The following is a 57,671-nucleotide window of genomic DNA, read 5'->3' as shown; positions in this document are numbered from 1 at the left end:
CGAGGGACACGCGGGCCCGCATTCCGAGGACGCCGCCGACTGGCGGGAGTTCTACGACGCCTGTCTGGCCGCCGGGTTCCCCTCCGGCGCCCCCATCCCCGGTCTGGACGCCTGACCGGTCACGTCAGCTGCCGCCGCACCAGCTCGTGCAGACGCCCGCCGGTGTCGGCGAGCAGCTGGGCCGGCGGGCCCTGCTGGGCGACCTTGCCGTCCTCCATCACGACGACCCGGTCGGCGTCCATGACCGTCGACAGCCGGTGGGCGATGACGATCCGGGTGGCGTTCAGCTTGCGGGTGCTCTCGATGACCGTGCGCTGGGTGTCGTTGTCCAGGGCGCTGGTGGCCTCGTCGAAGAACAGGATGCGGGGCCGCCGGATCAGCGCCTGGGCGATCATCAGCCGCTGCCGCTGGCCGCCCGAGATCGCACCGCTCCCGGCGACGATCGTGTGCAGCCCCATCGGCATCCGCTTGATGTCCTCGGCGAGGCCCGCCATCTCGGCCGCCGCCATCGCCTCCTCGGGCGTGTACGGCTCGGTGCCGCAGATGACGTCCAGGATCGAGCCGGTGAACGGCTGCGCGTGCTGGAGCACCACCCCGCACTGCCGGCGCACCGCGGACTGGTCGAGCGCGCCCAGGTCCTGGCCGTCGTACAGCACGCTCCCCGAGACCGGTTTGTCGAAGCCGATCAGCAGTCGCAGCAGCGTCGACTTGCCGCAGCCGCTGGGGCCGACGATCGCCACGAACTCGCCCGGCCGCACCTCGAAGGAGACGTCGTCCAGGACGAGCGGACCGTCGTCGGAGTACCGGAAGGACAGACGGCGGGCCTCGATGCCGCCGGACAGCGGGCCGGGACGGGTGCTGGCGGTGCGCACCTCCGGGGCGGCCTCCAGGACCGGCTGGATCTCCTCGAACAGCGGCAGCGCGGCCACCGCCGACACGAAGGAGCCGGTCAGCTGGGTGACCGAGGTGAGCAGCATCGTCACCGACGTGTTGAAGGTGAGGAAGGCCGCCGCGTCCATGGCGCCCCTCGCCGGACCCGCCAGCAGCATGAACATCAGCAGGGTGCAGACCGGGAGATAGACCGAGCCCAGCACGCTGGTGAGGTTCTTGATCCGGCCCACCTTCTGCTGGAGTTCACGGCTGCGCGCGAACTCGCCCGCCCAGGCCGCGTACGCGTAGTTCTCGGCCGCCGCCACCCGCAGCTTGGGCAGACCCCGCAGGGTCTGGAAGGCCTGGTTGTTCAGCTTGTTGCCGAGCACCACGAGGCGGCGCTGCCAGCGCACCTGCCACAGCCCGAGCCCCAGGAAGAGGGCGCCGATGACGACGAGCATGGCAACGGCCGCCAGCGCCATCGGGACGCTGTACCAGAACAGCAGGCCCAGGTTCATCGCGCCGACGGTCACCGACTGGGCGACCACCGGGCCGACGCCCGCCAGCAGCCGGCGGATCGCGCTGATGCCCATGGCCGCGCTGGCCAGCTCACCGGTCGAGCGCTGGGTGAAGAACTTCGTGGGCAGCCGCAGCAGCCGGTCCCAGACGGCCGGCTGGAGGGTCGCCTCGATCCGGCCCTCCAGGCGGAGGATGGTGAGGTTCTCCAGGAGCGTGAACGCGGCCGACACCACCGCGCTGATCATCACCGCCAGGCAGACCTGCACGATCAGGTTCGTCTGGGCCTTCGGCACGTACTCGCCGAGCACCTTGCCGGTCGCGATCGGCACCAGAGAGCCGATCGCCACGGTCACCAGCCCGGCGAGGAGCAGACTGCCGAGGTCGCCACGGGTGCCGCGCAGGCTGAACCTGAGCAGGCCGAACGGGGTGAGCGCCTTGTCGGGCAGCGGGCGGTAGAACATCACCGCGCGCGGCTCGAACTCCTCGGCGTTCGCCTTCTCGATCGGGGTCTCCCGGCCGGTCGCCGGATGGACGGCGACATAGCCGCCGCGCCGCCACAGCAGCGCGACCGGAGCGCCGGACAGGGCCCGGTGTCCGACGAGCGGTCCCACGTTGTCCCGCCACCATCGGCCGTCCAGTCGTACCGCCCGGATCCGCACCCGGGACGCCAGGGCCACCCGTTCGACCGGGTCGATGCGGTCGCTCTCGGTGCCGCTCTGCGCGGGCTCGGCGAGGGTGATGCCGGCCGCCTGGGCGACCAGTCGGCAGGCCGCGTAGGAGGCGTCGGCGTCGGCGGCCGTGGTGCGCTTGGCCGCCTTGCCGATGGAGGCGAGCAGGGTGCGGTCGGCCTGGGCGCGGACCGCCTCACCGGCCTTGATACCGGCCGCGGTGCGGGTCTCGTGGGTGTGCTCCAGCTGCTCGATCCACCGGTCAAGGGTGGTGAGCAGCCGGTACTGCTGATCGACCACGCTCTGCCACAGGGCCGGGTCCATCAGCAGGTCGGCGGCCGCCTCCGCGCCGTACAGCGAGCCGTACTGCACGCTGCCCGGCGGCACCTGCATCCAGAAGACGTCGTCGTCGGTGGGGGCCGCGGCCCGCTCACTGGCGGCCATCGGGGCCTGGAAGAGGATCGACAGGCCGCGGCCGACGCCGAGTGCGAGCGCGTACTCCAGGGGGCTGGTGGTCGGCGGCACGTACTGGGGGTTGCCGTACTCGTCGTAGGACCAGGTCTGGGTGGAGGCGGGCTGGTAGAGCTCGCGCAGGCCGATGCGGTGGACCACGCAGTCCCGCAACGGGCGGGCCACCAGGGTGTGCTGGGGTCCGGCGACCGGGCCGAGCAGCAGAGCACCGGCCTCCAGCCGGCCCAGATGGTGCCAGTGACCCTGCTGTTCGGCGTCCACCGCGAACAGGTCCAGGGCGCCGGACACCACCAGCCACAGCACCTGCGGCCCTTCGAGGTCCAGGCGGTTGAAACCGGTGCAGTCGATCCGGGCGCCCAGTGAGCCGAGGGCGCCGAGAACGAGGTCGCCGTCGTCTGCGGTCGTCATCTCATCGCTCCCTGACCAGCGCGGCGTACGCCCCGCCGTGTGCCACCAACGCGTCGTGCCGCCCGCGCTCCACGATCGTGCCGTGCTGGAGCACGACGATCTCGTCGCTGTCGCGGACCGTGCTCAGCCGGTGCGCGATCACCACGCAGGCGCAGCCGCGCCGGCGCAGGTTGTCCATGACGGTCAGCTCGGTCTCCGCGTCCAGCGCGCTGGTCACCTCGTCGAGCACGAGGATGCTCGGCCTGCGCACCAGCGCCCGCGCGATCTCGAGGCGTTGGCGCTGGCCGCCGGAGAAGTTGCGGCCGTCCTGCTCGACCTTGCTGTGGATGCCGCCGGGCCGGCGCGCCACCACGTCGTACAGGGCCGCGTCCCGCAGCGCCTCCACCACCGCCTCGTCCGGGATCGACGGGTCCCACAGCGCCACGTTGTCGCGCACCGACCCCTCGAAGAGGAAGACGTCCTGGTCGACGAAGGAGACGGAGGCGGCCAGCGCGCCGCGCGGGATGTCCTCCAGACGCTGTCCGTCGATGCGGATCACGCCTTCCCAGGGGGCGTACAGGCCCGAGATCAGCCGGGAGACGGTGGACTTGCCGCTGCCCGAGCCGCCCACCAGGGCGACCTGGCGGCCCGGGCCGACGGTCAGGTCGAAGCCGGTGAGCAGGGGCTTGTCGAGCGGGCTGTAGCCGAAGGTGATGTTCTCCAGTTCGACATGGCCGTGCAGCCGCCGGGTGGAGTCGCCGGAGCCGGGGCGGGCGTAGATCGGGTCGGCCTGGAAGTTCTCCACGTCCTTCAGACGGGCCACGTCGGCCGCGAAGTCCTGGATCCGGCCCGCGACGCCGTTCAGCCGGGTCAGCGGGGCGGTGAAGCGGGTGACCAGGGACTGGAAGGCGACCAGGAGGCCGACCGAGATACCGCCCTCGACCGCCCGCATTCCGCCGATCCACAGGATCAGCGCGCTGTTGAGGGTGGCGAGCGTGGGTGCCACCACCCCGAGCCAGGCGCTGGGCACCCCGAGCCGCTGCTGTTCCTCCAGCGTGCTCGCGTGCTGCCCGGCCCACTTGCGGAAGTAGCCGTCCTCGCCGCCGGTCGCCTTCATCGTCTCGATCAGCTGGAGGCCGGTGTAGGAGGTGTTGGTGAGCCGGGCGGTGTCCGCGCGCAGCTTGGCGGTCCGGGTCGCGCGCAGCCGTATGACGAACCGCATCGCCACGATGTTCAGCAGCGCCACGCCGATGCCGAGGAAGGTGAGCTGCGTGTCGTAGGTGTAGAGGAGTACCGCGTAGAGGACCACGACCACCGCGTCCACGCCGGCCGCCGCGAGGTCGCGGGCCAGGGTCTCGGCGACCTGGTCGTTGGACTGCAGGCGCTGGACCAGGTCGGCCGGGGAGCGCTGGGAGAAGAAGGTCACCGGCAGTCGCAGCAGATGGCGCAGGAAGCGGGCGCTGGACAGGGTGGAGGAGACGATCCGGCCGTGCAGCAGGTTCGCCTGTTGCAGCCAGGTCAGGGCGAGGGTGAGGAGCACGCAGGTGCCCATCGCGGCGAACAGCACGGTGAGCAGCGAGGTCTGGCCGCCGATGAGGAACATGTCGATGTACTGGCGGCTGAGCGCGGGCACCGCCGCGCCCACGGCCACCAGCAGCAGGCTGGCCAGCACCGCCGCCGGCATGGTGCCCGCGGTGCCGCGCAGCCGGGCCGGCATCGCGCCGAGGACACCGGGCTTGCGGCCGCCCCTCTCGAAGCCGTCGCCCGGCTCCAGGACCAGCACGACGCCGGTGAAGCTGCTGTCGAACTCCTCCATGGGCACGAACCGGCGGCCCTTGGCGGGGTCGTTGACGAAGACGCCGCGGCGGCCGAAGCGGCGGCCCATGCCGTCGAAGACGACGTAGTGGTTGAACTCCCAGAACAGGATCGCCGGGGCCTGCACGTCGGCGAGGGCGGCCAGGTCCATCTGCATGCCCTTGGCCGTGAGGCCGTAACTGCGGGCCGCCTTCAGCAGGTTGCTGGCGCGCGAGCCGTCGCGGGAGACACCGCAGGCGATGCGCAGCTCCTCCAGCGGGACATGGCGGCCGTAGTGGCCGAGGACCATGGCGAGGGAGGCGGCGCCGCACTCGACGGCCTCCATCTGGAGCACGCTGGGGGTGCGGACCGTGCCGCCGCGGCCCTTGGGTACCGGTCGCTTGGGCGGGGCGGCGCGCCGGCGGCCCCGGTGCTCCTGGGTCTCCTGGGCGGTGGTCACGGGAGCAGCCAATCGACGGGGTGCTGGTCGGCCAGCCGGATCGTGCCCGAGGCCAGGGTCATGGAGTCGAGCTTGAACGGCGGTCCGTCCGCCGAGGACCACTTGTAGCCGCTCTTCGTCTTCCTCGACGGGTCCAGCCGGACGAGGACCGCCACCGGGCGGCCCTTCCTGGTGAACTGCTCGCCGAGCTGGCTGTCCCCGAGGAACGCGGAGATCGACTGGGCCGACTGGGCGGCGCGGTCCACCGACTTCACATGGCCGCGCAGCACTCCGTACTCCTGTGTCGACACCGACGACACGGTCAGGTCGACCGGGGCGTCGGCGGGGATGGCGGAGGCGTTCTCGGCGGGGACGTAGACGGTGGCGTAGAGCGGGTCCGAGGCGTGGGCGATCTTCTCCACGGCGGCGACGTTCGCACCGGTCTGGATGATCTGCCCGATGGTGGCGGCGAGCGCGCTGATCCGGCCCGCGGCGACTGTGCGCACCACCGAGTCGCCCTGGCTGGTGTGCACCTTCAGGACGGGGGCGTTGGCCGGCAGCCGTTCGCCCTGCTCGGCCAGGACGGCCGTGACCTGCCCGGCGACCGGGCTCTGCAGGATGTAGCTGCCCTGCCCGTGGGTGAGGATGGCCTGCGCGCTCACGGTGGAGGCGACCGAACCGGTCACGGCCCACACTGAGGCCGCCGCCATCACGACGACCGAGACGGACAGCGCGAGCCAGCCCTGCGGACGGGCGAAACGCACCGGAAGATCGAGCTCCTCCGGCGACTGGAGCTTGGCGAGGGCCTGTTGGCGGAACTGCACGGAACTTCCCTCACCTGTGGGAGAGACGCTGGTGAAAGGGGTGTTTCAGAGGGGTGCCCCAAAACACCCGAGAGTCCCGGGGCCGGGGTACGGCTCCGGGACTCAGCGGCAACGAGGTGCGGTCAGAGACCGGCGACCAGGTTGGTGACCGGCTGGGTGTTCAGGCCGGTGACACCCTCGACGGTGCCGACAACCGTGTTGACCAGGCCGGAAACCGGGGCGACGCTGTCCACCAGGCCGGTGACGGTGCCGAGAGCGTTCAGGGCGAGGCCGCCGGAGACGTTGTCGAGCTCGGCGTCGGAGATCTCGACGGTCTCAACCTGGGGGGTGGAGTTCATGATGGAACTTCCCTTCATATGGATATTCACAAGGGGGAGAGCGGCCCCCCAACGGCCCTATGGGGACAGTACGGATGGCCGCGACCGCAGGCGCCGGGCGCCCGTCTCCGGAAGCCGTTGGCGACCCCGCGGTGCGATGGATCAAAGCACGCCCGCGGTCCGCGCATCCAATCAACCATGCGTCTCACCTGGGAACTTGAGCCTCAGAAGGGCTCATCCGTGCAGGCGTGGGCACGTCTTGTCGGCGACTCCTTCACACACCGCACGACTTCGCCCCAGCCGCACGGCTTGCCCCTCCGGCGGCGAATCCGGCACTCCGCGCCAAAGCCACGGCTCGGGCGCGCGGTTGTGCAGATCCGCCGCTCCCCGTGTCTTGCTTGGGTATTGGATGTGCAGATTCCCTGAAGCAAGGATTCCGGTACGTGATCGCAACGGACCGTCAGTGAGCGATTGCTGACCGTGTCCGACCGGGGGTGCGGATCTTCATCCCAGGAGTGCGTAGACCGTGCTCGCCCGGGCCGCGAGCGCCCCCGACCGCTCGTCGCTCATCGTGATGTCGGCGAACGCCGTACGGCGGCCGAGTCTGCTCAGCACCGCTTCGATCAGGACATCCGAACCGCTCACCGCGCGCATGAACGACGTCGACTGCTGCACCGTCGTCATCGGCACGAAGCCGCCCCGGGCCGCCGAGACCGCGATCACGGTCGCCGTGTCGGCCGCCGCCATCAGTGCCTGCCCCGACAGCCCGCCGCCCTCCCGGGACAACCGGTTTGACCAGGGCAGACGCAACAGCGCCCGGTCCTCGCCCACCACCTCGACGGACAGTCCGAGATCGAGCACCCAGGGGGCGAAGTTGGCGGAGAGGATCTTGTCGGCTTCGGCGGCGGTCATCGTCATATGGGGGATTGTTCCCGGGCCCGCGGCACGGCACGCACCACCGTCCCGAGACCCGCGCGGCGTGGCCGATTCGCCTTCGGTCAAAGGAAGTTAAGAACCGGAACTGAACGCACCACGTGACCCGCCCGTACCTATGGCCATCCAGGCGCCGCTCACGAACGACTGCCCGAACACGGCAGACACTCCGTCCCTTGGAGGTCGAGAAGTTTGAGTCACAAGCGAATTCCGAAGCGCAAGGCCGCTATCGCGGTGGGCGGTGTCGCCGCGCTCGGAGCTGCGGCGTTTCTGCTGCCGATGGCCAACGCGTCTCAGGACAACGCCTCCGGCGCCACTGCCACCGCTCCCAAGACGCTCAAGTCGGCGACCGACGCCTCGGATCTGGCCGCGCAGCTCCAGGACCTGCTCGGCCAGGCCTTCGCCGGTTCCTACTACGACAGCGGCAAGCAGCAGCTCGTCGTCAACGTCATCAACGGCGACAACAACATAGTCGTCCAGGCGGAGCAGGCCGGCGCGGTCGTCCGCCAGGTGCAGAACAGCAACTCCGAGCTGGCGGCGGTCGCCAGCACCCTGAAGACCAAGGCGACCATCCCGGGCACCGCCTGGGCCGTCGACCCGAAGACCAACAAGGTCGTGGTCACCGCCGACAGCACCGTCACCGGCACCAAGTGGGACACGCTGGAGTCGACGGTGCAGGGCCTCGGCTCGGACATGGCGACCCTCAAGAAGTCGTCGGGCACCTTCAAGCCCCTCGTCTCCGGCGGCGACGCGATCTTCTCCCAGGTCGCCGACGGCACCGTCCGCTGCTCCCTCGGCTTCAACGTCACCGCCTCGGACGGCACCCCCGCCTTCCTGACCGCCGGGCACTGCGGGGTCGCCGCCAAGGACTGGTCCGACTCCGAGACCGGCGAGCCGATCGCCACCGTCGACCAGGCCACCTTCCCCGGCGAGGGCGACTTCTCGCTCGTCAAGTACAACGACCCCGCCACCCAGGCGCCGAGCGAGGTCAACGTCGGCAACGGCCAGACCGTCGCCATCAACCAGGCCGTCGACGCCACCGTCGGCGAGACGGTGTTCCGGATGGGCTCCACCACCGGGCTGCACGACGGCCAGGTCACCGGCCTCGACGCCACCGTCAACTTCCAGAGCGAGACCGACCCCAACGGTGTCGACACCGTCACCGGCCTCATCCAGACCAACGTCTGCGCCGAGGCCGGCGACAGCGGCGGCTCGCTGTTCACCCAGGACGGCGGCGCGGTCGGTATGACCTCCGGCGGCAGCGGCGACTGCACCTCCGGCGGCGAGACCTTCTTCCAGCCGGTGACCACCGCCCTCCAGGCGACCGGCGCGACCCTCGGCGACGCGGGTGCGGGCGCAGGCGCCGGTGACGCCGGGGCCACGGCCGACCCGTCCGCCACGGCCGGCGACGAGAACGGTGCCGGTGACCAGGCCGGCGGCGACCAGATCGGTGGCGCCGCCGACCCGTCCGCGACGGCCGGCGACGAGACCGGCGTCGGCGACGAGACCGGCACGGGCGACGCGACGGGCACCGGCGACGAGACCGGCACCGGTGACCAGTCCGGGACCGGTGTGAACGACGGCTCGGCGGTCGACGACGGTTCGTCGTCCCACTGACCCACCGCCCGCCCCGCCAACGGTTCCGGCCGGTGGTGGTGGACGGTGGTGGACGGTGACGGTCCGGCCCTCCGGCGGGAGGGTCGGACCGCATCGCACCCCGCGGCCGTCAGCCGGCGGAACATGCTCTGAGCAAGAGCACCGCAACGTCGTCGACACGCTCCTGCGCCGCCGCACTGTGCCGCACGAGCGTGTCGGCGAGCTTGTCCAGCGGCTGGTCGCCGTTCTCCGCGAGCAGTTCGCCCAGATCGACCAGCGCGTCCTCGATGTCCACCCCGGGTGACTCGACCAGCCCGTCGGTGTAGAGGGCGAGCACCGAGCCCGGCGCCAGCGACACCTCGGTGGTCGGGTACGTCGCCTCCGCGTCGATGCCGAGCAGCGGGCCGCCGGCCAGGTCGAGCACCCGCACCCGCCCGTCCGGGCGCCTCAGCAACGGCGGCGGATGCCCGGCCCGGGCCATCACCGCCCGCCCCCGCTCCGGATCCAGCCGCAGATACAGACAGCTCGCGAACAGTTCCGCCCCGAAGTCGATGAGGAGCCGGTTGGTGCTCCGCATCACCTCCTCCGGCGCCTGCCCGACGGTGGTGAAGGCTCGTACCCCGGTGCGGATCTGGCCCATCAGCCCGGCCGCCGTCACGTTGTGCCCCTGGACGTCCCCGATCACCGCCGCCGCCAGTGGCCGGGTCGGCACCAGGTCGTAGAAGTCGCCGCCGATCTCCATGCCGTGCATGGCCGGCAGATAGCGCGCGGCCGCCTCGATGCCGGGCGGCGGGGTCAGCGAGTGCGGCAGCAGGGCCGCCTGGAGACCGTGCGCCAGCTGGTTCTTCGCGTCGTAGAGCAGGGCCCGCTCCAGCGCCTGCGCGACGAGCCCCCCGAGACTGGTCAGCACGGCGCGCTCGTCCGCGGGGAAGGCATGCGGCTCGGCGTAGGCGAGGACACAGGTGCCCACCGCCCGGCCCGACGCGATCAGCGGCAGATACGCCCAGGCGGCGAACCCGTCCGGGGCCTCGTTCCGGCCCGGATACAACCGCTCCAGCTGCTGCTTCGACTCGAAGAACGCGGGCACGCCGGTGTTCAGGACATGGGTGCCGGGCGTCCGTTCGGCCAGGGGCAGGCCGTCGAAGCGCTCCACGGTCCGTGGATCGTCGTACCCGCGCTGCCCGAGGACGTGCAGCCGTCCGCCCCGGGACCCGAGGATCACCAGCGCCTGGCTGCCGACGGCCGGGGCCACCTCGTCGGCGACCAGCTGCACCACGTCCTGCACGCCGACGGCCTCCGTCAGCGCACCGGCCAGGCTCAGCACCTGCGAGATGGTGACCAGCCGGGAACCGGGCGCCGCGTCGGCGCGCGGCAGCGCGCCCACCATCTCGGCGACCGCCCGCGCCCGGCTGATCCGGGTGGTCAGCCCGCTCGTGCTCGGATACATCCGGAACGACAGCCAGTCGCCCGGCGGCTTCAGCGCCACGAACGACGTCACATGCTGGCTGATCAGCGCCGCCCGGTAGCGGTCCTCGTACATCGGGTCGTTCAGCCAGGGCACCGACACCCACGGCTGGGTGCCGAGCAGGTCTGCGACCTGGACGTCGAGCAGCTCGGCCGCCGCCGCGTTGGCGAAGGCGACCCGCCCGTGCAGATCGAGCGAGACCAGCCCGTACGGCAGCCTCGCCACCATCCGCGCCGCCTCCACCGTGCCCAGCGTGCCCGCCACCCCGGACGCCGGCGCCGCCAGCAGATCCGGCTCGGCCCGCAGCGCACGGTACTCCCGGCGGTCCCGCTCCAGCCGCTTCGCCAGCCGGTCGGCCGCCGAGGTCAGCTCGGCCCGTTCCCGGTCGGACAGCACCGTCGGATGCGAACCGGGCCAGGTCACGTACAGCGCCCCGTACACGGTGTCCGCGCTCGCCACGGGCACCGCGGCGAGCGCGAACGGATAGGGGAGCACCACCGAGATCCGCGGATACCGGCGCGCCATGTCCTCCTCGCCGCCCACCCACACCAGGCGCCGCTCGCGCACCGCCTCCGCCACCGGGATCGGCGTGCTCAGCCCGACCCGCTCCCAGGGCGCCACGAAGGCCCGGGGGAGCCCCGCCGTCACCGCCATCTCCAGGACCGGCTCGTCGGCGGCGAGCAGATAGATCGCGCCGGAGTGCGCCTGGACCTCCTCCATCAACGAGGCCAGCGCGAACGAGAGCAGCGGCGGCCGGCCGGACCGGGTCGCGTCGGCCGCTGTCTCCTCCAGGCCCGGCGCCGCCGGCACGGGAGGGGCCCCCATCCTGTCGGACACGCCCGACCACCTCCTCGTCCGGCCGCGCGTCGCGTCCTCGGGGTCAAGACTCCCTCGTGGCGGCGACGGGCGCACGGCGAGAGCGGTACCGGCCCCCGCACCGGGCCGCCTCCGCGTACCCCGTTCGCCCCGGCACATTCCCCCGCAGCCGAAGTACGCCGCGGCGTACTGGCGCGGGGCGTGCGCTCCCGCGCGCCCTGATGGCCGGATCTCCGCGCCCGGGAACGGTCCCGGACGCCAAGAACGGGACACGCGCTCAACACCATGAACCTGCCGCCCGCCCCGCGTGTCGGTCCCGGCGCACCTCCCGCCGCCGTCGGAGAAGCGCAGCGCCTTCTCGACGTCCGTCACGAGGTCACCGTGCGGAACGCTCGGGTCAAGACATGTTCGGTTCCTTTCGAGCGCAACGGACCCCCGGCCTCCACGTAACGGTCACAGGGGCTGCGCAGACGCCTCATAAGCGCTGTAATGGCGGCGTGGTCAGTGAGGGCGCTGCGGTACGCGGAATCAGAACGGAGCGCGCCGAAATAGCCCTCGAAACGCTCACGGGCGATCCCGGCGCTCCCGACCGGCTCCGGCGTGTCCTCGAACAGGCGCTGGTGTTCGCCGGTGCCGCGTTCGCCGGGGTGTACACACCCGGCGACGACGGAACCGTGCTGCGGCTGGCCGAGTCGGCCGGACTGCCCCGCACCTTCTTCGGACTGCGTGACGCCTACCCGGCCGTGGGGCGGTCCCCGGCCGCCGAGGCCTACGGCACCGGGCGGTCCGTGTGGCTGGGACCCCAGGAGCTGGCCGACTGCCCGGACGCGCGGCGGACCCCGTCCCAGGAGTTCTCGCTGGCGGTCCTGCCGGTGCCCGGCCACGCCGGACTCCTGGTCGTGGTCGGCGAACGGGACGGCGGGTTCGGCCCCGAGGACCGCGCCTGCCTGGAGCTGATCGCCGACGCGATCGTCCTGCCCGCCCCGCTTCCCACCGTCTCCGACACCGGCGAACTGCCCGCCGACGCGTTCAGCCTCGCCATGGACACCGGCCGGATCGAGGTCGGCGACGGCATCCTCGGCCTCTTCGACATGAGCCGGGACGACTTCGACGGCAAGGTCGAGACCCTGCTGGGCCGCACCCTGCCCGAGGACGTGCCCGCCCTGATGTCCGTGGTCGAGGCCGACCACATGTCCATCGGCGACCGCGAGCTGGAGTTCCGGATCCTGGAGCCCTCCGGCTCGCCCAAGTGGCTGCGGCTGCGCGGCCGCATGGTGCCGGGCACCGAGGGGCGCCCCGCCCGGCTGGCCGGTACCGTCGCCGACGCCTCCACCCTCCGCTCCGAGGTCACCGACGTGGCCCGGGTACAGCGGCTCGCCGCCGCGCTGGCCACCGCCGGCACGGTCAAGGACGTCAGCCAGGCCGTCGTCACCGCCCTGCGCGGACCGCTCAAGGCCGACCGCATAGCCCTGGCCGAACTGGAGAACGAGCGCCTGGTCGTCACCGTCCTGGACCCGCCCGACGCCGACGCCTGGCCCGAGCTGTGGCGCACCGAATGGCGCACCGAATGGCCGGACGCGCCGGTACGCGCCATGCCCACCCTGGCCGCCGCCCTGCGCGTGGGCCGCCCCCGGATCTGGCCCGTCACGACCGCCCTGGAACCCGCCCTGGCCGAGGTCGGCCCCGGCGGCCTCGCCGTGCTGCCGCTGCCCGCCGGCGGCCGGATGGCCGGGGCCTGTCTGATCGGCTGGGACAACCCGCACGACTTCGGCCCCGACGAACGCGCCCTGCTCACCGCCGCCGCCGGACTCGCCGGGCAGGCCCTGATGCGCGCCCACGCCTTCGACGCCGAGCACGAACTGGTCGGCATGCTCCAGCGCGCCCTGCTGCCCCGCCGCCTGCCCCGGCTGCCCGGCGCGCTCGCCGTCGCCCGCTATCTGCCCCCCACCGAGGGGCTGGAGGTGGGCGGCGACTGGTACGACGTGATCCCGCTGACCGACAACCACGTCGCCCTCGTCATCGGTGACGTCCAGGGCCACAGCGCCGCGGCCGCCACCCTGATGGGCCAGATGCGCACCGCGCTGCGCGCCTACGCGGCCGAGGGGCACACCCCCGACGTGGTCGTCTCGCACACCAACCGGCTCCTCATGGACATGGAGAGCGACCTCTTCGCCACCTGCTGCTACGTCGACGTCGACATGGAGGCCGGCATCGCCTGGTGCGTGCGCGCCGGGCATCTGCAGCCGGTCCTGCGTCACCCGGACGGCACCACCGAGGTCGCCCGGACCGAGGGCGGCCCGCCGCTCGGCGTGGTGGCCCAGGCCGACTTCCCCATGACCCAGCTCAGCCTGCGCCCCGGCACGCTGCTCGCGCTCACCACCGACGGCCTGGTCGAGTCCCGCGACGCCGACATCGACGTCGGCATGGAGCGCTTCGCCCGCGACCTCGGCGCCTCCGACCCCAGCCACCTCGGGCTGGTCGCCGACGCCCTGCTCGGCAACGCCCACCGCACCGACGACGTCGCCCTGCTGCTGATGCGCTACGACGGCATGGCCGTGCTCCCGCTGCGGGAGAGCTGGACGGTGTGGCGGGTCCCGGAGGCGGCCCGGCACGCCCGCCGCTTCAGCCGCCGCACCCTGCGCTCCTGGGGCGTCACCGACGACGCCATGGACGCGGGCCTGCTGGTGGTCTCCGAGCTCGTCACCAACGCGCTGATCCACACCGACGGCCCGGTCCGGCTGGATCTGACCCTGGTCGACCACCGGCTGCGCATCGCCGTCGCCGACGGCTCGCCGCGCAGCCCGGTGAAGCCCGCGAACATCGGCTGGGAGGCCACCGGCGGGCGCGGGATCCTGCTCGTCGAGGCCATGTCGACCGCCTGGGGGACCGTGCCGGTCAGCGGTGGCAAACAGGTGTGGGCGGATCTCGTCCTGGAGGGCTGAGGGCGGGGCGGACACCCGGCCGTCTCGGGAGGCGAGGCGAACGGACCGTCCTTAATGTCCTTGATGTGGCACACACCTTCGAAGAACTCGTGGCGAAGCACCGCGCGGCCGACGCGGCCCACGACCAGGTCCTGGAACTGCGGGACACCTACGGACCGCCGGCCCTGCAACAGCCGGGCGGCGCCCAGTCCGAGACCTATGAGACCGCCCTGCGCGCCTGGCGCGACCTCGCCCGCGACGAACTGACCGCGGTGAGCGAGTACGCCCGCGACGAGGGCCGGGTGCGGTCCGAGGTCGAGGCGGAGGTGGAACGCGCGGCCGCCTGGCCGGAGGACTCCTGAGCTGCGCCGGAGCGTGCGCCGAAATCATCGTACAAAACGGACGAGATGCCACTTCGGGGCACCTCGTGGTCACATGACATCCGCACCAAGGCCATACTGTCGTAACCCATCAGGAAAACAGAAGAACGTCTCAACCGGATGTTCACCTATAAGGTGTAGTGAATGAAGGCTTTGGTGCTCTCCGGCGGTGCCGGCACACGGCTGCGGCCGATCACCCACACATCGGCGAAACAGCTCGTGCCGGTGGCGAACAAACCCGTGTTGTTCTACGGGCTCGAATCCCTTGCCGCCGCCGGCGTCACCCAGGTCGGGATGATCGTCGGCGACACCGCCGCCGAGATCGAGGAAGCGGTCGGCGACGGGTCGAAGTTCGGCCTCGACGTCACCTACATCCCCCAGGAGCGCCCGCTGGGCCTGGCCCACGCCGTGCTGATCGCGCGGGACTTCCTCGGCGACGACGACTTCGTCATGTACCTCGGCGACAACTTCATCGTCGGCGGCATCAGCGGACTGGTCGGCGAGTTCCGCGAGACCCGCCCCGACGCCCAGATCCTCCTCACCCACGTGCCCAACCCGCGGGCCTTCGGCGTCGCCGAGCTGGACGCCGACGGCCAGGTGATCGGCCTGGAGGAGAAGCCGCAGGAGCCCAAGAGCGACCTCGCCCTGGTCGGCGTCTACCTGTTCACGCCGGCCATCCACGACGCCGTGCGCGCCATCAAGCCGTCCTGGCGCGGCGAGCTGGAGATCACCCACGCCATCCAGCACCTCATCGACCAGCGTGCCGACGTCCGCTCCACGGTGATCAAGGGCTACTGGAAGGACACCGGCAACGTCGTCGACATGCTGGAGGTCAACCGGACCGTCCTGGAGGCCATGGACCCGCGGATCGACGGCGAGGTCGACGACGCCAGCCAGATCGTCGGACGGGTGGTCGTCGAGGCGGGCGCCCGCGTCACCAACTCGCGGATCGTCGGCCCGGCCGTGATCGGCGCCGGTACCGTCGTCGGCGACTCCTACGTGGGCCCCTTCACCTCGATCGCCGAGAACTGCCGGATCACGGAGAGCGAGCTGGAGTTCTCCATAGTGCTGCGGGACTCCTCCATCGACGGGGTGGGCCGGATCGAGTCCTCGCTGATCGGCCGGCATGTCGAGGTGACCCCCGCAGCCGGCACCCCCAGTGCCCACCGCCTCGTCCTCGGAGACCACAGCAAGGTGCAGATCCGTTCATGAACCTCCTCGTCACCGGCGCCGCCGGCTTCATCGGCTCCACGTACGTCCGCGGCCTGCTCGCCGACGGCGCTCCCGACGCGCCGCACATCACCGTGCTGGACAAGCTCACCTACGCGGGCACCCTCACCAACCTGCCCGCGTCGCATCCCCGGCTGACCTTCGTGCAGGGCGACATCTGCGACGCCGAGCTGGTCGACAGGCTCATGGCCGAGGCCGACCAGGTGGTGCACTTCGCGGCCGAGTCGCACGTGGACCGCTCCATCGACGGGGCCGGCGCGTTCGTCCGCACCAACGTGGTCGGCACCCAGACCCTCCTCGACGCGGCCCTGCGGCACGGCGTCGGCCCGTTCGTGCACGTCTCCACCGACGAGGTCTACGGCTCCATCGAGACCGGTTCCTGGCCGGAGACCCACCCGCTCCAGCCGAACTCGCCGTACTCCGCCTCCAAGGCCTCCTCGGACCTGCTCGCGCTGGCCTTCCACCGCACCCACGGCCTGGACGTACGCGTCACCCGCTGCTCCAACAACTACGGGCCGCACCAGTTCCCCGAGAAGGTCATCCCGCTGTTCGTCAGCAACCTCCTCGACGGCAGGAACGTGCCCCTGTACGGCGACGGCAGCAACGTCCGCGACTGGCTGCACGTCGAGGACCACTGCCAGGGCATCGACCTGGTCCGCACCGGCGGCCGGGCCGGCGAGGTCTACAACATCGGCGGCGGCACCGAGCTCAGCAACAAGGAACTCACCGGCCTGCTCCTGGAAGCCTGCGGCGCCGGCTGGGACCGCGTCGACCGCGTCGCCGACCGCAAGGGCCACGACCAGCGCTACTCCGTCGACTGGAGCAAGATCCACGACGAGCTGGGCTACACCCCCAAGCACGACTTCACCTCCGGCCTGGCCGCCACCGTCGCCTGGTACCGCGACAACCGGGACTGGTGGGAGCCGCTCAAGGAACGCGCCGCCCTCGAATCCCGCAAGGAGCAGGAGAAGCACTGATGAAGTGGCTCGTCGCCGGCGCGGCCGGGATGCTCGGCCACGACATGGTCGAGGAACTCACCCGCCGGGGTGCGGAGGTGGTGGCCCTGGGCCGCGCCGACCTCGACGTCACCAGCGCCGACTCGGTGGCGGCGGCGCTCGCCGGACACCGGCCCGACCTGGTGGTGAACTGCGCCGCGTACACGGCCGTCGACGACGCCGAGACCGACGAGGAGCGGGCCCTGCTGATCAACGGCGAGGGCCCGCGCCTGCTGGCCCGCGCCGCCGCCCGGCACGGCGCCCGCCTCGTCCATGTCTCCACGGACTACGTCTTCGACGGCGACGCCCGCACCAGCCCGTACCCGGAGGGCCACCCCACCGCCCCGCGCACCGCCTACGGACGCACCAAGCTCGCGGGCGAGCGAGCCGTCCTGACGGAGCTCCCGGGCGCGAGCGCGGTGGTCCGTACGGCCTGGCTGTACGGCACGCACGGACAGAACTTCGTGCGCACGATGATCGAACTGGAGTCCCGCCGGGACACCCTCGACGTCGTCGACGACCAGCGCGGCCAGCCCACCTGGAGCGCCGACCTGGCCGCCCGGATCGCCGACCTCGGCCCCCGCCTCGGGCGGGACGGCCGCGCGCACGGCGTCTTCCACGGCACCAACTCCGGCACGGCCACCTGGTGCGAGCTGGCCCGTGAGGTGTTCCGCCTCCTCGACGCCGACCCGGAACGGGTGCGCCCCACCACCAGTGCGGCGTTCGTCCGCCCGGCACCCCGCCCCGCGTACAGCGCCCTCGGGCACGACCGGTGGGCCGAGGTCGGTCTGGAACCGCCGCGGGACTGGCGTCAGGCCCTGGCGGAGGGGCTGCCGCACATCCGCAAGGAGATGTCCGCATAAGGCACTTCGCGCCTACCTGCCGCAGGGCGGCCGACGGCCCACCGAGCTCGTCGGCCGCCCTGCGGTGCAGGGAAATTCCGGAGCCCGCCGAGCCTTTTTCACAGGCCGTCGCGTTACCCCCTTGTGGATGGCCCCCGTTCACTACGATGATGCTTTGAATGTCTTGTGGGTCGGGTAGGGAAAGGATTTGTCCCGCGATGTCGATGCGAGCGACCGTAAAGTCCGTACTGGGTGAGAAGAATGTGCGGGTCCTGCGACGACTGAAGCGGCGCCTGTCCGCCCAGCCGGCCAAACCGGCCAAGCCGACCGGGCTGGACGCGATCTCCGGGGATCTCAACAAACTCGCCCAGCACTTCAAGACGGACAAGTGGGGAATACACCGCTACACCCAGCACTACCAGCGCCATCTCGGGCACCTGAAGAACGACTCGTTCAACCTGTTGGAAATCGGCATCGGCGGCTACAACAGGCCAGGTCAGGGTGGTGCCTCGCTGCGTATGTGGAAGCAGTTCTTCCCCAAGGCGCAGATTTTCGGAATGGACATCCAGGACAAGTCATTTGTCGACGAGGACCGCATCACGACGTTCATCGGAGACCAGTCCGATCCGTCGTCCCTGAACGCAGTCGTCGACAAGATCGGTGAACTGGACGTCATCATCGACGACGGCAGTCACCGTAGTCCGCATGTGCTCACGACGTTCGCCACGCTCTTCCCCCGGCTCAAGGACGGTGGCATCTACATCGTCGAGGACACGCAGTCGTCGTACTGGCCCGAATGGCAGGGCAGCGAGGATCTCGACGCGGCGCACACCAGTATGGGGATGCTGAAGCGGCTGGTGGACGGGCTGAATTACGAGGAATTCGTCGTCGAGAACTATCAGCCGACGTACACGGACCTCAATATCGTCGGTGTGCACTTCTACCACAACCTGGTGATCATCGAAAAAGGCCGCAATGCCGAGGGCAGCAACAAGCGCAGCGCGCTGAAGCAGCGCTACGCCAAGTCCTGACACCGCTCACCCGAGGGGGCCGAGCCACGGCTCGGCCCCCTCGGCGTGTTCAGGCCCGCAACTGCTCGTAGTACGCCAGGCAGTCCGCGTACGACGGCAGCAGCCCGGACGCCGCCGCCTCAGCCAGCGAGGGCGCCTCGGCGTCCTTCTCCGACAGCACCGGCTCCAGGCCCTCGGGCCACTCGATGCCCAGCTCGGGGTCGAGCGGGTTGATGCCGTGCTCACGGCCCGGCGCGTACCCGGCCGAGCACAGGTACACCACCGTGGCGTCGTCGGTCAGCGCCATGAACGCGTGCCCGAGGCCCTCCGAGAGGAACACGGCGTGCCGGTTCTCCTCGTCCAGCCGCACCGCCTCCCAGCGGCCGAACGTGGGGGAGCCGACCCGGATGTCCACGACGACGTCCAGCACGGCTCCGCGCACGCACTTGACGTACTTGGACTGGCTCGGCGGCACGTCGGCGAAGTGGATGCCGCGCAGCACGCCCCGCCGTGAGACCGAGCAGTTGGCCTGGGCGAGGTCGAGGTCGTAGCCGAGGGCCTCACGGAACTCCCCGGCCCTGAACCACTCGTGGAAGCTGCCCCGGTCGTCGGGGAAGACCTTCGGCTCCTGGACCCAGGCGCCTTCGATGTCCAGCGGTCGCACGGTTCCTACTTGCCTTCCTGTCGTGCGGGCTTGCCCCTGCCCAGGGCTCTGACCAGTGCGCGGCGCACCGGCAGCGGGAGCCTGCGGGCGAGGCGGCGGGCCGCGCTCGGCCTGGGCTTCGGCTTGGCGGCGGGCTTGGGCGCGGCCGCCGCGGGCTTCTTCGAGGCCGGCTTGGCCACCTTCAGGCCCTCGGGGGAGTTGCGCACGACGAGCGGCAGCGTGAAGAAGCGCGGCTCGGGCGCGTCCGCGACCAGGCACAGGGCCAGTCGCCAGCCGCCCTCCTGGAGCGACCGCACCGGCAGCGGGGCGTCCAGCACCGCTCCGCCGCCCTCGGCGGGCGACAGCGTGGCCGGCACCTCCAGCACCTCGGCGGCGGGCTTCGGGCCGGTCAGCCGGACCGAAGCCTTGACGTCACCGGCGACATGGAACGGCAGTACCGCGCGCAGCCGGTCGCCCGCGACGGTGAAGTCCGCGGGCTCGAACGCGCCGAAGCCCAGCCGCTTGCTCGCCATGTCGACGTCGAGCGCGAAGTTGTCCTTGACCGTCCAGTACGGCAGCACCCGGCGACCGCCGACCACGCCCGGGAACGGCATCGCGGGCAAGGGCTCCCTGGACACCGGGAACAGCCGGTGCTCCCGGGTCCAGCCGCCGATGGTCAGCCGGATGAACGCGTCCCACAGTCCGGCCGGCAGCGGGGTGCCGCTGGCGGCGGTGGCCGGGTCCACGGTGGCGGTGGCCCTGACCACGAGCCGGACGCGGCCGGGCTCGCCCTCGACGGGCAGCGTCTCGCGGGTGATCTCGACCGGCTGGAAGAACTGCGCGTGGGTCTCGCGCTCCCGCATCATCAGGTCGACGTTGGCCTTCCCGAAGCGGGCGGCGGTGCCACGCTCCAGCCGGGCGATGGCGTCGGCGACGGTCTCGGGCGGCCCGTCGAGCGGGACGACGGCGGTGTCGGCCGGGTACGTCTTGGGCGCGCCGTCCGCGGTGTACTCGGCAGTGAAGCCGATCTTCAGCGCGCCGCCGTCCCAGGTGACGCTCTCCATGGCCGTCGAGGGGCCGATGGAGGCCTCCCACTCGGCGACCGCGAGCACGTCCTCGTAGCGGCCGGCGCCGGCGAGCTCGGTGACCACGCGGTGGGCCGGCTCCAGCAGGGCGAACACGGAGGGGCCCATGCGCTCGGCGATCACCTTGTGGATCTCGTCGAAGAGCTCCCTGCGGTAGTCGTCCGGCAGCTTCAGGAACCGTTTGCCGCGCAGCCGCTCGCCCATCTCGCTGCGCAGCCAGCGGCGGAACATCCGGTCGCGCGTGGGGCCGGGCTCGGTGTAGCGCTCGACGACGTCGAGGGCCTCACGCAGATTGGCGAAGTAGCCGACCGGGTCGAAGCGCTGGAAGCCGGCGTTGGAGGCGTCCTCGCGCTTGAGGTGGTAGTAGCAGACGTAGTCGCTGAGCACGGAGATGTTCGACGCGCGCAGGTACGCCTCGGCCACGAAGACATGGTCCTCAAGGCGCCTCCTGCCTTCGGGGAAGCGCAGCCCGATGCGGTCCAGGAAGGACCGGCGCAGCATCTTGTGCGGGGTGAGGCTGTCCATCAGCGGGGCGTTGTCGACGGTGGCCCGCGGGTGGTTGTGGCGAAACAGCTCCACCGGCACCGGGCGGCCCTTGCCGGCCATCTTGCCGATGATCAGGTCGGCCTCGTTCGCGACGCCGTAGTCGTACATCCGCTTCAGGGCTTCGTCGCCGAGGAAGTCGTCGTTGTCGACGAACATCACGAACTCGCCCTTGGAGGCCGCGATGCCGACGTTGCGGGGCTTGCCGGACCAGCCGGAGGGCTCCTGGTGGATGACATGGACGTGCGGGTGCTCGGCGGCGAGCGCGTCGAGCCGGGCCGGGGTCCCGTCACTGGAGCCGTCGTTCACGAAGATCACTTCGTACTCGTCGCGCGGCAGCGACTGCCGCAGCACCGAGGCGATGCAGTCCTCGATATAGGGCCCCGGATTGTAGACAGGGACGACAACACTGACCTTGACCGGCATCCGGCTTCCTAGCCCCCTGGATAGGCCGTCCGTTCCTCTGGACGGCACGTACTTGTGGCCGAATGCTAACCCGGTCTTGGCCTCGGGGTTTCTCACCCCTGGGTCAAGACCGGGTCGTGAAGGGTCAGCCGTGCGTCAAGACGCCTGCTCAGCCGTGGGTCTTGGCGAGCAGCTCCAGGACCTCGGCCGTGCTGCCCGATTCGCCGAGCCGCGGGAAGACCCGCTCCACGCTGCCGCGGTGCGCCTCCGGGTCGGCGTCGGCCATCGCGTCCGTGGCGAGCGTCACGTGGTAGCCGTGCGCATAGGCGTCGCGGGCGGTGGACTCCACGCCGATGCTGGTGGCGATGCCGGTCAGGACGATCTGGGTGACGCCCCGGCGGCGCAGCTGGACGTCCAGGGCGGTGCCGTGGAAGGCGCTCCAGTTGTGCTTGGTGATGGGGATGTCGCCGTCGTGGCCGGAGAGCTCGTCGACGACGATGTCCCAGCCCTCCGGGAAGGCGAGACCGCGCGGCTGGCGCTCGGTGCGGCCCGGGACGGCGTCGGCGCCGTCGGCGGCGAAGGACACCCGGACCAGGACCACGGGCAGGTTCCGGGCGCGGAAGGCGTCGGCCAGCTCGACGCTGCGGGCCACGACCTCGGCTCCGGAGTACGGCTGGGTCGGCATCCCCACGATGCCCTGCTGGAGGTCGATGACGACAAGGGCGGTACGCGGGTCGAGGGTGCTCAGAGACATGGGGTGGATCAGGCCTTTCGGAGGGCTTGACGGGGTTGGGGGGTGAGTCGGGCGAGGGAACGGTCCGGCAGGGTGATCGCCAGCAGCAGTGCGGAGCCGACGAGCATGAACAGGGCCAGGCCGTGCAGCCCGCCCGTGTCGGCGCGGTGCGGGAAGAACGCCGCGGTGGCGGCGGAGGCACCCAGCGCGCCGAGGTACATGAAGGTGCGCAGCAGCCCGGCGGCGGAGCCGATCCGCTCCGGGTCGGTCTGCCGGTAGAGCGCGTTCTGCGCGGCGAGGCCGAGCAGGCCCTGCGGTATGCCCAGCAGCACTCCGGTGGCCAGGAGCACCCAGACCGGGCTGTGGGCGTCGAACAGCAGCAGGGCCGCGCAGCCCGCGATCTGCAGCACGGAGCCGGTCAGCAGCTTGGCGCGGATCGCCTCGCGGCGGCCGGTGAGCGTGGCGACGACCAGCGCGGCACCGGACAGCGGCAGCAGCACGAGCCCCGCGGTGGAGGCGCTGAGACCGCGGCCCTCCTCCAGCCACTGGGTGTAGCCGTACAGGACGGCGTAGGAGGTGACGTTGCCGAGGAACTGCCTCACGTAGGTGGCGATGAGCGGGACGTTGCCGCCGAGGACACGCAGGTCGACGAAGGGGTCCGGGACGCGCAGTTCCCGGGCCGCGAAGGCGGCGGCCGCGAGGAGGGTCAGGGCCGGCAGGTACCAGCGGTCCGGCCGCGGGTCCATCAGGAAGAGCATCAGGGCGACCAGCAGGACGGCGAAGAGGGCCATGCCGGGAAGGTCCATGTGCCGGTGCCGCTCGGCGGGTTCGGCCTTCGGCAGCCACAGCACGCCCAGGACCAGACAGGCCGCCGAGAGCGGCACGTTCACGGTGAACACCAGGTGCCAGCCGCCGGCGCCGATCAGCAGCCCGCCCAGCGTCGGGCCGATCACGGACACGGTCTGTGCGGACACGGCGAGCGCGGTGAGCACCCCGGCCGGGCTGTCCTGCCCGGTGCGTTCGGCCTCGCTCCGGGTCAGCCGCATCGCCGCCGGGAACGCCGCCGACGTGCCGAAGCCGAGCAGCACCCGGGAGGCGATCAGCACGCCCAGCGAGGGCGCCAGCGCGCCCATCAGTCCGGCGACGCCCACCAGGGCCGTGGCGACGAGGTAGAGCCGGCGCGGCCCGTACATGTCCACCAGCCGCCCGATCACCGGCTGGCCCACGGCCGTCGCCAGGTAGAGCGCGGAGACCAGCCACACCGTCTCGGCGGGCGGGGCGCCGAAGGCGATGCCGATCGGCACCAGGGCAACGGCGATCATCGAGGAGTTGATCGGGTTCAGTACGGAACCCAGGACCATCGGGGCGATCAGGCGCCGGTCGAAGCCGTCGGGGGCGGGGCGGGTGTCCTGCGGGGTGCGTCCGGTGAGCCTCGGTATCACGGCCGCGAGAGCCGTTCCAGCAGTTCGAACGCGGTGAGCATGGTCTGGCGTTCCTCCTCGGTGTAGCGCTCCTGGAAGGCGCGGGCCAGCCACTCGTCGCGCACCTGCCGGTTGCCCTCGACACGGGCCTGCCCGGCCTCGGTGAGGGTGACCAGCTGGCGGCGGCCGTCGGTGGGGTCGGGGCTGCGGCGGATCAGCCCCTGCTGGTCGAGGGCGGCCAGCGTGGTGGCCATCGACTGCGGCCGCACCCCCTCGGCGGAGGCCAGCGCGCTGGCCGTGGCGGCGCCGTGCTTGGAGACCAGGGTGAGCGCCGACTCCTGGGACGGGGTGAGGTCCGCGTCCTGGGCGACCTCCCGGATACGGCGGCGCAGTCTGCTGAACGCCACGCGCAGGTTGCGCGCCGTGCGGGTCGCGGAGTCGGAGATCTGAACCATGCGGGCCACCCTAGGACCGTCAGTGAAACCTGTCCAGTCGGAACTGTTAAGTTCAAACTGTAGATCCCGTGCGCTCGTTAGGCTGGCCCCGTGCGCCTGCTCCTCACCTCCGACACGCACCTCCCGGTGCGCGCCAAGCGGCTCCCGGACCGGCTCCTCGCCGAACTCCCGCGCGCGGACGTCGTCCTCCACGCCGGCGACTGGGTCGACGAGGCCACCCTCGACCTGCTGGAGAGCCACAGCCGCCGGCTGATCGCGGTCTACGGCAACAACGACGGCCCCGGCCTGCGCGCCCGGCTCCCCGAGGTCGCCTACGCCGAGCTGGGCGGCCTGCGCTTCGGAGTGGTCCACGAGACCGGTCCCGCGCAAGGACGTGAGGCCCGCTGCGCCGCCCGCTTCCCGGACCTGGACGTCCTGGTCTTCGGGCACAGCCACATCCCCTGGGACACCACGGCCCCGGCCGGCCTGCGTCTCCTCAACCCCGGCTCGCCCACCGACCGCCGCCGCCAGCCGCACTGCACGTACCTCACCGCGACCGTCGCCGACGGCGCGTTGACGGAGGTGACACTCCACCGACTGCCGCCGCGCTGACGGGATGCGCGGACGATCTCCGACTCCGGCCTGCCCGATGCCGTTCCCGCCGGCTGACCGGCTGGAACGCCGTGGACCACGCCGGTGCCGGAGGGCGACCCGGGATCCGTCAGGGTGCGATCCCCACCCCGTCGATCCTGCTCCACCGCTTCTCCTGCGCTGCCGTCATGGCCGGCCAGTGCAGTCCGCCCGGCCGCGGGCGGACCCGGGAGGCGTAGGAGGCGGGGCGGAAGTCCGCGTCGTAGAAGCAGCCCGTCGCGTAGGTCCGGTCGAACGCGGCGCACGAGTCCGCGATCGTCCTGGGCGTCGGCTTCCTGCCCGTGCGCACCCAACCGTCCAGTGCCGCGATCGAGTTGGCGTACTCCGCGTCGCTCAGCGCACTGTGCTCGGACTCGTGGGTGAACGTCTGCACGAGGTAGCGGTCCCGGTGCGCGCCGCGCAGGGTGGCCCGGTAGGCCGCCTCGTGCTCCACGAACGCCGTCGGATCGTCGATCGCGTGCATCGTGAGCACCGGGATCGACACCTTGCCGGTGAGATCGCTGTCGTAGGACAGGTCGCGTACCGCCGTCGGATCGGCGCCGAACCGCTCGACCCCGGCGTTGAGCGCCTCGTCGTCGTGCGACCCCGAGTAGCGGACGCCCTGGTTCGAGAACGGATTACGGCCGCCGAGCCGGTCGCGCACGATGTCCCGGAACGTGAAGACCGCGAACCGCAGATGCGACTCCAGGGTGCGCTCGGGAACGCCGGTCACGGCGAGGATGTCGTCCAGGTTGCTCTGCTGGAGGGCGGTGCGTTCCTGCGGGGCCGAGGCGTAGCCGGTGCACTCCTGGAGCCGGGCGCGCAGTCCGGCCGTCGTCAGCGTCGAGTCCGCGCGCAGCCCCTGCCACAGCGGGTACTGGGGTTCGGTCGGCCGGGGCATGTTCTGGCAGTAGTACTGGTAGACGACGCGGAGGTCGACGCGGTAGTCGTACCCCCGGGACCCGCCGCCGAGGACACCGCTGGTGAGCAGCGCCCCGTCGTACGGTCCGCCCCGCCTGCCGTACACCTCGACGACCTTGGCGGCGACGTCCCCGCCCCAGGACTGGCCGTGGACGTACGTCCGCCGCGGCTTCCCGAAGTTCTCGACGAACAGCCGGCGCACGTTCTCGGTGTCCTCGGCGGCCATGCGGGTGCCGTAGCCGCCCCTGCGGTAGGACGAACCCGCCCAGGCGTACCCCTCCTTCACCATCACCGACCAGCGGGCCAGGTCGTCGACGCTGCGCGCCGGGTCCGAGCCGGTGCCGAGATCGGGGCCGCCGTGGGCGTGCACGACCAGGGAGCCGTTCCAGTGCTCGGGGACGGCGATGGCGTAGTAGGCGCCGTGGGCGTCCTGGCCGGTGTAACAGGTGGCCTTGCCGTCGAGTTGTGCCGGGCACGAGACGGCGGCCGGGGGTGGTGTCTCGGCCTGTGCGGGAGGGGCGCCGGCGAAGGCGGCGGTGAGGGCCGCCGCCAGTGAGGCGAGCAGTCCGGTACGCCGGCGGCTCGTCCGGCGGATCCGTGCGGGGGTTCTCGACCTGTCCAAGGCGCGGCTCCCTGTCCTCGTCGGCGCTCCTTCGCGCCGTCCGCGGCGATGCTAGGGAGCGGGCCGGGACCGGAACCATGGCTCGGGCGTTGTGTTCATAGTGTTCGGCGGACGGAACACGTCATCGGTGTCCCGGCCGGTCGCCGCCGGCACCATCCGGCGGGCCGTCGCGTCCTGTTCCTCGAAGACCGCGGTGCCCCGGCAGGCAGGGCGCGACCCGTTCGATGCCGAGGAACGCGTGAACTCGTGCCGCGGCGCCAGGACTCGCTCCTGCCGGCGGTCAGTGCACGGCGGCCGTGTGGATGGCCCCGGTGGTCGACGTCAGCGGCGCACCGCTGCCGCCCCAGCGCAGGGCGACGATCTCGGCGGCGACGGACACGGCGACCTCCTCGGGCGTACGGGCGCCGAGATCGAGGCCGAGCGGCGAGCGCAGCCGGGACAGCTCGGCCTCGGCGAGCCCGGCCTCGGCCAGCCGGGCACGCCGCTCCTCGTGGGTCCTGCGGCTGCCCATCGCCCCGATGTAGGCGGCCGGCCGGCGCAACGCCTCCTCCAGCAGCGGCACGTCGAACTTCGGGTCGTGGGTGAGGACACAGATCACCGTGCGGTCGTCGGTCGCGGTGCCGCGCAGATAGCGGTGCGGCCAGTCCACGACCACCTCGACGGCGGCCGGGAACCGCTTGGGTGTGGCGAAGACCGGACGGGCGTCGCAGACGGTGACCCGGTAGCCGAGGAAGTCACCGATGCGGGCCACCGCCGCCGCGTAGTCGATCGCGCCGAACACCAGCATCCGCGGCGGCGGCGCGAACGACTCCAGGAACACCGTCACCGCGTCCTCGCGGCGCTCCCCGTGCGGGCCGTAGTGCCGCAGGACCGAGGCGCCGAGCGCGAGTTCACCGCGCGCGTCCGCGGTGACGGCGACGTCGAGGCCGGTCGCGCCGAGCGTGCCCGCCGCCCGGCCGGGCCATACGGCGAGCGTGGCACCGCGCGGAGCGGGCCCGTCCACCACCGTGGCGACGGTCACCGGCTCGCCCGCGGCGACCGACGCGGCGACCGCGCCGAACGCCGGGTCCGACGCGGCGGTCACCGGCCGCACCAGCACGGTGATCTCGCCGCCGCAGGTCAGCCCCACCGCGAACGCGTCCTCGTCGCTGTACCCGAAGGTCTGCAGCCGCGGCTCGCCGCTCGCCACGACCTCCTGCGCCAGTTCGAACACGGCGCCCTCCACACAGCCCCCGGAGACGCTGCCCACGACCTCGTCGTCCGGCCCCACCGCCATGGCCGCGCCCGGTCCGCGTGGCGCGCTGCGGCTGACCTCGACCACCGTGGCCAGCCCGAACGGGTTCCCGGCCGCGTGCCAGCCGGCCAGCGTCGGCAGAATCTCACGCACGATCCGCTCCTCTCGCCGCCGACGGCGCGTAACCGGGCCGCGCCCTGCGGGGGTTCGCCCGCATCACCCGGCGGGCCAAGGGGTGCGGCCGGTGCGTCTGCTGCCCGAGCAGACAGTGGGCGAGCAGCAGACGGGGTGCCACCTCGTCCTCGTAGGGCGCGTCCACGGTCGGCTCGATGTGGGTCATGTGCCTCCAGACCGTTCGGACCGTGCGGCAGGAGCGAGGGGCGAAGTGGTGCGTATGCATCAGGATGGTGTGATGCGGATCACTCTATGGCCGAGTTCTGGAGGCGGCGAGCGCTGCGGCGGGGCTGTCGTCGAACGTTGGTCGGACCGACACCCTCGCCCCGGAACGGCAGCGCGGTGTCACCATCAAGTCCGCGGTCGTGACGTTCCCCCTCGGCTCCGGCTCGGGTCGTGGCAGATGTACACCCGTGGGGCACCGCCCTCGTCGGGTACGGGCTCCCCGGCGGTGGCGCGCACGCCCTCGCGGACGGTCTCGCCGGTGCGCGGGTCGACCACCCGGTAGGGGAGCGGGACGTTCGCCGGATCGGTGACGAACAGCGGGCCGCCCTCCTCCGCGTAGCAGAGGTAGAGCACGCCGGGGACGGACAGGCCCCGGGGCGCCAGGGCGGACCGCCAGTCCGGCCGCATGTCCGTCAGCGGAAGCCCGTCGAGGATGCGCGCGACGAGCCCGACGTGGCGCGAGCCCTCGAAGGCCAGCGCCTCCCGCCAGCCCGCGTCCTGCGCCAGGAAGAACTCCTCGTGCCCGGGTTCGGCGGCGTGCAGCCGCCACTGCCACAGGCTCGCCGCGCCGTACACCACGCCCATCGTGCCGCCCGCGCAGAGGTTGCTCCAGGCCTCGTGCCCCTGCCACCAGCCCGCGGCCCGGCCGGGGCGGCCGGTGTTCTCGTACGTCGGCTCGCCGTTGGCGACCGCCTTGGCCGGGGTGTTGCGCCACATGTCCGCGACCCGTTCCTGGACGTGCCCGCCCATGTGGCCGGTCTGGCACCACTGGAAGTGCAGCCATGCTTCGCTCTGGTGGGCGCGATTGTCGGAGTGCGGCCGGTAGTGGATGCCGCAGGGCTGGCCGTAGCCGTCCCAGCGCCCGACCTCCGCGCCGCCCGCCGCGATCCCCGGTTCGCTGCCCTCGCCGTCGGCGCCGACCAGATAGACGGCGGGGGCGGCGCCGTAGCGGGCGACCAGATAGCGGCAGTAGCGCGCGTACTCCTGCGGCGGGACCACCGGACCGGCCACCCGCAGGCCCTTCCAGCCGAAGCCGTGGAAGAGCGGCTGGAGCACGGGCACGATCCCGTGCTCGTGCAGGATTCCGATCAGCCGGTCGAGGTACCGGAAGTACGCCGGGTTCAGCACATTGACGTGCCCGGTGGACAGGTCCTCGAAGCCGACGTCGAACCCCTCGTCCGCGGTGCGGTCGCGCGGGCCGCGCGCGTCCGTGTCGGGCTGGACGCTCATCAGCAGGGCCGCGTTGAAGCCCTTGGCCCGCCGGTCGGCGGCGTACTGAGTGACCTGTTCCTCGGTGGCCCGCCAGGGCAGGGCCCAGGCGGTGTCGCCGACCAGCAGCGCGGGCGTCCCGTCGGCGTGCACCAGGCTGCGTCCGCCGGGCGACATCCGCCAGAAGCCGTGCCGGTGGAAGGCGTTGCCGTCGTCCGCGGCGGGGCGGACGACGAGCGCTCCGCCCTGCCCCGACAGTCCTTCGTCCGCGACGGAACTGCCGCTGCGCCAGCTCCAGCGGCCCTCCGTCTCCGGGGAGGCGAAACGCACCTTCCAGACCCGTCCGCCGTCCCAGAAGGCCGGGCGGCGCAGGACCGTCCCGGACTCATGGGTGAACTCGGCCCATACGTCGACGTTCGTGTAGGGGTTGGCGTAGTCGCGTACCCCGGTCAGAGTGATCTCGGTCTGCCGCCAGGGGGCGGCCACCTGCTCCGCCCCCGGCCCCGTACCGCTCATGACCGGCTCACCCCCGGGCGACGGCGATGCCGGCGGTGAGCGGCAGGATCGTCGACGACGGGCCCGCCTCCAACACGAAGGTCCCCGGCTCGACCGCCCAGCGGCCCGCCTCGGTGTCCCAGTGCCGCAGCGCCCGCGTGTCCATCGTCACCGTCGCGACGACCTCCTCGCCGGCCGCCGCCTCGACCACGGCGAACCCGGCCAGCCAGCGGACCGGTCGCTCGACACCACTGCCCGGACGGCCGGCGTACACCTGCACGACCTCCTTGCCGTGCCGTGCGCCACTGTTACGTATCCGTACTTCCGCCGTGAAGCCGGCGTCGGGCCGCACCTCGCCGGGGACGTCGATCGAGTCGTACTCCCACGTGGTGTACCCGAGTCCGTGGCCGAAGCCGTACCGCGGCGGCTGCCATCCGGCACGGCCGTCGCCCCGGTAGCCGATGAACAGCCCCTCGTCGTAGGCGAGGACGCCGTCGACCGGCTCGGTGGCGGGCAGCCCCCGCTCGGACGCGGGCCAGACCGTCGGCAGCCGTCCGCCCGGCTCCGCCACACCCAGCAGGACATCGGCGAGCGCGTTGCCGAACTCCTGCCCGGGGAACCAGGCGAGCAGCACCGCCGCCACCTCCTCGGCCCAGGGGAGCAGCACCGGGGCCCCGGAGTTGACCACCACGACGGTACGGGGGTTGGCCTCGGCGACCCGGCGGACCAGTTCGTCCTGTCGGCCGGGCAGGGCCAGGCTGTCGCGGTCGAAGCCCTCGCTCTCGACCTCCTCGGTGGTGCCGACCACGACCACGGCGACCTCGGCCGCGCGGGCGAGCGCAACCGCCCGCTCGATCTCCTCGTCGTCGCTGCCGTGCGGCGGTTCGAGGTTGAGCTGGAACACACTGACCGCGTCGCCCATGGCGTCGTCCGTAGAGGCGACGTCGTGGGTGAGGACGACCTCGGTCTCCTCGTTCTCGGCCAGCTCGACGGTGTGGAGCCGCTGGGGCGGAGTCATCAGCCCCTCCACCAGGTCGGCGCCCGGCGGGAGTTGGAGGCGCTCGTCGAACACCTCCACCCCCGCGACGGACAACCGGAAGCGTCCGATGCCCGAGCCGCCGATCGCGTACCGGCCGGCGTCGCTCGCGCGGATGACGGTGTGCACCTCCACCCGGGCGACCTGACCGATGGGCACACCAGCCCCGTAGGAACCCATCCAGGTGTAGGCGGCCCCGGCGCGGCGTTCGGAGCCGAGCACGGTGCCGTCCGCGGCGAGGAAGCGCACCTCCGTACCCTCGCCGGAGCCGTCGGGATGGCGAAGGTAGGACGGATCCGCAATCGGTGTGCGGGTCTGCGGGGTGACGCCGATCGCGTGGGTGACCTCGACGCCGTCGCCGAGGGCGACGCGGATGCCGTCGAGCGGTGAGACGGTGTACGGCGGGAAGACGGTGGCGCTGCCGCCGCCGAGGGTCCGGGCCACGGCGGCGTTGGGGCCGAGAACGGCGACCCGGCTCAGGGCCGCGCGGTCCAGCGGCAGCACGGCGTCCTCGTTGCGGGCCAGCACGAACCCGGCGGCCGCGGTCTCGCGCAGCCGGGCCGCCACCGACACCGCGTCGTACTCCGGCGGGAGGGCGGCGGTGGGCATGTCACTCAGCGCGCCGACCCGGGCGGCGAGCCGCAGCAGCCGCAGCACCTTGTCGTCCACGAGCGCCTCGTCGACCTTGCCCTTGCGTACGGCGGCGACCAGCGCATCGCCCCACGGTCCGATCGGGCCGGGCATCACCAGGTCGAGCGCGGCGCGCGCGGACGGCTCGGTGGTGCGCACGGCGAACCAGTCCGACATCACCAGCCCGTCGAAACCCCAGTCGTCGTGCAGCACCTCGCGCAGCAACGGGCTCTCGGTCATCGAGTGCCCGTTGACCCCGTTGTAGGCGGCCATGACGGCCCAGGCGCGGCCCTCGCCGACGATGGCCTCGAAGGGTGCCAGGTACAGCTCCCGCAGGGCGCGCTCGCCGATCCGCGCGTCGACCGTCATCCGCTGGGTCTCCGAGTCGTTGCCGACGAAGTGCTTCACGGTGGCAGCCACGCCGCCGCCCTGGACACCTCGGACATAGGCGACCCCGATCCGCGCGGTGAGCAGCGGGTCCTCGCTGAAGCACTCGAAGTGCCGTCCGCCGTAGGGGGTGCGGTGCAGGTTCACGGTGGGGGCGAGGAGGACGTCCACGCCCTTGCCGCGTGCCTCGTGGGCGAGCAGTCCGCCCAGTCGCTCGACCAGCGGTTCGTCCCAGGTGGCGGCCAGTGCCGTGGGCGAGGGCACGTTGGCGGAGGGGCTGCGCTCGTCCCACAACTCGCCGCGGACTCCGGCGGGTCCGTCGGAGACGACCAGCCGGCGCAGGCCGACGGCGGGCTCGGGATGGAGGGACCAGAAGTCCGCGCCGGTCAGCAGGCTCACCTTCTGCTCCAGGGTGAGCGCGCCGAGGCGCCTGGCGAACTCGGCTTCGTCAGTCGCGGACGGAGTGTCGGTGGGGGTGGGCTGCCGGGTCACGGCGTCCTCCTCGAAGAAGTGGGTTCGGTGGGGGAGAGGGGCAGCACGGGGGCGTCGCCGGCGCGCTCGCCCTCGTGCTCGACGAGCACCCGGACGTCCCAGGGCCCGAGCACGAGCGGGCTTCCGGCGGCGAGGCGCTCACCGGTGAACAGGTCGCGAACGTCCCCTGGCAGGCGGTAGTCGACCGGATCCCAGGCCCAGTTGTGGACGAAACGCAGGACGGCGCCGTCGGCGGTGGCTGCGGACGTGCAGGTGACGGATGCCGGCCGGTCCTCGCGCCAGGCGTCGGACGGAAGCGAGACCGCGGCGACCCAGTCCGCGAGGCTGTGCGAGAGTTCGCGGTCCGGGACGGTGCCGACGTACGTCACCCGGCCGTCGCCGTACTCATGGGTGGTGACGGCCGCGAACTGGCCCAGGTGCGGATGCTCGTACCCGGCGAGGACGGTGGCGCCCTCCGGGATCAGCCCGTCGGCCCATGCGGTGCCCTGCCCGTGCAGGGCGGGGCCGTTCGACGTCCCGTCCCCCTCCGCGATCGTGACCGGGGTCAGCACATTGGTGAACTCCTGGTAGTACGCGCCCGCGGCCGGGCGCAGCACTCCGGGCATGACCGTGTGCCGGGCGACGGCCTCCTCGTCGGCGTAGCCGGTGCGGGGAGTGAGGACGAGATGACCGCCGGCTTCGGCGTACCGGCGCAGCAGATCGAGTGTCGCGTCGTCCGCGACGTACAGCGCCGGGACGACCAGCACCGGCCAGCGGTCCACCAACTCCTCTGGAATGGAGGGCAGTTGCTCAGGGGCGACGACGTCGACGGACAGCCCGGCGTCGAACAGGCCCCGGTAGAAAGCGGCGACGATGCGGTCGTAGGACTGCGGATCGCCGAACCAGGCGGGGGTGTTCCCCCTGAGCGGTGCCATGAACTCCATGGCCCAGCGGCTGTCGGCGGACAGCAGCATCGCCACGTCGCTGCGGGGCCGCAGGCCGTCGATCGCCGGGCCCGCCTGGTGGAGTTCCTCGGCGATCACCGAGAGCTCCTGGTACGTCCGGCCGGGCTCCAGACTGTGGCCGAGGACGCCGCCCCAGTAGGTCTCGGCGCCGTAGTGCAGGGAGTGCCAGTGCCAGTACTCGATCATCCTGGCGCCGCGCGCGACCATGCTCCACACGGCCTGGCGGGCCTGGCCCCGGTAGAGCGGGAAGTTGTCCGCGGAGCCGCCGATCGAGGTGGCGTTGGTCTCCATGACGAGGAAGGGTTCCTGGCGGATGCCGCGTGCCAGGTCGTTCTGGAGGTAGAGCCAGGCGGGGCCGGACCAGGAGACGAAGAACGGATACAGTCCGCCGTCCGGCTCGTCGGGACCCGGCAGGGCCAGCCCCTCCTGGGTGGCGTAGTAGATGTTCGCCCCGGCGATGTCGAGCGGCCGGCCGATCGCCGAGATGTCCAGGCCCTGCTGGCCGAGGGCGACGCAGGTGGTGACGAAGTGGTGCTCCGGCACGAGGCCGCGGACCAGCTCGGCGTGCCAGGTGATGTACTCCTGGGTCAGCCGGGACTGGTAGCGGCGCCAGGCGAGGTCGTACGACGGGGTGGAGTTGCCGTCGGGGGTCCACAGATCCGCCCAGTCCTGCAGACGGTGGGACCAGTAGGTGAGCCCCCAGCGGCGGTTGAGCGTCTCGACGTCGCCGTAGCGCTCGCGGAGGTGGTCGAGGAAGCCCTGGAACACCGAGTCGTTGTGGAAGAGCCGCAGTCCGGGCTCGTTGTCGACCTGCCAGCCGATGACCGCCGGGTGGTCGGCGTAGCGCCCCACGATCTTGCGGACCAGCCGCTCGGCGAGATGCCGGAAGGCGGGGTGCGAGTAGTCCGCGTCCTGCCGCATCCCGTACGGAATGGGCTGCCCGGTGCCGGAACGGGCAGCCGTCTCCGGGTACTTGCGGCGCAGCCACGGCGGGACGGCGTAGGTCGGGGTGCCCACGATCGCCTTGATGCCGCGGTCGTGGGCGGCGTCGAGCACCGGCTGCAGCCAGTCCAGGTCGAACTGCCCCTCGCGGGGTTCCCAGGTCGACCAGACCGACTCGCCGACCCGGATGACGCTGAACCCGGCCTCGGCCATCAGATCCAGGTCCTGTGCGAGCCGTTCGTAAGGCTGGTACTCGGTGTAGTAGGCGGCTCCGAAGAGCATGCGCGGGAAGAAGGTGCCCATGCGGTACTGGTGACTTTCTGTCAGGTGCCGGTCGGGTGTCTCGGACGGGACGAAGGCGTCAGTCCTCGCCCCGGTAGCTGAACCGGTCGAAGGCGACGGTTCCCTCGGCGGCGTACATCCCGACGACACGGCCGGTGAAGGACGCCGAGGTCTCGGCGGAGACATAGCGGCCGTCGAGCACCGCGAGCTCGACCGGTCCGGTGCCGGAGTCCGCGGACAGCCGGACCAGGTCCGGGCCGAGGGCGTCGAGGCCCATACCACTGACCGGCTCGGTCTTGATCTGTACGGTCACCGGTCCCGGGGGAACCGGCTGCTCCCAGGTCTGGCAGAGCCCGCCCACCCGGGCGCGGGCACGGGCGACGCCGGCCCCCACCTCGATGTCGTAGTGGTGGCGTTCGTCGATCCGCAGGCTCAGCCCGCCGATTCCGCCGGTGCTGTCCACCCGGACCGAGAAGACGGCGGACCGGTGCTGCTGGCGGCGGCCGACGAACCGTGGCCGCGGGTCGTCCATGGTGGAGCCGTCGGCATGCACGACGAGGTGGCCCGGGCGCTCGGTGAGCGAGGACCAGTCGGCGGCCGGTGTCCGTATCGAGAGCCATTCCGGGCCGAGTTCGGCGCCGGTGAAGTCGTCCCGCTGCTCGACAGGACCGGTGGGCGGGGTCAGTTCGACCGGCTGCACCACCGGCCAGCCGTCGACCCATTCCAGCGTGGTGCTGAACGTCTCCCGGCCCATGGGGGAGAAGGCCCTCGTCAGACCGCCCGGCCGCATGCCCAGCAGGAACAGCGCCCAGCCCCCGTCGGGGGTACGCACCAGGTCGGCATGCCCGGTGTTCTGGACCGGGCGGGCGGTGCTGCGGGCGCTGAGCACCGGATTGGCCGGGCAGCCCTCGAAGGGGCCGTCCGGACGGGTGCCACGGGCGATGCTCACGGCGTGCCCGCGCTCGGTGCCGCCCTCGGCGATCAGGAGGTACCAGGTGCCGTCGATCTCGTACAGGTGCGGCGCCTCGGGGAACATCAGTCCGGTCCCCGACCAGAGCGACCGGGGCTCTTCGAGGGCCTGGCCGGTCTCCAGGTCCATACGGACCTGCTGGACGCCCAGATGCTGGCCGGCCCGGTCACCGTCGAGCTGGAGACCCGAATAGGTGACGAAGCAGGTGCCGTCGGCGTCCCAGGCGAGGTCCGGGTCGATACCGGGCACCCCCTGCATGACGATGCCGTCGGACCAGGGCCCCTCCGCGCGGTCGGCGGTGAAGATCAGACTGCCGCGTCCCATCGCGTCGGTGACGACCAGCCAGAAGCGGCCGTCGTGGAACCGGATGGTGGGCGCCCAGGCACCGCCGAGCGTGGGGACCTTCTCCACCGCGAGCTGCCCCGGGCGGGTCACCACGTTGCCGATCTGCTCCCAGTGCACCAGGTCGCGGCTGTGGTACACCGGCAGACCGGGGAGGTACTCGAAGCTCGAACAGGCGAGGTAGTAGTCGTCGCCGACGCGGGTGATGCTCGGATCCGGGTGGAAGCCGGGGACGGTGGGGTTGGGCAGGGTCATGCGTGGTCTCCCGACGTGGAAGCGATGGTGGAGGCGTTCGTCACGGCGGGCGTGGAAGCGTCCGTGGACATATCGGTGGGGGCGGCGGCCGCCATGGCCGCCGCCAGACGTCGCCGCTCGGCCCGGCGCTCCGCCTGCCGCGCCGGGTCCGGCACGGGTGCGGCGAGCAACAGCCGCTGGGTGTAGGGGTGTTCGGGCCTCGTGGTGATCCTCGCCGCGTCCCCGGTCTCGACGATCTCCCCGCCGCGCATGACCGCCACCCGGTGGCTGATGTGCCGGACCACCGACAGGTCGTGCGTGACGAAGAGATAGGCGACGCCCGTGCGCTCCTGGATCTCGACGAACAGGTCCAGTACCCGGGCCTGGGTCGACAGGTCCAGTGCGCTGACCGGCTCGTCGCAGACGATGACCCGCGGGTCCCGGGACAGCGCCCGGGCGATGGCGATGCGCTGCCGCTGGCCGCCGGAGAACTCCCGTGGCAGCCGCTCCCCGGCGTCGGCGGGAAGCCGGACGTGGTCGAGCAGGTCCTTCACCCGCTTCTCGGCATCCGTCCGCGAGGTTCCCGCGACTCTCAGCGGCTCGCTGAGGATGTCGTTCACCGCCATCGCCGGATTGAGCGAGGTGTACGGGTCCTGGAACACGACCTGGATGTCGTTGCTGAGCGCGCGGCGCTCCTTTCCGCCCAGGCCCGAGATGACCTGGCCGCGGTAGCGGACGGTGCCGGAGGTGACCGGGGCCAGTCCGAGGACGGCCCGGCCCAGGGTGGTCTTGCCCGATCCCGACTCACCGACCAGCCCGAGGGTCTCGCCGGCTCCGATGGTGATCGACACCCCCTTCAGAACCCGGAACGGCGGCTTGCGCCAGCCTTTCGACGGGTACTCCACGACCACGTCGTCGGCGACCAGCAGGGGTTCCGCCGGGAGTTCCTTGTCCAGTGTCCCGGTCATGCCGGACCCTCCTGACGTGCGGTGTTCGTGATCGCTGCCCTGCTCGTGATCCCCGCGACGCTCGCCGGCACGGTGCTGCTGAGCGCGGACCGCGGCTCGGCGTCCTCCAACGTGGACGACAGGAGCATGCGGGTGTACGGGTGCTTCGGCTCGGCGAACAACTGCCGTACGGGGGCGGACTCCACCACGGCGCCGGTCTGCATCACCGTCACGCGGTCGCAGATGTCGGCCACCACACCGAAGTCGTGGGTCACCAGGATCACGCCCATGTTCCGCTCACGCTGCAGGGACCGGATCAGGTCGAGCACCTCGGCCTGCACGGTCACGTCGAGCGCCGTGGTCGGCTCGTCGGCGATCAGCAGGTCCGGTTCGCAGGACACCGCGCCGGCGATGAGGACACGCTGCGCCATACCGCCGGAGATCTGGTGCGGATAGGAGTCGAAGACCCGTTCCGGGTCCGCGATGCCGACCCGCTCCAGCAGGCCGAGCGTCTTCGTCCTCGCCTCGCCCGCCGACAGCCCGAGGTGCCGGCGCACCGGCTCGACCAGCTGGGCGCCGATACGGAAGGAGGGGTCGAGGTTGGACATGGGCTCCTGCGGTACGTAGGCGATCCGGCGGCCGCGGTACCGGTTCATCTCCGCGCGGCCGAGCCCTCCCAACTCCTTCCCGTCGAAGACCAGTCGGCCGGTGGAGACCCGGGCCTCCCGGGGCAGGAGGCCGAGGACGGCGAAGGCGGTCTGGCTCTTGCCCGAGCCCGATTCCCCCACCAGTCCGAGGACTTCACCCCGGCTCACCGTCAGGGAGACACCGTCGACGACGGTCTTCTCCCCCTCGGCCGTCGGATAGGAGACCTTCAGGCCTTCGAGGACGAGCAGTGCGTCGCCGGCCTCGGCCGTTGCGGCGGTGACGGGCGGCGCCTGCTTCTCCGCGACCTGCTTGCGAGCGGCGGCGCCGCGTGGCCTTCGCGCCTTCACCGCACTCCCGTCCAGCGCGTCCCGCAGGGCGTTGCCCAGCAGCCCGAACGCGGCGACGGTCACCGCGAGCGCCACTCCGGGCCAGACCATCAGTTCCGGCTTGGTGTAGATGTTGGCGAAGGCGTCGTTGAGCATGGAGCCCCAGCTCGCCTGGGTCGCCGAGCCCAGGCCGAGGAACTCGAGCCCGGACTGGATGACGATGCCGAGACCGAGCATCTGGGCGGCCTGGATGATGGTCGGCGCCTGCACGACGGGCAGGATGTGCCGGCGGATGATCCGAGGGTCGGCCAAGCCGGAGACCCGTGCCGCGTCCACGTACAGCTCTTCGCGTACGGAGATCACCGAGGCGCGGATCAGCCGGAACACACCCGGTGACATCAGCACACCGAAGACCGCCATGGCGATGTACGTGTTCTGCCCCACCGCCGACATCACGACCAGCAGCACGATGATCGCCGGTACGGCCATCAGCAGGTTCGCCAGCCAACTGCTCACGGCGTCGAACCACTTGCGGTAGTACCCGGCCACCAGACCGGCGGGCACGCCGATCACCAGGGCGACGGCCACCGCGAGCAGGGCTCCCAGCAGGCTCGTGCGCCCGCCGTAGAGCAGTCGGGCCAGGACGTCACGGCCGACGCCGTCACCGCCCAGGGGGTGCTTGCCGCTCATCGGGGCCAGGCTGTCGGTGAGCGAGGTGTGGGCCGGGTCCTGGCTGGTCAGCAGCGGTGCGAACACGCCGGCCAGCGAGATGAGCGCGAGGAGGACCAGGCAGGTCACGGCCACCGGGCTGCGCAGGAGCCGGCGCAGGAGTCCGGCCCGGCCCGAGGCGGCGACGGCCACCGTGCGTGCCGTTTCTTCGGGCTGAGGGAGCGTCATCCGACACGCACCTTCGGGTTGAGCCATCCGTACGCGAGGTCCATCAGGATGTTCACCACCACGACGAGGGCGACCATGACCACGACGACGCCCATGACGACCGGGGTGTCGCCCTGGGATCCGGCGGTTGTGGCCTGGCTTCCGATCCCGTTGAGGCCGAAGACCTTCTCGACGACCACCGCGCCGCCGACCAGGCCGATGAACTGGAGGGCCAGCACGGTCAGAGCGGCCGGGGCCGCGTTGCGCAGACCATGCCGGAACAGCAGGCTCCGTTCGCTGATGCCACGGCTGCGGAGGGTACGTATGTAGTCCGCGCGCAGCACGTCGACCATGGAGCCACGCACCTGCTGGGCAGTGGCGGCGATCGCTCCGACGGAGAGCGACAACGCCGGAAGGGTGATCGACTTCAGCCAGCCACCCGCCGAGTCCGCCAGCGGAACGTAACCGGTCGCGGGCAGCCAGCCCAGGTCGACGCCTATGACCACGGCGAACACCAGGGCGACCAGGAAGCTGGGCACGGCGAACCCGAGGACCGCGAGCAGTTGCACCAGTTGGTCCAGTGCGCCCCGGCGGACCGCGGCGGCCACTCCCAGCACCGTGCTCAGTACCGCCGACACCAGGAGCGCCGCCAGCACGATCGACAGCGTGACCGGCAGCTTGTTCTCGAGCGAGCTCGTCACGGACTCACCGCTGAACCACGAGCTGCCGAGGTTGCCGTGCACCGCGTCCCCGAGCCAGTGCCCGTAGCGGACCACGAAGGGCTGGTCCAGTCCGAGTTCGGCGGACTTGGCGGCCACCTGTTGCCGGGTGGCGGTCTGCCCCACGATCTGGCGCACCGGATCGGAACCGGTGAGACCCATCAGCGCGAAGGTCGTGGTCGCGATCACCAGGACCAGGACCAGCCCGGCGGCGATGCGCCGGACCAAGAAAACAATCATCAGTCTCTCCACCTTGCCTTTCCCTGACCGGTGTTGATCGGCGGCCGGGTGGGAGCGGGGCCACCACCCCCGCCCGGCCCGTCGCCCGGGTCAGCCGGCGGGCTTGAAGTTGTAGATCGGCGGAACGGCGGCGAACGCCTGCGGGGTGAAGGTGACGCCCTTGGTCGTCGCGTAGGTGGCCTCCACGGAGTCCCAGGGCGCGTTCCACGCCTGGTCGACGAGGTACGTGTTGAGCTCCTTGAACAGGGCGTCCTGGGTGGCACCGGTGGCCGACCGGGCCTTGGCGATCAGGTCCGTGACCTTGGCGTCCTCGGTGTGCAGCGGATTCCACAGCGCGCTCTTGGCCACCTCGATCTGGATGGTGTCCCAGGGGCGGAACGAGGCCAGTGTCATGTACGACAGGGGGTACTTGCCGGCGAGGAGGGCGCTGATGAACTGGGCGACCGGGATCTTGTCGACCTTGACCTTGATCCCGATGTCCTCCAACTGCTGGACCATGGCCGCCTGCTGGTCCGGGAAGACCGCCGAGACATCCGGGACGGTGACCGAGAAGCCGTGCGGATAACCCGCCTCGGCCAGCAGCTGCTTGGCCTTCGCCGGGTCGTAGGAGTACGTGGAGTTCAGCGAGTCGTCGAAGGCCGAGCCCGCCGGGTTGAAGATCTGGGTCGTCGCCTTGCCCAGCCCCTGCTTCGCCGTCTTGACGATCGTGGACCGGTCGAAGGCGTAGTTCAGGGCCTGGCGGACCCGGACGTCGCCGAGCGCCTTGACGATCTTTCCTTCGCGGTCCCAGATGTACACACCCTCGACGTCACCGGAGGTGTACTTGGTGACGTTCAGCCCGCTGCTCTTGGCCGGTGCGATGTTCTTGGCGCTCGCCAGCAGCGCGCCGTTGACCTGTCCCGAGCGCAGCGCGTTGAGCACGGCGGTCGGGTCGGTGAGCGGCTTGAGCACGATCTTGTCGAAGGGGAAGGCGGCCTTGTTCCAGTACCCCGGATTGCGTACGAAGGTGTACGTGCTGCCCGCCGTGGTGGCGGACTTGTCCAGGGTGTAGGGGCCGGAGCCCACCGGGTCGGTCTTGATCGTCCCCGCGGTGATGGCCTTGGGGCTGGCCATCATGCCGGCCACATTGCCGAGGTTCGGCACCAGCGAGGGGTCGGGGGCGGAGAGCTTGATCGCGACCGTGGTGGCGTCGACCACGTCGACGCCGCTGATGCTGGTGAGCTGGCCCGCCGCCTCGCTGCTGCCTCCCTTGGTGTGCAGCAGATTGGCCTTGACCGCCGCCGCGTCCAGGGCGGTGCCGTCGGTGAACTTGACGCCGGTGCGCAGGGTCAGCGTGAGTACCGTGCGGGCCGCGTTGTACGACCACTTGGTGGCCAGGTTCGGCTTGACCTCGGCCGTCGGGGACAGCCGGAACAGCGAGTCGTACACAGGCTGGTAGTACTGCGCGTTGTTGCCGAGCCCGGCGTCGGCCAGGTCCCACGGCTGCGCCGCGATCAGGGGGGCCAGGGTGAGGGTGCCGCCGGTGGCCGCTTTGCCCGAACCGGAACCTGAGCCCGAGCCGCACGCGGCCGCGGACAGCATCAGGGCCGCGGATACGGCCGTCAGCGCGATTCTTCGCATGGGTACTCCGCTGGTGAGTTGATGACCGGGCGGCGTCGGGCATCGAGCCGCCCGCAAGGGCCTCGGAGGAAGTGGGAGACCAGGTCCTGATGCGGCCTGGACCGCTCTTGGCGGTCAGCCGTTCCTGGCGGGAGGGGTTTTGTCTCCACCGTTTGCGATGGGTTGAAACCAGCCACTGATACGTACAAGTGAAACGTATGCGTAACGTAGCCCCGCCCTTGGCGGGCCACAAGACCCTTGCATCAAGCGTTTTCCGGAAAGCCGGAAATCGGGGGAACGGCGGCATGGCGCGCCGAGGGATGATCTTGGCCGGAATCCGCTCGGAGGCGGCCTGGCCGGCCTACGTGCGTGGGGCCGGGCCTACGTCCGTCAGGCCGACTCGCGTACGACCAGGCTCAGCGGAGTCACCTGGGGCGTCGTCGGCAGCGGTCGGCCGGTCACGCCACTGACGATCATCCGGGCCGCGCGGCCCACGACGACATCGAGGTTGTTGTCGATGGTCGTCAGCGGCGGCATCGCGAAAGGTGCCAGCTTGTCGTTGTCGACACCGATCACGGCCAGGTCGCCGGGGGCGGAGAGGCCCACCCTGCGCATGCCCGCGAGGAGGGCGAAAGCCGTCTCGTCGTTGTAGGCGCACACCCCCGTGACGGCGGGGACGGCCGAGTGCCAGTGCTCGGCCGCCGCGGCGGCGGCCGAGATGTCGAGGGGCACGTCGAGCAGGACGGGGGGTTCGAGGCCGAGCTCCGCGCAGGCGGCACGGGCGCCGTCGAGACGCAGGGCGAAGAACTCCTCGAGGCGGGGATCCCCGGGAGCGGCATAGCCGGTACGCGTGTGCCCCGTCGCCGCCAGCCGCTCGACCTGCATCGTGCCGATGAGGCGCTGGGGGATGGTGAGGACGCCCGGGGCGGCCGATGGGCTCATCCCGGCGCTGACCACGTGGATGCCGGCCGCCCGCATGTTCGCCACGTCCTCGTCGGGGACGTCGAAGGCCGTCATCACGGCCGCCGGCGCGAGTTCCCGCCACAGCGATTCGAGCGGGGTGTGCCGCTCGCGCCGTGTGACGAGGTTCAGGCCGTGGCGCTCCAGCTCGTCGCCGAGCAGCTCGACCACGGCCGTGATGGTGCCGCCGACGGGCACGTCCGGAAGGAACATCAGCACCAGATCGCTGCGGCCCAGGCGGAGCGCGCGTGCGGCGGCCGACGGCTTGTAGCCCAGTTTCGCCACCGCATCCAGCACCTTGCGCCGGGTCTGCTCGGAGATCTTCTGGTGCGGCACGTCATTCAGTACATAGCTGACCGTGGTCTGCGAGACCCCTGCCTCCTTGGCGACGTCGGTCGCCGTCACGCGGCCGGTCCTGCGCGCCATGGGAGCCTCCTGGGAACATCTTGGGCAAGCCGATACAGCGTGCTCGACCGAACGACGAGCGTCACTGAATCGTAACAGTGGGAATGCGGCGTTGTCCGAGGACTCGGACACCGGCACCGTGAGAGCCGGGCTGTGCGCGTACGGCTTGGTGAAGTCCGGCACCGGCTCGCGCGAGACGCTGCACGGAACGGTCCCCGAACGCGCACGGACCGATCACAATCCGCTCAGCCGGAAGGAGTACCTGTTGAACGTGACGGGCCGAGTCGGCGGCTGAGCTCCAAGTGCCAGGCAGGTATTCAACTTACTCATGAGTCAGAAGTATTGACGGTGTCCGGAAATCACCAGACTGTAGTGGACATGACTACTATCCGGGCGCGTCTGATCGTTGTCCTGGTTGTCCTCTGTGGATTCCTCGCGGTGGCGGGCACCCCGTCCGCCACCGCAGCCACCCCGTCCGACTCCCTATGGTTCGACGGCACCTCGCTCACCGTGCAGAACGGCCGTTTCGTCGACGGCCAGGGCCGTGAGGTGGTGCTGCGCGGCTACAACGTCTCCGGCGAGACCAAGCTGGAGGAGAACAGCGGTCTGCCGTTCGCCTCCGTCGCCGACGCGAAGAAGTCCGCCACCGCACTGCGTGCCCTCGGCGGCGGCAACGCCGTGCGCTTCCTGCTCTCCTGGGCGTACGCCGAACCCGCCAAGGGCCAGGTGGACACCGCCTACCTGGCCGCCGTCACCGCGCAGATGCAGGCGTTCCTCGACGCCGGCATCCGCGTCTTCCCCGACTTCCACCAGGACCTGTACTCCCGCTACCTGTTCAACTCGGGCAGCTGGTACACGGGCGACGGTGCCCCCGCATGGGCGGTGGAGCTCGGGGACTACCCGGCCGAGTACTGCGGCATCTGCTTCCTCTGGGGCCAGAACATCACCCAGAACGCGGCCGTCCAGGAGGGCCAGTACGACTTCTGGCACAACAACTACGGCCTCCAGGACGCCTTCCTGGCCACCGCCCAGACCACCATGGCCTACCTGGCCCAGCATCTGACGTCCGGGCAGTTCGCCGGCGTCGTCGGGTTCGACCCCTACAACGAGCCGTACGCCGGCTCCTACGACTCCGGCCAGGCCTCCCGCACCTGGGAGCAGAACGTGCTGTGGCCCTTCTACCAGAAGTTCCGGGCCCGGATGGACGCGGCCGGCTGGAGCAGCAAGCCCGCCCTCGTCGAGCCGAACCTCTTCTGGAACGGCAACGTCACCAAGGAGGAGGGCGGTCTGCTCGACGCGGGCACGCTCGGCTCGCGCTATGTCTTCAACACCCACTTCTACGACCAGAAGGCCATCTCCGGCATCCTGATGTGGGGCAACGCCTCCGACGGCCAGTACTCGACCGACTTCGGCACCATCCGCGACCGCGCCTCGGCCGCCGGAACCACGGCGATCGTCAGCGAGTTCGGGCATCCGCTGTCGGGTACGACCGCCGGCAAGGCGCCGACCGTCGACAAGGCCATGTACCAGGCACTCGACTCCCGTCTCCCCGGGTCCACCTGGTGGTCCACCCCGGCGTCCTCCGGCCCGGTGCTCTCCGGCGCCCAGTGGCAGTGGGACATCTACAACGGCCGCCACCACGAGCTGATGAACGACAACCCCGACAAGGTCCTCACCTCCGGTGACGCCTGGAACGACGAGGATCTCTCGGCCGTCGCCCTGAACGACTCCGGCACGGTGACCCTCCGGCAGGACGCCAGGCTCCTCGACCGGATCTACCCGGGCTCCACCTCCGGCTCCACCCTCGCCTTCACCTACGAGGACCGCTCCCGGGACGGGTCCACGACCCTGACCTGGAACCCGGTGCCCAGTTCGCTGCCGAACGTGGCCGCGCTGGTCGGCTCCGGGCAGTACGCCGTCCAGGTCTGGCGCTCCGGCAGTGCCACCGCACCCACCGAACTCCACCTCCCGGCGTCCTTCCCGACCGCGTCCACCACGGTCGTCTCCGACCTGGGAACCGTCTACGCACCCCCGTCGTACACGTCCTCGACCCCGGTCGGTGTGGCGGTCGAACCGGGTGGCACGGGCAGCCGCCGACTGCTGCTCAGCGACTCGGACTCCGGCGTACTGCACTTCGCGCTGGTGACGAACGGGGCGACCTCGCCCGGCTCCACCTTGCTGAACGCGGCCAGGTCCGAGCTGGCCGCCTGGGTGGCGGCGAAGTTCTGAGTCATGCCTCGGCCTCCGGGCGCAGTGCGGGCCCGGAGGCCGAGGCGCAACACTGTTGAGTCCAAAGAGGACTTACCGGAAAGTCAGAAGGGGGCGGTGTACTGAACAGGAGGCGTACACGACAAAATTGGTCATCGGGCGGATGACAGAGGGGGCAATCTTGCCGGGCAGGCTCAAGGCACCGACGGGACGCTACGGCGGCCGGTCCGCCGAGGAACGCAAGGCCGAGCGGCGTCGGCGCTTTCTGGACGCGTCGCTCCAGCTCTTCGGTGACGCACCGGGATACCGCGCCACGACCGTCGCCGCGCTCAGCCAGGCGGCCGGCCTGTCGACCCGGCAGTTCTACGAGGAGTTCCACACGCTGGAGGACGTGCTCGCCGCGCTGCACCTGGAGGTCAACGGGTGGGCCGAGGGAGCGGTGCGGGACGCGTTCCCGGAGGCGAAGCCGCTGCCGCTGGTGGACCGGGTGACGGTGCTCTTCCGGGCCTATGCCCGTGACGTCACGTCGGACCCGCGCCGTATCCGGGTGGCCTTCGTCGAGATCATCGGTGTCAGTCCGCGGCTGGAGGAGCAGCGCCTCGCACGGCGGGCGCGGTGGGTGGAGCTGATATGCGGCGAGGCGAACGCGGCGGTGGCGCGCGGTGACGCGGCGCCGCGGGACTACCGGCTGGCGGCGACGGCCTTCATCGGCAGCGTGAACGGGTTGCTGCACGACTGGAGTGCCGGGTGGGTGGACGCGACGCTGGACGACGTCGTGGAGGAACTGGTGCGGTTGCTGGTCGGGATGTTGCGGCCGGAGGACTGGACGTCGGGCGGCGCCCGGTAGCCGGATGCGCGGACGGTCTGCATGGGGTGAACGGCCCGTGGAGCGTGGCGAGTTCACCCCTGTCACATCCGTTGACTTCACCCTCCGCCGGCTCTACGGTCGGCGCGACATGTTCGGAAGACCGATCTTCGTTCGGAATGCCGAACAAGATGGAGCCGTAGACCCTCGTGCATCCCCGTGGAGGAGCCGCATGTATCCCCCGCCCAGATCGACCGGCAGCGGTCTCGTACGTCATCTGTGGGCCACCGCCGTGCGCGCCCTCGCCCTGGCCCTGACGGCCGCCGCCGCGCTCCTCTTCGCCATCCCAGGACCGGCCCAGGCGGCGACGACCCGGCAGATCTCCGTGCCCACCGCCCCGATGGGCTGGGCCTCCTGGAACAGCTTCGCCGCGAAGATCGACTACGCCGTCATCAAGCAGCAGGTCGACGCGTTCGTCGCGGCCGGGCTGCCGGACGCCGGATACAAGTACATCAACATCGACGAGGGCTGGTGGCAGGGCACCCGGGACAGTGCCGGCAACATCACCGTCGACACCGGTGAGTGGCCCGGCGGGATGAGCGCCATCGCCGACTACATCCACAGCAAGGGCCTGAAGGCCGGCATCTACACCGACGCGGGCTACAACGGCTGCGGCTACTACTACCCGACCGGCCGCCCCGCCGCCGCGAACACCGGCAGCGAGGGCCACTACGACCAGGACATGCTCCAGTTCTCCGAGTGGGGCTTCGACTTCGTGAAGGTCGACTGGTGCGGCGGCGACGCCGAGGGCCTGGACGCGGCGACCGCCTACAAGTCGCTGAGCTCGGCGGTCACCAAGGCCACCGCAGCCACCGGCCGCCCGCTCACCCTGTCCATCTGCAACTGGGGCTACCAGAACCCGTGGAACTGGGCGCCGGGCGTCGCCACCATGTGGCGGACCAGCACCGACATCTACTACTACGGCGGTACGGCGTCGCAGGCGAGCGTGCTGTCCACCTTCGACCAGACCCTGCACCCGGCCGCCCAGCACACCGGCTACTACAACGACCCCGACATGCTGACGGTCGGCATGACCGGCCTCACGGCGGCCCAGAACCGCACCCACATGGCCCTCTGGGCGATCTCCGGGGCCCCGCTGCTGGCCGGCAACGACCTCACCACGATGACCAGTGAGACGGCCGCCATCCTCAAGAACTCCGACGTCGTCGCCGTCGACCAGGACCCGCGCGGCCTGCAGGGCGTCAAGGTCGCCGAGGACACCACCGGCCTCCAAGTCTACGGCAAGGTCCTCTCCGGCACCGGCAGCCGCGCGGTCGTGCTGCTCAACCGCACCTCCGCCGCGCAGAACATCACCGTCCGCTGGTCCGACCTCGGCCTGACCGGCGCCTCCGCGACGGTCCGCGACCTGTGGGCGCAGTCGAACATCGGCTCGTACGCCACGAGTTACACGGCCAGTGTCCCGGCCGGCGGCTCGGTGATGCTGAAGGTGAGCGGCGGTACGGAGGCGTCGAGCACCGGCTACAGCGCGTCCTCCACCGGCAAGTACACCGGCGTCAGCGCCGCGAGCACCGGCCTGAACGTGGTGGACGTCGCCTACACCAACACCGGCTCCACCGCCGTCACCGGCACGCTCCAGGTCAACGGCCAGACCTCGACGACGGTCTCCTTCCCACCGACCGGGTCCGCGCAGGGGACCGTGTCGGTGCAGGCCGACCTGAGCAAGGGATCGAGCAACTCGCTCACCTTCACCGGGAGTTCGCTGCCGACGCTCGGTTCGATCGCGGTGAGCCCGATCCCCGGTACCAACGGCACGCTCCTCGTGGGCAAGGCCTCCGGCCGCTGTGCCGACGTCTACAACAACACCATCACCAACGGCACCCAGGCGGAGCTCTGGGACTGCAGCGGCGGCCAGAACCAGGCCTGGACGTACACCTCCCGCAAGGAGCTGGTGGTGTACGGCAACAAGTGCCTGGACGCGTACAACCTGGGCACCACCAACGGCACCAAGGTCGTGATCTGGGACTGCAACGGGCAGAACAACCAGAAGTGGAACATCAACTCGGACGGGACGATCACGAACGTCAACGCCGGGTTGTGCCTGGACGCGTACGGCGCGGCGACCGGCAACGGGACTTCGCTGGTGCTGTGGGCGTGCAATGGCGGGACCAACCAGCAGTGGAGCCAGAGTTGATGCGGTAGTTGTTCGGGCACGGGTGGGCTGTGGCTGGTCGCGCACACGCGGCGGTAGCCGCATATCAGACACAGCCCCGCGCCCCTTTCAGGGGCGCTCATGCCAACGGTCTCAGCAGTGCTGTTGCCGTCAGGAAGGCGCAGAGCAGCAAGAAGACGGCCAGCAGCCGTTGACGAAGCTGCTGGTATCTCGCCTCGTACTCACGCTTCAACTCCTCGCTGCGTTCCGCCGTGCGGTGCCATGACGTGCGGCTCAGCGCCAGGTACTCGGTTGCGAACTGGCGCTCCAGATCTTCCCGTTGTGTGTCCGTGAGCCAACCCAGTCGATCCGCCACCCGGGCCGCCGCCGCGCGGCCCTCCTCGCGGGTCGCCGCCAGCAGCAGGTGTCCCTCGACCTGGCTGACCAGCGCCCGTTCCTCCTCCCGCGCCGTCATCGCGTGCTCAACTCCCGTTCCACGGTGTGATGCAGGTCGAACGCCGGTGACTCGCTCCGTATCCGGGGGAGCGACACGAAGTTGTGGCGCGGGGGAGGGCAGGAGGTGGCCCATTCCAGGGAGCGACCGTAGCCCCAGGGGTCGTCCACCTCGACCTTCTCGCCGTATTTCGCCGTCTTCCACACGTTGTAGAAGAACGGGAGCAGTGACGATCCCAGCAGGAACGAGAAGATCGTCGAGACCGTGTTGAGCGTGGTCAAGCCCTCCACCGCCAGGTAGTCGGGGATCCGGCGCTGCATGCCCTCAGCGCCCAGCCAGTGCTGGACCAGGAACGTGCCGTGGAAGCCGATGAAAAGCGTCCAGAAGGTGATCTTGCCGAGCCGTTCGTCGAGCATCTTGCCGGTGAACTTGGGCCACCAGAAGTGGAAGCCGGCGAACATCGCGAAGACGACCGTCCCGAAGACCACGTAGTGGAAGTGGGCCACCACGAAGTACGAGTCGGAGACATGGAAGTCGATCGGGGGCGACGCGAGCATCACGCCGGTCAGGCCGCCGAACACGAACGTCACCAGGAATCCCAGGGTCCACAGCATGGGCGTCTCGAACGACAGCGAGCCCCGCCACATCGTGCCGATCCAGTTGAAGAACTTCACTCCCGTCGGGACCGCGATCAGGAAGGTCATGAAGGAGAAGAAGGGGAGGAGCACGCCTCCCGTGACGTACATGTGGTGGGCCCATACGGTCACCGAGAGGCCGGCGATCGCGATGGTCGCGCCCACCAGGCCCACGTAGCCGAACATCGGCTTGCGGGCGAAGACGGGGATGACCTCGCTGATGATGCCGAAGAACGGCAGGGCGATGATGTAGACCTCGGGGTGGCCGAAGAACCAGAAGAGGTGCTGCCAGAGCAGGGCTCCGCCGTTGGCCGCGTCGAAGACGTGCGCGCCGAACTTGCGGTCCGCCTCCAGCGCGAACAGCGCGGCGGCGAGGACCGGGAAGGCGAGCAGGACCAGGACGGCGGTCAGCAGCACGTTCCACACGAAGATCGGCATCCGGAACATGGTCATGCCGGGGGCGCGCATGCAGATGATCGTGGTGATGAAGTTGACCGCGCCGAGGATGGTGCCGAAGCCGGAGAGGGCCAGACCCATGATCCACATGTCGGCGCCGACGCCCGGCGTGCGCACCGCGTCCGAGAGCGGGGCGTAGGCGAACCAGCCGAAGTCGGCCGCGCCCTGCGGAGTGAGGAAACCACCCACCGCGATGGTCGAGCCGAACAGGTAGAGCCAGTAGGCCAGCATGTTCAGGCGCGGGAAGGCGACATCGGGCGCGCCGATCTGGAGCGGCATGATCCAGTTCGCGAAGCCCGCGAACAACGGGGTCGCGAACATCAGCAGCATGATCGTTCCGTGCATCGTGAACGCCTGGTTGAACTGCTCGTTCGACATGATCTGCAGGCCCGGCCGGGCCAGTTCGGCGCGCATGAACAGGGCCATCACGCCACCGACGCAGAAGAACGAGAACGCTGTGACCAGGTACAGCGTGCCGATCGTCTTGTGATCCGTGGTCGTGAGCCACTTGAGGTTCCTCATGCCCCGCCTGTGTCCGGGCCGGGCGAGGCGGTCACACTCGACGGGTGCGACGAGCGTCACCGAGAAGGGTGTGACGATCGGGAAGGTGCCGGACAAGAACCGAACATGAGCAACGACGAGATCTTCGCCGCTGCCTATCGCGAGCACTACTGGGCGGTCAGCCGTTATGTCGCGCGGCGACTGGACGGGCGGACCAGCGAGGTGGAGGAAGTGGTGGCGGAGGTGTTCACGGTGGCCTGGCGCCGCCGCGCCGACCTGCCGGCGGTCCCGCTGCCCTGGCTGTACGGCGTGGCGCGCAACTGCCTCGCCAACGCGGTACGCGGATACGGGCGCCGGCGCCGACTGGTGGACCGGCTGGGCAACGACGAGACCGCGCACGGACGGCAGACCGTGGCCGGCCCGGACAACGACCGGCCCGGCTCCTGGGTGCACGAGGCGCTGGGCCGGCTGTCCCCGGCCGACCAGGAGGTGCTGCGGCTGACCGCGTGGGAGGAACTCGGCGTCGACGAGGTCGCGGTCGCCCTCGGCTGCGGCAGCCGGGCGGCCGCGATGCGGCTGCACCGCGCCCGGCGTCGGCTCAGAGCCGAGATCGACCGACTGCGACCCCCTGCCGCCGAGGCTCTTCCCGAGGAACACCGCCATGGCTGACGAACTCGACCTGCTGCGCGCCGCCGACCCCGTGCCCGCCGACGCCCCCCACTTCGGCGACGGCCCCCTGGACCACACCGCCGAACGGCACCTCGCCCGATTGCTGCACAGTGCCCCTCGCTCCCGGCGCCGGACCCGGCCGCGACTGCTGTGGTCGCTCACCGCGGCCCTGGCCGTCGTCGCCACCGCCCTGACCCTGCTGCTCGGCGGCACCGCAGGCACTCCCGCGGTGGCCGCACCCCGGCCGCTGGCCGTCCGCGTCCACTCCACCCCCGTACCGCTCGCCGAGGTCGCGAAACTGGCCGCCGTCGCGGCCCAGGACGGGTCCCCGGCGCTGCTTCAGGGCACCCACGTGCAGTCCTGGAGCCTCGGCATGAGCGACGGCAAGCCGCCGGTCACGCTGCCCGAGGAGCGGGTGGTGCGCTGGGCCGCGGACGGCAGCCACACCGAAGTGGTCGTGGCGACCGACCCGGCCCACCCCGGCCGCCCGGTCCTGACCGACGACGGGGACCGGTCGCGGCTGGTCGAGGACGGCCATGTGCTCAGCCGGCACACCTTCCCGCCGATGTGGGGGGACGCCCCGCCGCTCGCCACACCCCCGCACGACCCGGCGAAACTGCGCACCTACCTGACCGAGCTGATCTACAGCCACACCCTCACCACGTCGGAACTCCTGGACGCCACCCGCGAGCTGCTCGACAACTGGACGCTCGGCGCGCGGGAGTCGGCCGCCCTGGCCGAACTCCTCGCCGACGCCAGGGGGCTGCGCCCGGCCGGCCAGGTCACCGACCGGCTCGGCCGTACCGGGCAGGCGTACGTCCACGACGAGGCCTCCGGAGCCCGGCGGATGCTGATCCTGGATCCGGCCACCGGTGCCGTACTCGGCCTGGAGACCACGTTCACCCGGGACGACCCCGAGTACGGGGTGCGGGCCGGTGACGTCATGGATTACAGCGCCTGGATGCGCTGATCACACCGCGAGCTGCAGGGCCGCCGCGGTCACCGTCTGCTCCAGCAGTACGGCGATGGTCATCGGGCCGATCCCGCCCGGCACCGGCGTGATCAGCGAGGCCCGTTCGATCGCGGTGTCGAAGTCGACGTCACCGACGTTCCCCTCGTTGTAGCCCGCGTCGAGCACGACCGCCCCCGGCTTGATGTCCTGGCCCCGGATCAGCCGGGGGCGGCCGACGGCGGCGACCACGATGTCGGCCTCGCGAACGGCCGCCGAGAGGTCGGCGGTGCGGGAGTGGCAGTAGGTGACGGTGGCGTCGCGGGCGAGCAGCAGCATGCCGACCGGCTTGCCCAGGATCGCGCTGCGGCCGACGACCACCGCCCGCTTCCCGGCCGGGTCGACGTCGTACGCGTCGAGCAGGCGCAGGATGCCGCCGGGCGTGCAGGAGACGAAGCCCGGCAGACCGAAGCTCATCGTCGCGAACGACGCGAAGGTCACGCCGTCCACGTCCTTCTCCGGCGCGATCGCCTCGAACGCTGCCCGCTCGTCGATGTGTTCGCCGACCGGGTGCTGGAGCAGGATGCCGTGCACCGCCGGGTCGGCGGACAACTCCCGCAGGGTGCCGACGAGTTCCTCGGTGGTCGTGGTGGCGGGCAGCGCCACGTGCCGGGAGGCGATACCGGCCTCGCGGCTGCGGTTCTGCTTCATCCGGACGTAGGTGACGGAGGCCGGGTCCTCGCCGACCAGCACGGTCGCCAGGCACGGCGTGGTGCCGGTGCGTGCGGTGAACTCGGCGGCCCGCTGTGCGGTCTGCTCGACGATCCGGCGGGCGACGGCGGTTCCGTCCATGAGACGGGCAGGGGGCAGGGCAGGGGTCATGCGGCACACTCCTGAGCTGGTTCGACCTTGATCGCCCAGGCGCACGGCATCGACAGTGCGGGCCGCTCCCCGGTGGTGCTCCACCTCAGCGCCAGTCACGGCCCGCGCCCAGCGTAACCGAGGCACTCAGCGTTTCCCCCGGCGGTGCGCCGCCCGCAGGGCCGTTCGCAGCAGTACGACGGACGCGCGCGGAGGCGTGCGGCGGCTGTGCCCCAGTCCGGCCCGCGCCGAGAAAGTCCAGGTCAGCCGCGCGCTGACCTGGACCCTCGCGGTCCTTCCGGCTACTCGTCCCATGCCTGGATCATGATCTGGTCGGCGATCTTGCCGTCGCGCAGCGTGATCATCGACTCGGCGAGCACCCGGACGCCGTCCCCGTACTCACAGGACTCGCTGTAGGCGGCCTTGTCGCCCTGCACGATGCACTGGTCCAGCTTGTGCGTCATGTCCCGGCTGTAGACGTCGTCCAGCATCGCGGCTATGTCCCTGCGGCCGTGCAGGACCTTGGGGTGGCTGGGCTGGTCGGTGCGGTCGACGATACGGATCTCCGCGTCGTCCGTGTAGAGCGCCAGCAGGGAGTTCCCCGTGTTTCCCTCCACGGCCCGGCGCAGTGTCTCGGTGTCGAACGTGGAACCTGTCGCGGTGCCCATGGTGACCTCCTGCGGGAGCCCGCGGCCCGATGCGGAGCGGGCCGCGAGAGCCCCACCTTCGAGCCTCCTCCGCCCCGCCGGGCTCGGCAAGCGCAGGCCGGGCGCTCCGCCTGACGGGTGAGGGGGACCGGCTGCCCGTGTCCGGCCGGGAGCCCGGGCCGTTGCTGGAGACATGATCTCAACACGACGTATCGTCGCCGCCGTCGGCCTCGCGGTCGGGGTCACCGGCCTCGCGGCGCCGCTGGCGAACGCGGCCGACGCGGACGCGCAGCACCCCGGGAAGCTCAGCCCGCTCGGCGTGCTCGACTCGCTGGCCCGCAGTGACATCCCGGCGGAGTACAAGGACGAGATCCCCAAGGTCTCGGAGCAGCTGCAGGGACTGAACGGACTCCACAAGCTGGGCGAACTGCACCAGGTCACCGACCTGGCCGCGCCCGCCATGGGGCTGGTGCCGGGCATCGAGTCCTGACCCCCGGCCACGCTCCGAGGGCCGTCCCGGAAAGGGGCGGCCCTTCGACGTACCCGGTGGCTCGGCGGCCAGGTACCGGGTGCTCAGTGTTCGGCGGCCAGGAACTGGGTCGCGGCCAGCTCCGCGTACAGCGGATCCGCCGCCACCAGCTCCCGGTGCGTGCCCACCGCGCGGACCTGGCCCGCGTCCATGACCACGATCCGGTCGGCCATCGTCACCGTCGACAGGCGGTGTGCGACCACCAGCACCGTCGTCGACCGCGCCACATCGGCGACGGTGTCCCTGAGAGCCGCCTCGTTCACCGCGTCCAGCTGCGAGGTCGCCTCGTCCAGGAGCAGCAGCCGGGGCCGGCGTAGCAACGCCCGCGCGATCGCGACCCGTTGCCGCTCCCCGCCGGACAGCTTGGTCCCGCGGTGCCCGACCAGCGTCTCCAGGCCCTGCGGCAGCCGCGCCACCAGACCGTCCAGCCGGGTCGTCTTCAGCACCCGGGTCACCGTGTCCTCGTCCGCCTCCGGATTGCCGAGGAGCAGGTTGTCCTTGAGTGATCCCGACAGCACGGGCGCGTCCTGCTCGACGTATCCGATGGATGAGCGCAGCAGGGGCAGGTCCCAGTCGGCGAGCGGGCGGCCGTCGACGGTGATCGTGCCGGACTCCGGGTCGTAGAACCGCTCGATCAGCGAGAAGACGGTGGTCTTGCCCGCGCCGGACGGGCCGACGAACGCCGTCATGCCCCGGGCGGGTATCGCGAAGCTCACCCCGTGGTGGACGTACGGCAGGTCGTCGGCGTAGCGGAAGCGCACGTCGGTGAAGGTGACGGCGGCCGGTTCGGCGCCGGCGGACGGCAACTCGGCGGGCCCGGACGGGGGTTCGGCGGGCAGTCGCAGTGCCTCCTGGATCCGGGCGAGCGCGCCGGCACCGGTCTGGTACTGCGTGACCGCGCCGACGACCTGCTGGATCGGCGACATCAGATAGAAGACGTACAGGAGGAAGGCCACCAGGGTGCCGATGCCGATCGCGCCGGTCGCCACCCGCGCTCCGCCCACCGCGAGGACCGTGATGAACGCGAGCTGCATCGCGAGCCCCGCCGTGTTGCCCGCCGCGGCCGACCACTTGGCGGCCCGTACGCTCTGCCGCCAGGACTCCTCGGCGGCCTCGTGCAGGGCCTGCTCCTCGCGGTGCTCGGCGCCCGACGCCTTCACGGTGCGCAGCGCGCCCAGCACCCGCTCCAGCGAGGCCCCCATCACCCCGACCGCGTCCTGCGCCCGCCGGCTCGCCCGGTTGATGCGTGGCACGATCGCGCCCAGCACCGTGCCGGCCGCGGCGATCACCGCGAGCGTGACGCCCAGGAGCACGGGGTCGACCACCCCCATCATCACCACGGTGGCGACCAGGGTGAGCCCGCCGGTGCCGAGTGCGACCAGCGAGTCCGTGGTGACCTCGCGGAGCAGAGTGGTGTCCGAGGTGATCCGCGCCATCAGGTCACCGGGTTCGGTGCGGTCCACAGCGGTGATCCGTAGCCGCAGCAGGTATGACGACAGGGTGCGCCGTGCCCCGAGCACCACCGACTCGGCGGTGCGCCGCAGCACATACGAACCCAGGGCGCCGACCACGGTGTTGGTCACCACCAGACCCGCCATCGCGAGCAGCTTCCCGCTGATGGAACGGTCGTGGGACAGGTCCTCGATCAACCCCCGCGCCACCAGCGGCAGCAGCAGCCCGGTCGCACCGGTCAGCAGTGAGAGCACCGCACCCGCCAACAGGGCCCAGCGGTGCGGCCGTACATAGGAGAGGAGCAGCCGGAACGCGGACGGACCGGTCCGGTCTCCGGTCCGTCGCGGTGAAACTGCGTCTGCGGTGGTCACGGTGCTCCTCGTGCGGGCGGTGGGCGGCGCACCAAGGCTACGTCGGGCCGCCCCGGCCCCGGGGCCCGGTCACCTACGGGCGGAACCGATCTTCGCCGGGGTCGCGTCCAGATCCGCGGTTCCGGCCTTCGCGTTACCCCTGGGGGGTATTCGTACCGGAAAGATCCGCACCGTTCGACGTGCTCCGTGCCGTTACCGAGCGGTCGCGCGTAGGGTCGGAAGACAGGCACGTCAGCAGAGCGACGAAAGGGTCAGGTCCATGGCGCAGGAAGTACGCGGCGTGATCGCACCGGGCAAGGACGAGCCGGTGCGGGTCGAGACGATCGTGGTGCCGGACCCCGGGCCGGGCGAAGCCGTCGTACAGGTACAGGCCTGCGGGGTCTGTCACACCGACCTGCACTACAAGCAGGGCGGAATCAACGACGAGTTCCCGTTCCTGCTCGGTCACGAGGCCGCCGGAGTGGTGGAGTCGGTCGGCGAGGGGGTCACGGACGTGGCGCCCGGGGACTTCGTGATCCTCAACTGGCGTGCCGTGTGCGGGAACTGCCGCGCCTGTCTGCGCGGCCGCCCCTGGTACTGCTTCAACACCCACAACGCCAAGCAGAAGATGACCCTCGCCTCGACCGGACAGGAGCTGTCCCCGGCGCTGGGTATCGGCGCCTTCGCCGACAAGACGCTGGTCGCCGCCGGACAGTGCACCAAGGTCGACCCGGCCGTCTCCCCGGCGGTCGCCGGACTGCTCGGCTGCGGGGTGATGGCCGGCATCGGCGCCGCGATCAACACCGGCAGCGTCGGCCGGGGCGACTCGGTCGCCGTGATCGGCTGCGGCGGGGTCGGCGACGCGGCGATCGCCGGGTCCCGGCTGGCGGGCGCCGCGAAGATCATCGCCGTCGACATCGACGACCGGAAGCTGGAGACGGCGCGCACCCTGGGCGCCACCCACACGGTCAACTCGCGCTCCGGCGACCCGGTCGAGGCGATCCGAGAGCTGACCGGCGGCTTCGGCGCCGACGTCGTCATCGAGGCGGTCGGCCGCCCGGAGACCTACCGGCAGGCCTTCTACGCCCGCGACCTCGCCGGCACGGTGGTGCTCGTCGGCGTACCGACCCCCGAGATGAAGCTCGAACTGCCGCTTCTCGACGTCTTCGGCCGCGGTGGCGCGCTCAAGTCCAGCTGGTACGGCGACTGCCTGCCCAGCCGGGACTTCCCCATGCTGATCGACCTGCACCTCCAGGGCCGGCTGCCGCTGGACGCCTTCGTCACCGAGACCATCCAGCTCGACGAGGTGGAGAAGGCCTTCGACCGGATGCACCAGGGCGACGTGCTGCGTTCGGTGGTGGTGCTCTGATGACCACCCGCATCGAACGCCTCGTCACCTCCGGACAGTTCACCCTCGACGGCGGCACCTGGGACGTCGAGAACAACGTATGGATCATCGGCGACGAACGCGAAGTGATCGTCATCGACGCCGCCCACGATGCCGAGGCCATCGCCGAGGCGGTCGACGACCGCGTACTGAAGGCGATCGTGTGCACCCACGCGCACAACGATCACATCGACGCCGCGCCCGCCCTCGCGGACCTCACCGGCGCCAAGATCTGGCTGCACCCCGACGACCTGCCGCTGTGGAAGCTCACCCACCCCGACCGCGACCCCGACAACCATCTGACCGACGGGCTCGTCATCGAGGCGGCCGGAGCCGACCTGACCGTGCTGCACACACCCGGCCACGCGCCCGGCGCCGTCTGCCTCTACGAGCCCGGCCTGGCCACCGTCTTCACCGGTGACACCCTCTTCCAGGGCGGCCCCGGCGCGACCGGACGGTCGTACTCCCACTTCCCGACGATCATCGACTCCATCCGGGACAGGCTGCTCACCCTCCCGCCGGAGACGAAGGTCCTGACCGGACACGGCGACCCGACCACCATCGGCGCCGAGGCCCCCCATCTGGAGGAGTGGATCACGCGCGGCCACTGACGCCGGGAAAGGCGACGGAGGATGTCAGGCCTCCGCCAATGGCAGGCGTCCCGAGTGACCGGGCGGCAGCGCCAGGTCCTCGCGGACGGCCGCGTAGAAGTCGTCGCGGCCGTCGCGCTGCCGCTCCAGCAGGACCCGCCACGCCTCGGGATCCCGCCGCTCCTCCCGCAGGAACCGCTCCATCGCCATGACCGCGAGCACCCACTCCTGGCCTTTCGCGACCACCGCCGGGCTGCCCAGCATGATGAGCTTCTCGCCGTACGGATCACGGGCCAACTGGGCCGCGGCCAGCAGGGGTTCGGCCTCCTGCGGGGAGAGCGGGTGGGGATGCGGGTCGTTGCCCAGATGGGCGGCCACCCGGTAGTCGACGGAGACGGTCCTCTTCAACGCCTGCGCCCACTCCGCGTACACGGTCAGCCGGCGCTCGTCCCAGCGCGCCTCCTGTTCCCGCCGGAACCGCACCCGGTCACCCCGCACCACGGCGAGATAGGAACCGAGCGCGCCGATCACGACGCCTATCAGGGCCGGGAGTTGCTGCAAGAACGCGGACATGCCCGCACGCTATCTGTCCTGTTGATCCTTTGGCCCGTACGGTCGTTGCCATGACCGGACTCAATCGCTTTGCGGGACACGGGGTTCTCGTCACGGGCGCGGCCCGCGGCATCGGCGCGGCCGTCGCCCGGCGGCTGGCCGAGGAGGGCGCACGGGTGCTGGCGACCGACCGGGACCTGGCGGAGGCGGAGCGGACGGCGGCCGC

48 protein-coding genes and 1 riboswitch (2 of these 49 cut by a window edge) are annotated in these 57,671 nt (G+C 71.2%); of the genes, 19 read left to right on the top strand and 29 right to left on the bottom strand.

The annotated features are described in order from the left end of the window. Positions 1 to 115: the final stretch of an SRPBCC domain-containing protein gene (locus tag ACFWXC_RS23005; protein ID WP_384481418.1), read on the top strand. The gene continues 416 nt to the left of window position 1, outside the view; the window shows 115 of its 531 coding nt (coding positions 417-531); its start codon lies off the left edge, out of view; it ends in the stop codon at positions 113 to 115. Positions 116 to 119: 4 nt separating this feature from the next. Here ACFWXC_RS23005 and ACFWXC_RS23000 read toward each other — a convergent pair whose 3' ends face one another. From ACFWXC_RS23000 to ACFWXC_RS22980, 5 genes are all read right to left on the bottom strand, one after another. Continuing rightward, complete coding sequence (locus ACFWXC_RS23000; RefSeq protein ID WP_384481416.1) at positions 120 to 2,936, bottom strand: NHLP bacteriocin export ABC transporter permease/ATPase subunit; 2,817 nt, start codon at positions 2,934 to 2,936, stop codon at positions 120 to 122. Between the two features lies 1 nt (position 2,937). Beyond that, positions 2,938 to 5,169 (bottom strand): NHLP family bacteriocin export ABC transporter peptidase/permease/ATPase subunit, encoded by a 2,232-nt coding sequence (locus ACFWXC_RS22995; protein ID WP_384481414.1) that lies wholly within the window; start codon positions 5,167 to 5,169, stop codon positions 2,938 to 2,940. Next, complete coding sequence (locus ACFWXC_RS22990) at positions 5,166 to 5,972, bottom strand: HlyD family efflux transporter periplasmic adaptor subunit (RefSeq protein ID WP_384481412.1); 807 nt, start codon at positions 5,970 to 5,972, stop codon at positions 5,166 to 5,168. Before ACFWXC_RS22990 ends, ACFWXC_RS22995 begins: the two co-directional genes overlap by 4 nt. Positions 5,973 to 6,094: 122 nt before the next feature. Continuing rightward, positions 6,095 to 6,310, bottom strand: coding sequence for a type A2 lantipeptide (locus ACFWXC_RS22985; RefSeq protein WP_384481410.1), 216 nt, complete (start codon positions 6,308 to 6,310; stop codon positions 6,095 to 6,097). Between the two features lie 483 nt (positions 6,311 to 6,793). Then, a complete protein-coding gene (locus tag ACFWXC_RS22980; RefSeq protein ID WP_384481408.1) occupies positions 6,794 to 7,207 on the bottom strand; it encodes a PaaI family thioesterase in 414 nt (137 codons plus the stop codon). A 207-nt stretch (positions 7,208 to 7,414) separates the two neighbouring features. Here ACFWXC_RS22980 and ACFWXC_RS22975 point away from each other — a divergent pair, with 207 nt between their 5' ends. Then, a complete protein-coding gene (locus ACFWXC_RS22975; RefSeq protein WP_384481406.1) occupies positions 7,415 to 8,839 on the top strand; it encodes a S1 family peptidase in 1,425 nt (474 codons plus the stop codon). Positions 8,840 to 8,948: 109 nt separating this feature from the next. On the opposite strand, the gene ACFWXC_RS22970 is transcribed toward ACFWXC_RS22975, so the two are convergent. Next, the gene (locus tag ACFWXC_RS22970; protein WP_384481538.1) at positions 8,949 to 11,108 is read right to left on the bottom strand and encodes a PP2C family protein-serine/threonine phosphatase; all 2,160 of its coding nucleotides are present in this window, start codon (positions 11,106 to 11,108) and stop codon (positions 8,949 to 8,951) included. Positions 11,109 to 11,596: 488 nt separating this feature from the next. Between ACFWXC_RS22970 and ACFWXC_RS22965 the strand changes: the two genes are divergently transcribed. The 6 genes from ACFWXC_RS22965 to ACFWXC_RS22940 all read left to right on the top strand — a co-directional run bounded on the left by ACFWXC_RS22965 (position 11,597) and on the right by ACFWXC_RS22940 (position 18,498). After that, positions 11,597 to 14,041 (top strand): SpoIIE family protein phosphatase, encoded by a 2,445-nt coding sequence (locus tag ACFWXC_RS22965; RefSeq protein WP_384481404.1) that lies wholly within the window; start codon positions 11,597 to 11,599, stop codon positions 14,039 to 14,041. Positions 14,042 to 14,106: 65 nt separating this feature from the next. Continuing rightward, positions 14,107 to 14,382: a hypothetical protein gene (locus ACFWXC_RS22960; RefSeq protein WP_384481403.1), complete on the top strand. Its 276-nt coding sequence runs from the start codon at positions 14,107 to 14,109 to the stop codon at positions 14,380 to 14,382. Positions 14,383 to 14,544: 162 nt separating this feature from the next. Continuing rightward, positions 14,545 to 15,612 (top strand): glucose-1-phosphate thymidylyltransferase, encoded by a 1,068-nt coding sequence (locus ACFWXC_RS22955; RefSeq protein ID WP_384481401.1) that lies wholly within the window; start codon positions 14,545 to 14,547, stop codon positions 15,610 to 15,612. Beyond that, complete coding sequence (gene rfbB, locus ACFWXC_RS22950) at positions 15,609 to 16,607, top strand: dTDP-glucose 4,6-dehydratase (RefSeq protein ID WP_384481399.1); 999 nt, start codon at positions 15,609 to 15,611, stop codon at positions 16,605 to 16,607. The genes ACFWXC_RS22955 and rfbB overlap by 4 nt, the downstream gene beginning before the upstream one ends. Beyond that, positions 16,607 to 17,488 (top strand): dTDP-4-dehydrorhamnose reductase, encoded by an 882-nt coding sequence (gene rfbD / locus ACFWXC_RS22945; RefSeq protein ID WP_384481397.1) that lies wholly within the window; start codon positions 16,607 to 16,609, stop codon positions 17,486 to 17,488. Before rfbB ends, rfbD begins: the two co-directional genes overlap by 1 nt. A 197-nt stretch (positions 17,489 to 17,685) precedes the next feature. After that, entirely contained in the window at positions 17,686 to 18,498 is an 813-nt protein-coding gene (locus tag ACFWXC_RS22940; protein WP_384481395.1) for a hypothetical protein, read from the top strand. A gap of 49 nt (positions 18,499 to 18,547) precedes the next feature. On the opposite strand, the gene rfbC is transcribed toward ACFWXC_RS22940, so the two are convergent. From rfbC to ACFWXC_RS22915, 5 genes are all read right to left on the bottom strand, one after another. After that, positions 18,548 to 19,141 carry a dTDP-4-dehydrorhamnose 3,5-epimerase gene (rfbC, locus tag ACFWXC_RS22935; protein ID WP_384481393.1) on the bottom strand — a complete coding sequence of 198 codons (594 nt, stop codon included), beginning with the start codon at positions 19,139 to 19,141 and terminating at the stop codon, positions 18,548 to 18,550. Positions 19,142 to 19,146: 5 nt separating this feature from the next. Beyond that, complete coding sequence (locus ACFWXC_RS22930; RefSeq protein WP_384481391.1) at positions 19,147 to 21,174, bottom strand: glycosyltransferase family 2 protein; 2,028 nt, start codon at positions 21,172 to 21,174, stop codon at positions 19,147 to 19,149. Positions 21,175 to 21,322: 148 nt separating this feature from the next. Then, positions 21,323 to 21,907: a hydrolase gene (locus tag ACFWXC_RS22925; RefSeq protein WP_384481389.1), complete on the bottom strand. Its 585-nt coding sequence runs from the start codon at positions 21,905 to 21,907 to the stop codon at positions 21,323 to 21,325. Between the two features lie 8 nt (positions 21,908 to 21,915). Then, the gene (locus ACFWXC_RS22920) at positions 21,916 to 23,328 is read right to left on the bottom strand and encodes an MFS transporter (RefSeq protein ID WP_384481387.1); all 1,413 of its coding nucleotides are present in this window, start codon (positions 23,326 to 23,328) and stop codon (positions 21,916 to 21,918) included. Then, positions 23,325 to 23,762 carry a MarR family winged helix-turn-helix transcriptional regulator gene (locus tag ACFWXC_RS22915; RefSeq protein WP_384481385.1) on the bottom strand — a complete coding sequence of 146 codons (438 nt, stop codon included), beginning with the start codon at positions 23,760 to 23,762 and terminating at the stop codon, positions 23,325 to 23,327. The genes ACFWXC_RS22920 and ACFWXC_RS22915 overlap by 4 nt, the downstream gene beginning before the upstream one ends. A 90-nt stretch (positions 23,763 to 23,852) precedes the next feature. Between ACFWXC_RS22915 and ACFWXC_RS22910 the strand changes: the two genes are divergently transcribed. Beyond that, complete coding sequence (locus ACFWXC_RS22910; RefSeq protein ID WP_384481383.1) at positions 23,853 to 24,353, top strand: metallophosphoesterase family protein; 501 nt, start codon at positions 23,853 to 23,855, stop codon at positions 24,351 to 24,353. Between the two features lie 109 nt (positions 24,354 to 24,462). Here the strand turns inward: ACFWXC_RS22910 and ACFWXC_RS22905 are convergent, their stop codons facing one another. The 12 genes from ACFWXC_RS22905 to ACFWXC_RS22850 form a co-directional block, all read right to left on the bottom strand. Then, positions 24,463 to 25,914, bottom strand: a complete 1,452-nt coding sequence (locus tag ACFWXC_RS22905; RefSeq protein ID WP_384481382.1) for a hypothetical protein — start codon at positions 25,912 to 25,914, stop codon at positions 24,463 to 24,465. Positions 25,915 to 26,194: 280 nt separating this feature from the next. Beyond that, complete coding sequence (locus ACFWXC_RS22900) at positions 26,195 to 27,301, bottom strand: XdhC family protein (RefSeq protein WP_384481380.1); 1,107 nt, start codon at positions 27,299 to 27,301, stop codon at positions 26,195 to 26,197. Further along, on the bottom strand, positions 27,294 to 27,488 hold the full coding sequence (locus tag ACFWXC_RS22895) for a hypothetical protein (RefSeq protein ID WP_384481378.1): 195 nt from the start codon (positions 27,486 to 27,488) through the stop codon (positions 27,294 to 27,296). Before ACFWXC_RS22895 ends, ACFWXC_RS22900 begins: the two co-directional genes overlap by 8 nt. A gap of 185 nt (positions 27,489 to 27,673) precedes the next feature. After that, the gene (locus ACFWXC_RS22890) at positions 27,674 to 29,272 is read right to left on the bottom strand and encodes a DUF4038 domain-containing protein (protein ID WP_384481376.1); all 1,599 of its coding nucleotides are present in this window, start codon (positions 29,270 to 29,272) and stop codon (positions 27,674 to 27,676) included. A gap of 7 nt (positions 29,273 to 29,279) precedes the next feature. Next, positions 29,280 to 31,796: a beta-glucosidase gene (locus tag ACFWXC_RS22885; protein WP_384481374.1), complete on the bottom strand. Its 2,517-nt coding sequence runs from the start codon at positions 31,794 to 31,796 to the stop codon at positions 29,280 to 29,282. Next, on the bottom strand, positions 31,793 to 33,985 hold the full coding sequence (locus ACFWXC_RS22880; protein WP_384481372.1) for a beta-galactosidase: 2,193 nt from the start codon (positions 33,983 to 33,985) through the stop codon (positions 31,793 to 31,795). Before ACFWXC_RS22880 ends, ACFWXC_RS22885 begins: the two co-directional genes overlap by 4 nt. Positions 33,986 to 34,043: 58 nt before the next feature. Next, a complete protein-coding gene (locus tag ACFWXC_RS22875) occupies positions 34,044 to 35,531 on the bottom strand; it encodes a glycoside hydrolase family 43 protein (protein WP_384481370.1) in 1,488 nt (495 codons plus the stop codon). Then, the gene (locus ACFWXC_RS22870; protein ID WP_384481369.1) at positions 35,528 to 36,478 is read right to left on the bottom strand and encodes an ATP-binding cassette domain-containing protein; all 951 of its coding nucleotides are present in this window, start codon (positions 36,476 to 36,478) and stop codon (positions 35,528 to 35,530) included. The genes ACFWXC_RS22875 and ACFWXC_RS22870 overlap by 4 nt, the downstream gene beginning before the upstream one ends. Further along, positions 36,475 to 38,328 carry a dipeptide/oligopeptide/nickel ABC transporter permease/ATP-binding protein gene (locus ACFWXC_RS22865; RefSeq protein ID WP_384481367.1) on the bottom strand — a complete coding sequence of 618 codons (1,854 nt, stop codon included), beginning with the start codon at positions 38,326 to 38,328 and terminating at the stop codon, positions 36,475 to 36,477. The genes ACFWXC_RS22870 and ACFWXC_RS22865 overlap by 4 nt, the downstream gene beginning before the upstream one ends. Then, positions 38,325 to 39,266, bottom strand: coding sequence for an ABC transporter permease (locus ACFWXC_RS22860; protein WP_384481365.1), 942 nt, complete (start codon positions 39,264 to 39,266; stop codon positions 38,325 to 38,327). Before ACFWXC_RS22860 ends, ACFWXC_RS22865 begins: the two co-directional genes overlap by 4 nt. 90 nt (positions 39,267 to 39,356) lie before the next feature. After that, complete coding sequence (locus ACFWXC_RS22855) at positions 39,357 to 40,886, bottom strand: ABC transporter substrate-binding protein (protein ID WP_384481364.1); 1,530 nt, start codon at positions 40,884 to 40,886, stop codon at positions 39,357 to 39,359. A gap of 369 nt (positions 40,887 to 41,255) precedes the next feature. Continuing rightward, positions 41,256 to 42,251, bottom strand: coding sequence for a LacI family DNA-binding transcriptional regulator (locus tag ACFWXC_RS22850; RefSeq protein ID WP_384481362.1), 996 nt, complete (start codon positions 42,249 to 42,251; stop codon positions 41,256 to 41,258). Positions 42,252 to 42,342: 91 nt separating this feature from the next. Here ACFWXC_RS22850 and ACFWXC_RS22845 point away from each other — a divergent pair, with 91 nt between their 5' ends. The 4 genes from ACFWXC_RS22845 to ACFWXC_RS22830 all read left to right on the top strand — a co-directional run bounded on the left by ACFWXC_RS22845 (position 42,343) and on the right by ACFWXC_RS22830 (position 47,455). Beyond that, positions 42,343 to 42,525: a hypothetical protein gene (locus tag ACFWXC_RS22845; RefSeq protein ID WP_384481550.1), complete on the top strand. Its 183-nt coding sequence runs from the start codon at positions 42,343 to 42,345 to the stop codon at positions 42,523 to 42,525. Positions 42,526 to 42,608: 83 nt separating this feature from the next. Next, a complete protein-coding gene (locus tag ACFWXC_RS22840; protein WP_384481360.1) occupies positions 42,609 to 44,459 on the top strand; it encodes a cellulase family glycosylhydrolase in 1,851 nt (616 codons plus the stop codon). Positions 44,460 to 44,619: 160 nt separating this feature from the next. After that, the gene (locus ACFWXC_RS22835; protein ID WP_384481358.1) at positions 44,620 to 45,285 is read left to right on the top strand and encodes a TetR/AcrR family transcriptional regulator; all 666 of its coding nucleotides are present in this window, start codon (positions 44,620 to 44,622) and stop codon (positions 45,283 to 45,285) included. Positions 45,286 to 45,475: 190 nt separating this feature from the next. Further along, the gene (locus ACFWXC_RS22830; RefSeq protein WP_384481356.1) at positions 45,476 to 47,455 is read left to right on the top strand and encodes a ricin-type beta-trefoil lectin domain protein; all 1,980 of its coding nucleotides are present in this window, start codon (positions 45,476 to 45,478) and stop codon (positions 47,453 to 47,455) included. A gap of 97 nt (positions 47,456 to 47,552) precedes the next feature. Here the strand turns inward: ACFWXC_RS22830 and ACFWXC_RS22825 are convergent, their stop codons facing one another. Continuing rightward, positions 47,553 to 47,888: a hypothetical protein gene (locus ACFWXC_RS22825; protein ID WP_384481354.1), complete on the bottom strand. Its 336-nt coding sequence runs from the start codon at positions 47,886 to 47,888 to the stop codon at positions 47,553 to 47,555. Continuing rightward, entirely contained in the window at positions 47,885 to 49,480 is a 1,596-nt protein-coding gene (gene ctaD, locus ACFWXC_RS22820) for a cytochrome c oxidase subunit I (protein WP_384481352.1), read from the bottom strand. Before ctaD ends, ACFWXC_RS22825 begins: the two co-directional genes overlap by 4 nt. A gap of 105 nt (positions 49,481 to 49,585) precedes the next feature. On the opposite strand from ctaD, the gene ACFWXC_RS22815 reads away from it, so the two are divergent. Both ACFWXC_RS22815 and ACFWXC_RS22810 read left to right on the top strand, forming a co-directional pair. Then, positions 49,586 to 50,128, top strand: coding sequence for an RNA polymerase sigma factor (locus ACFWXC_RS22815; RefSeq protein WP_384481350.1), 543 nt, complete (start codon positions 49,586 to 49,588; stop codon positions 50,126 to 50,128). Then, entirely contained in the window at positions 50,121 to 51,098 is a 978-nt protein-coding gene (locus tag ACFWXC_RS22810; RefSeq protein WP_384481348.1) for a CU044_5270 family protein, read from the top strand. Before ACFWXC_RS22815 ends, ACFWXC_RS22810 begins: the two co-directional genes overlap by 8 nt. Here ACFWXC_RS22810 and ACFWXC_RS22805 read toward each other — a convergent pair whose 3' ends face one another. Beyond that, on the bottom strand, positions 51,099 to 51,947 hold the full coding sequence (locus ACFWXC_RS22805; RefSeq protein ID WP_384481536.1) for a bifunctional 5,10-methylenetetrahydrofolate dehydrogenase/5,10-methenyltetrahydrofolate cyclohydrolase: 849 nt from the start codon (positions 51,945 to 51,947) through the stop codon (positions 51,099 to 51,101). Between the two features lie 38 nt (positions 51,948 to 51,985). Next, positions 51,986 to 52,068: riboswitch (ZMP/ZTP riboswitch) on the bottom strand. Positions 52,069 to 52,240: 172 nt separating this feature from the next. Continuing rightward, positions 52,241 to 52,606 carry a nuclear transport factor 2 family protein gene (locus ACFWXC_RS22800; RefSeq protein ID WP_384481346.1) on the bottom strand — a complete coding sequence of 122 codons (366 nt, stop codon included), beginning with the start codon at positions 52,604 to 52,606 and terminating at the stop codon, positions 52,241 to 52,243. A gap of 172 nt (positions 52,607 to 52,778) precedes the next feature. Between ACFWXC_RS22800 and ACFWXC_RS22795 the strand changes: the two genes are divergently transcribed. Beyond that, positions 52,779 to 53,075, top strand: a complete 297-nt coding sequence (locus ACFWXC_RS22795; RefSeq protein ID WP_384481344.1) for a hypothetical protein — start codon at positions 52,779 to 52,781, stop codon at positions 53,073 to 53,075. Between the two features lie 83 nt (positions 53,076 to 53,158). Here ACFWXC_RS22795 and ACFWXC_RS22790 read toward each other — a convergent pair whose 3' ends face one another. Continuing rightward, a complete protein-coding gene (locus ACFWXC_RS22790; protein WP_384481342.1) occupies positions 53,159 to 54,937 on the bottom strand; it encodes an ABC transporter ATP-binding protein in 1,779 nt (592 codons plus the stop codon). A 259-nt stretch (positions 54,938 to 55,196) separates the two neighbouring features. Between ACFWXC_RS22790 and ACFWXC_RS22785 the strand changes: the two genes are divergently transcribed. Both ACFWXC_RS22785 and ACFWXC_RS22780 read left to right on the top strand, forming a co-directional pair. Continuing rightward, positions 55,197 to 56,285: an S-(hydroxymethyl)mycothiol dehydrogenase gene (locus ACFWXC_RS22785; RefSeq protein ID WP_384481340.1), complete on the top strand. Its 1,089-nt coding sequence runs from the start codon at positions 55,197 to 55,199 to the stop codon at positions 56,283 to 56,285. Continuing rightward, complete coding sequence (locus ACFWXC_RS22780) at positions 56,285 to 56,914, top strand: MBL fold metallo-hydrolase (protein ID WP_384481339.1); 630 nt, start codon at positions 56,285 to 56,287, stop codon at positions 56,912 to 56,914. The genes ACFWXC_RS22785 and ACFWXC_RS22780 overlap by 1 nt, the downstream gene beginning before the upstream one ends. Before the next feature lie 24 nt (positions 56,915 to 56,938). On the opposite strand, the gene ACFWXC_RS22775 is transcribed toward ACFWXC_RS22780, so the two are convergent. Further along, positions 56,939 to 57,466 carry a hypothetical protein gene (locus ACFWXC_RS22775; protein ID WP_384481337.1) on the bottom strand — a complete coding sequence of 176 codons (528 nt, stop codon included), beginning with the start codon at positions 57,464 to 57,466 and terminating at the stop codon, positions 56,939 to 56,941. A gap of 50 nt (positions 57,467 to 57,516) precedes the next feature. Here ACFWXC_RS22775 and ACFWXC_RS22770 point away from each other — a divergent pair, with 50 nt between their 5' ends. After that, positions 57,517 to 57,671, top strand: the 5' portion of a protein-coding gene (locus tag ACFWXC_RS22770; protein WP_384481335.1) for an SDR family NAD(P)-dependent oxidoreductase. The gene runs 664 nt beyond the window's last position; 155 of the gene's 819 nt are visible here — the first part of the coding sequence; its start codon is at positions 57,517 to 57,519; the stop codon falls past the right edge of the window.

Source organism: Streptomyces sp. NPDC058683 (assembly GCF_042716195.1).
In the GTDB taxonomy this organism is placed as follows: Bacteria; Actinomycetota; Actinomycetes; order Streptomycetales; family Streptomycetaceae; genus Streptomyces.
This window is presented reverse-complemented; position numbering and strand designations above follow the sequence as displayed.

Coding starts and splice junctions, on each gene's coding strand:
- ACFWXC_RS23000 (WP_384481416.1), bottom strand. CDS start 2,936: ATGACGACCGCAGACGACGGCGACCTCGTTCTCGGCGCCCTCGGCTCA.
- ACFWXC_RS22985 (WP_384481410.1), bottom strand. CDS start 6,310: ATGAACTCCACCCCCCAGGTTGAGACCGTCGAGATCTCCGACGCCGAG.
- ACFWXC_RS22980 (WP_384481408.1), bottom strand. CDS start 7,207: ATGACGATGACCGCCGCCGAAGCCGACAAGATCCTCTCCGCCAACTTC.
- ACFWXC_RS22970 (WP_384481538.1), bottom strand. CDS start 11,108: ATGGGGGCCCCTCCCGTGCCGGCGGCGCCGGGCCTGGAGGAGACAGCG.
- ACFWXC_RS22955 (WP_384481401.1), top strand. CDS start 14,545: ATGAAGGCTTTGGTGCTCTCCGGCGGTGCCGGCACACGGCTGCGGCCG.
- rfbB (WP_384481399.1), top strand. CDS start 15,609: ATGAACCTCCTCGTCACCGGCGCCGCCGGCTTCATCGGCTCCACGTAC.
- rfbD (WP_384481397.1), top strand. CDS start 16,607: ATGAAGTGGCTCGTCGCCGGCGCGGCCGGGATGCTCGGCCACGACATG.
- ACFWXC_RS22940 (WP_384481395.1), top strand. CDS start 17,686: ATGTCGATGCGAGCGACCGTAAAGTCCGTACTGGGTGAGAAGAATGTG.
- ACFWXC_RS22930 (WP_384481391.1), bottom strand. CDS start 21,174: ATGCCGGTCAAGGTCAGTGTTGTCGTCCCTGTCTACAATCCGGGGCCC.
- ACFWXC_RS22925 (WP_384481389.1), bottom strand. CDS start 21,907: ATGTCTCTGAGCACCCTCGACCCGCGTACCGCCCTTGTCGTCATCGAC.
- ACFWXC_RS22915 (WP_384481385.1), bottom strand. CDS start 23,762: ATGGTTCAGATCTCCGACTCCGCGACCCGCACGGCGCGCAACCTGCGC.
- ACFWXC_RS22895 (WP_384481378.1), bottom strand. CDS start 27,488: ATGACCCACATCGAGCCGACCGTGGACGCGCCCTACGAGGACGAGGTG.
- ACFWXC_RS22890 (WP_384481376.1), bottom strand. CDS start 29,272: ATGAGCGGTACGGGGCCGGGGGCGGAGCAGGTGGCCGCCCCCTGGCGG.
- ACFWXC_RS22880 (WP_384481372.1), bottom strand. CDS start 33,985: ATGGGCACCTTCTTCCCGCGCATGCTCTTCGGAGCCGCCTACTACACC.
- ACFWXC_RS22875 (WP_384481370.1), bottom strand. CDS start 35,531: ATGACCCTGCCCAACCCCACCGTCCCCGGCTTCCACCCGGATCCGAGC.
- ACFWXC_RS22870 (WP_384481369.1), bottom strand. CDS start 36,478: ATGACCGGGACACTGGACAAGGAACTCCCGGCGGAACCCCTGCTGGTC.
- ACFWXC_RS22865 (WP_384481367.1), bottom strand. CDS start 38,328: ATGACGCTCCCTCAGCCCGAAGAAACGGCACGCACGGTGGCCGTCGCC.
- ACFWXC_RS22860 (WP_384481365.1), bottom strand. CDS start 39,266: ATGATTGTTTTCTTGGTCCGGCGCATCGCCGCCGGGCTGGTCCTGGTC.
- ACFWXC_RS22855 (WP_384481364.1), bottom strand. CDS start 40,886: ATGCGAAGAATCGCGCTGACGGCCGTATCCGCGGCCCTGATGCTGTCC.
- ACFWXC_RS22850 (WP_384481362.1), bottom strand. CDS start 42,251: ATGGCGCGCAGGACCGGCCGCGTGACGGCGACCGACGTCGCCAAGGAG.
- ACFWXC_RS22840 (WP_384481360.1), top strand. CDS start 42,609: ATGACTACTATCCGGGCGCGTCTGATCGTTGTCCTGGTTGTCCTCTGT.
- ACFWXC_RS22830 (WP_384481356.1), top strand. CDS start 45,476: ATGTATCCCCCGCCCAGATCGACCGGCAGCGGTCTCGTACGTCATCTG.
- ACFWXC_RS22825 (WP_384481354.1), bottom strand. CDS start 47,888: ATGACGGCGCGGGAGGAGGAACGGGCGCTGGTCAGCCAGGTCGAGGGA.
- ctaD (WP_384481352.1), bottom strand. CDS start 49,480: ATGAGGAACCTCAAGTGGCTCACGACCACGGATCACAAGACGATCGGC.
- ACFWXC_RS22815 (WP_384481350.1), top strand. CDS start 49,586: ATGAGCAACGACGAGATCTTCGCCGCTGCCTATCGCGAGCACTACTGG.
- ACFWXC_RS22810 (WP_384481348.1), top strand. CDS start 50,121: ATGGCTGACGAACTCGACCTGCTGCGCGCCGCCGACCCCGTGCCCGCC.
- ACFWXC_RS22800 (WP_384481346.1), bottom strand. CDS start 52,606: ATGGGCACCGCGACAGGTTCCACGTTCGACACCGAGACACTGCGCCGG.
- ACFWXC_RS22795 (WP_384481344.1), top strand. CDS start 52,779: ATGATCTCAACACGACGTATCGTCGCCGCCGTCGGCCTCGCGGTCGGG.
- ACFWXC_RS22785 (WP_384481340.1), top strand. CDS start 55,197: ATGGCGCAGGAAGTACGCGGCGTGATCGCACCGGGCAAGGACGAGCCG.
- ACFWXC_RS22780 (WP_384481339.1), top strand. CDS start 56,285: ATGACCACCCGCATCGAACGCCTCGTCACCTCCGGACAGTTCACCCTC.
- ACFWXC_RS22775 (WP_384481337.1), bottom strand. CDS start 57,466: ATGTCCGCGTTCTTGCAGCAACTCCCGGCCCTGATAGGCGTCGTGATC.